Raw genomic sequence first — 57671 nt, forward strand, 5'->3', positions numbered from 1 at the left:
ACGCAACTGGCTGGCCGAGTCTCATCCGATATGAGTGTGGGAGGCGTTATCTTCTACAGCGTTATGCTCGTGATCGGCCTGCTCTTCGCCTGCAATATTTGGGACGTGTCTCGTCGATACTACGAATTCCTCCTTATGGCACTTCCCGGCCCCGTTGATAGGGCAACGCCAGGCCACTTGCGATTCGCCGCCGACATGATGGCGGCTATCTCGTTCATCGGCCTATTGGTGGAAATACGGATGGGCCTTACGTGAACTGTCCGGATGCCTCCCCTCGCGGAACGGGCTGGTAGGGGCTGTGGGCCCACCGATCGGTGGGCCCACAGCCCTCGGCGGGCATCAGGCGTGACGTGTTCCGCTGGCGGTATTCGTTTGGAGCCTGTGACCCGTGACGAGCCGATCGCAGGACTGCGGCGCACGGAAATCTTGACCGTAGGACTCGTTGGGGGCAGTAGGGCTAGCGCCGGCGCACACGTGAACGTAGCCCTGGCGAGATTTTCGTGAAGCGATGCGCTTCCGTGCGCTGGTGACGCTCCGTCACGGGTAGCGGCGTTGGGCAACCATCATCCATGAAAGGCCCATCGGAGCAGTGAATAGCCGTGGCGAGCCCGTGGGGACTACGAGTGCCGGGTTGGCGGGTGAAGTCAGCGCCGAAGTCGGCGTCACCACATCTCATGGGACTCAGGTCCGTCGAATCGGAGACCATTTCAAATGGTGGGCAAAATCTGGGCGAATTGCGGCGAAAGAAGGCCATCGAAAGGGGAGCGAGTAGCGGCGGAGCTGCCGGATATGGTGGTCGCATCACGTAGATCGCCAGAATGAAGGGTACTGGAGTGACTGTGCAGCGACGCAGGAGTGGGCCCATACTCGGCATTCTGGCCATTGTGGCCGTGTCTATTAGCGGCGGGATTGCCGTAGTCCTGGGTTGGGAGGGGAATGACCCTGGTGACATGGTTGCTCTTGCCGCCATGGTCTTGGCATTCGACCAGTTAATCTACCGTGCTCTGGTGCGGCCATGCGTGGCCGTATTCAAAGACGGCCTGCAAGTGGTTGGGTTCTGGGATCGCTGCTGGGTGCCCGGTGCCGCAATCCGCAGAATCGAGCCCGAGGATGGGATGACGATCGAAACAGTGCATGGCGAAGAAATTCCCGTCTTCGCGTTCTCGCGGTCATTGCTTGACCGAGGTCAGGCGGATACAGCTGCCAGAGTGATGCGCAGGGCGAAACCACCACGGCCCGGGCGTCCGACGGAAACCCCCCGTGCGATCCGTACACCTGATTTCATCTGGGCTGACCTTTTGCTTGTCCCTCTTCCCGTTCTGATGGTACTGGCCGCAGCCGGAATCTATGGGACATGGAAATGAATGGGTGGAGCGCGTTGGCACCTCGGCGCCTTGGGTATATGCGGCATGCTGAGCCCTGGGGTGAATTTGTGCAGCTCGCCGGCTCGGACTTGGCTGAGCCGGGTGCTTCATTTATTTTCCATTTCCGCGACGATTCACGAGTAAGACCGGAGTGTAATTTCTGTGAGAGCTATTGACCATCCCATAACACGTCAGGCGTTGGAGCGTTACCGCAGGCGTGCCTGGTGTTGGGCGGGCGGTGGTGTGCTGGTCATGCTGGTGGCCGTCTGGCTTGGCGGGTTGGTGCCGGGGGCGGGAGTGTGGGGTGGAGGACTGGGTTTGGCGGCGTGGGGTGTGGGCTTGTACTCCGTGAACAACCACCGGCGGATGCGGAGCGTTCTGCGCGGTCATCCATGGGTGGACTGCGCGGCAGTGGTATCTCCTTCCGTGTGGTCGGGGCCGAGTGTGGTGCTGCGGATGCCGGACAGCGGGGCGGTGCTGGTGCGTTCGGTGGTCGCTGTGAGGCAGCGATGGCACCTTGCCGAGCCGGACACGCGCGGGCGGTTGTGGTGGTGCGGGGACCCCGCCAGCGGTGGAGTCCTGGTCCAGCCTGAGGGTGATGGCCTGGTGTGGGCGCGCGCCGTGGGGGCGGCACGTTCTCGGCGGGAGGCCCGGGCCGCGGTCGAGGCTGGGCTGTTGAGACAAGCGGGTGTGGTGCAGCCCGCCGGGCGGAACGGCCTGCTGTCTGAAGCGGTGGACACGCAGCAGCGGGAAGCACAAGAAGGCCGTGGGGCGTTGCGGTGGCGACTGCTCGCGGTACTCGCGGCCGCCGGGATGGTCTTGTTCGCTGCCAGTCTCGCTGCCGAGACGTCCACGGAGTCGGATCCGTATGTGCCGCTCCTCTTGGAGTCCGGCCCCACCCGTGACGGTCAGTGCAACATGTCCTGGATGGATCAAGCCAGCGAAGCAGAGACGACGGTGAACCTGCCGTGTACGGAGCGGCTGCTGGATGAGCCGGACGAGTATGGGTTCCGCTTCATGGACGGGTGGATGATCGCCCACGGCCCGTTCACGGGCGACCTGTACAACGCCGACCTGGGTGGCACCCGCGCCTTCACCGTGTACGGCATGGCGATGATCGCTGGCGGAATCCTGTTTCTCGCCTCGGCAGGAACCCTCGCCGTGCGCTGGTCCGGCTCTGTGCGCCACCGCAAGGCCATCGGCGGGCTCGTATCAGGGGCGTCGCAGGAGGCCGCGCCGCGCGTGTCGCTGGCCAAGCCACGCGTCGAAGCGCAGCGGTACTCCTGGGCTGAACTGTCCGCCGCGGCTGCCGAACAGGCCCGTGCCCAGCCGCACACGGCGCGCGACGGTGCTCCCGCTCCGGACGAGCGTGCCGCGCCCTGGTGGCGGATCAGGCCACTCCTGAAGATGGCAGGGGTGCCGCAATTGGGCGTCGCCGCCCTGGTGTTCCTGAGCATCGGCATCGTGTACCTCTTCATAGGCAAGGCCCCGTGGATTGTGGCTGCCATTACCTGCGGTACATTCCTTGCGGCGGGTGCCCGAACGGTGCGCGCCACGCAGATCGTGCGTACGCTCGCGCAGGCCGCCGTCTGTGAGCCGCAGTGGACCGGCCGCTACGTCCTCCTGTACGAAGACGCCACACATGTGCCCTGGGCCATCTACTTCTCTGCAGCAGGCGATGACGCCGCACCGATTGCCGCGCAGCCGCTCCTCGCCGACCAGGCCCTGCCGGGCCCAAGCGGTGAGGCTCGTCTGCACGGCTCCGCCGACCAACCCCACGTCCGAGTGCCCTGGATCGAGGGACGCCCTGTATGGCCCGCCGGCGACTACACAGTCCTGGGCGCTCAGCCCCTAGGGAGTGGCTTTCCGAACATCTGATCGCTGGTCTGGTTGTGAGCGATGGGGAGATGAGCGAAGCCGCATGGTTGGTGATTGAGCCGTCGTTGCCGTCGTTGGCGGGGCGGGCTCGTGGCCGGTGGCGGGATCACCGCCAGGTGCTTGAGGGCATCGTGTTCAAGTTCCGCACCGGTCTGCCCTGGAGGGATCTGCCTGAGAGGTTCGGTCCCAGGCAGATCGTGTATGGACTGTTCGCCCGCTGGGCCGCCGACGGCACCTTTGACCGGCTGCCGGCCGTGGCCCAGGCACGGATCGACGTCGGCTGGCTGGTCGCCATCGACTCCGCAACGGTCCGAGCCCAGCCCACCAGCACACGGCCCCTGACGGGCTGGAAGAACGCAGACTCGGACGCTCCCGCGGCGGGGCAGCACGGTGTCGTCATCGGCATGGAAACTCCTGTCTCGACGCCGACGCCACCCGGGCGGAGGCTGTGCACCTGGCCGTGAGCGTCGGGGATCCGCTGTTTCTGGTCCTTCGGGAGGTGCTGGACGATCACGATGAACCGGCCTACGTGGGGCGGCAGTACATCGCCGGGGGCCGGTACCGGCTCGGCTAAGGCGCGTATTGCACTCGAACCTGCGGCAGCGCGAGCCACGAGGGTGAAGGCCGCGAGGCCGCCTGTCGAGGGGCTCGGCAGGCGGCCTCGCGTCAGGTTCCGGGAGACGGAGCTGGCCGCCTGGGGCCGTCCGGCCGGCGTGTGTCCAGGCAGGGTCCTCGGCGGTCAGCTCGGTCGGGACGGCCGGCCTACAGGCCCAGGTCGCGGCCGACGATCTCCTTCATGATCTCGGTGGTGCCGCCGTAGATCGTGGAGATGCGTGAGTCGAGGTAGTCGTGGGCTATGCGGTAGTCGAGCATGTAGCCGTAGGCGCCGTGGAGTTGGACGCACCGGCCGACGATGGCCACGTAGGTCTCCGTGGCCCAGAACTTGGCCGCTGCCGCGTCCACGGCCGTCAGTTCTCCCCGTGAGTGCCGGGCGAGCATGTCATCGAGGTAGCTGCGCCCCACGCGGGCCGTGGTGACCATCTCGGCCAGTTCGAAGCGGGTGTTCTGGAAGGAGCCGATCGGCTTGCCGAACGCCGTGCGCTCCTTGACGTAGGCCAGGGTGCGGTCGAGGACGCCCTCGATGGAGGCGATGGCGTTCGCGGCGATCGAGATGCGCTCCTGGGGCAGGTTGCGGATCAGGGAGGTGAAGCCCGTGCCTTCCTCACCGAGCAGGTTGGCGGCCGGCACGCGCACGTCCTGGAAGAAGAGTTCGCTGGTGTCCTGCGCGTGCAGGCCGACCTTCTCCAGGTTGCGGCCGCGGGAGAAGCCGGCACGGCCCGCCTCGATGACGAGCAGACTGAGCCCGCCGTGCCGGTCGGGTCCGGTCCGTACGGCGGTGACGACCAGGTCGGCGTTCTGCCCGTTGGAGATGAACACCTTGCTTCCGTTGACCACGTAGTCGTCTCCGTCGCAGACGGCGGTGGTGGCGATGCCCGCGAGGTCGCTGCCCGTGCCGGGCTCGGTCATCGCCACCGCCACGATGAGCTCACCGGCGGCGATCCCGGGCAGCCAGCGCGCCTTCTGCTCCTCGGTGGTGAGGTCGGTGAAGTAGGGCACCACGATGTCGTTGGACAGGCCGACGCACGCCAGCGCGTCCGCCGCGGGATGGCGGGAGAACTCCTCGCCGATCACCGCGTTGAAGCGGAAGTCGCTGCTGCCCGCGCCCCCGTACTCCTGCGGGATGTTGAACCCGAGGACGCCCGCGCGGGCGGCCTCCTCGAACAGCGTCCGGTCGACCCTGCCCGCGGAGCGCCACCGCCCGATGTGCGGGGAGGCGTGCTTGTCGGCGAACGACCGGGCCGTCCCTCTGAGCAGCTCGTGCTCGTCGTCGTAGAGGGAACGCTGAGGGAAGAGGGAACTGGGCACGGCAATCATCACTCCTGTACAAGTCAGAGGCACCGCGTACGGGGGAAGACGAAGAGGGGCAGATCGCGGGCCGGCTGCGGCACCGCCTTCAGGAACAGACCCGCCTGCGGGCCCGCGACCGCCGGTCGAAGTCGCCGAGCGCGTACGTGGTCACGACACCGTCGACGGGCAGCCGGCGGATGCATCCGGTGGTGTCCCGGCGCCCGCCGCCCGGAGAGCGGTGTGGCGCGGCAGGGGCGCAAGCTCGTACCGAGGTCGCGCAGAAGTCTTGCCGACCCAGGTGCGTGTGGTTATGTTAATCGAAAATCACACGCATGGACAACCGTGACGATCACTCAAATCAAGCTCTGTGTACGTAAGTTGAGGGTTCATCCTGACCTGCTTGAAAGTAGGTAAGTGAATGGGAAGTATCAGCAGACGACGAGCGTTGTCGCTCGGTGCCGCACTCGGCATCACGAGCATGGCCGCCGCCCCCAAGGCGTGGGCCTGGTCGTCGGCCGGCTCGCTCGCCGGCACTGACGCGGTGACCGACCCCTTCCAGGTCTGGGACCCCGAACCGGACGCGGTGGCCGCACGGCTCCTCGCGGACGGCGTGATCCCGGCGGTCAACACCGCCTGGCGCTCGTGGACCGACAACGCGGACCCGCTTCCGGCGGGCATGCCCGGCTACCTGACGGCCTATCTGCAAAAGGCCAACCAATTGCCGGACTGGGCCGACGCCACGAAACTCGCCGCCTCCGAGCGCTACTACAAGCGCCTGGCCTCGTACCTCTTCGTCTCACAGAGTCTGGCCAGCGGGATGATGAGCACCGTGATCCCGCGGGAGGCCCGCGCCGTCTACTGGTCCGCGGGCGGTGCCGACATGAAGGAGCGCGCGGCCAAGACCTTCACCTTCGGCTACGACCTCAACTCGCAGACCGCCTGGCATCCCACGGGGCACTTCATCGTCACCGCCAACAAGACCCGCCTGGTGCACTCGGTGGTCCGCAACCTGCTGCCGACCTCCGCCGGGTTCATGAAGACCGCGGACCAGCCGAAGCCGATCAGCAATGGCGACATCCTGCGCACCTTCCACTCGGTGGCCACGTACGCGCACGACAATCTGCTGAAGTGGGGGATCCGTCTGTCCGCGGCAGAGCAGGAGGCGGATCTGCACGCGTGGCAGGTCGCCCTCCATCTGCTCGGCGTACAACGCCAGTTCATCCCTGCCACGTGGGCCGACGCCAAGGCGCAGGCCACGCAGATGCTGTGGCCGAACGTCGGCCCGACGACCGAGGGAAACAGCCTGGCGCAGACGCTGCTCGGCTACGTCACGCAGCCCACGCTGGGTCTGGCTGAGGGGTTCGTCAACGAGTTCGTGCGCTATCTGCTCAACGACGAGATCGGCGACTGGCTCGACCTGCCCCGCGACTGGGTGCAGGCGGCCCTGATCCGCGTCGAATGGCCGCTCTACGTCGCCTTCCGCGAGGGGACGTCGTGGGTGGCGCCCAATAGTGGCTACCTGTTCGACCGGGCCCTGCGCGGCATAGCGATGCTGTACCTCAACAACGGCACCTCGACCACCCAGACCCCGATCACGCTTCCGGCCGCCAACAGGCCGGGTGGCTGAGTCCCGGCGCCACGGAACCCGCCGTCCAGCAGTTCCGGTCTTCCGCGTCTCAGGGGCGTCGAACCCCATGGGCGTTCCGTTACTGTCCGACGCAGCGCGTCGCGTCGCTACAGGCCGAGCGCCCGCAGGACCAGCGTGGTGACCGCGCTTCGGTGCTCGGGCGAGTCCCGCCAGTGCAGACGGCGCCCGGCCTCGACGACCACGCCGAGGCCGGCGTGTACCAGTACCCGTGCCTGACGTGCGTCCAACTCCGGCCGTGCCAGAAGGAATTGCTGCTCCCAGATCGCCATGTGCTCGCGCTGAGCGAGGATCAGGGGGCGGCGCAGGTCGTCCGGCAGTCCAGCCACCTCGGACTCGGCGACACTGGTGAGCTCGGTGTGCTCGAAGCTGTAGCCGACATACGTGGCGGCCAGCGCCACCACCGCTTCGCGCGGCTCGGTCACCTCGCCCAGGCCCTGTTCCACCGCTTGCGCGAGCAGTCCCGCCGCCTGCAGGCAGGCCGCCACCAGGATGTCCACCTTCGTGGCGTAGTGCCGGTAGAGCGCGGACGGGGCGATGCCCACCGCCTCCGCGATCTGCCCGTTGGTGACCTTCGCGAAGCCGTCCTGCGCGAAGAGCGGGATCGCCGCGGCCAGGATCTGCGCCCGTCGGGTGCGCGGCGTGGGCGGGGCGGGCAGCTCGACCGCGCGTGGCGCGCGGGCGCCGGCAGCGGGCGGGGTCGCCGCGACGCGGAGGGCGGCGGACAGGAGTGTCTCCTCCAGGCGGCGCCTGGCCATGGAGTTGTGATGCTGGGTGATCGAACCGATCGCGCCGAGCGCCGACACGGCACGCAACTGCGGCTGAGGGCAAGGATGTTCACTCTGCGCGGCCCCGGACACCCGCCCGACGACCCGGGCGAACTTGCCTTTCAGAAGCCGCCGGTCCGCGGCTTCCAGGTAGCGCGCCTCCCATCGGTACAGGCCCCCGCACGCGCGGTGCTCCACGGCGACCCGCGTGACCGCGCGGAGCACCTCCGTCAGATCCGCCTGCGGCGGCAACTCGTCCAAAGCGGCGACGAGTCGGTCCACGATGACGTTCGCGCACTCGGCGAACAGGGCGTACTTGTTGGGGAAGTGCCGATAGAGGGCCGTGGCGGTGATGCCCACGGCGGCTGCGATCTCCTCCATCGAGGCGGCGTGATAGCCGCGCTCGCTGAACACCCGGCCGGCGGCCTCCACGATCCGTTGTTTGCGGTCGCGCGGCCGTGCGACCGCGACCGGCTCGGCCGTCGCCGGAGGGGGAGGAGGGCGCAGGGGCAGGGCCATGAGGGTCAGTCAACCACATGGCCGACGCGGGGGAGTGTTCGCTTCGCGCCTCCACCCCTCATGTGACGCGCCGTTCACATCCCATGTGATTTCTCATTAACAAAGGGCTTCTTGGGGGAGGCTCCCATGGGCATAATGGCCAACGCTTCGCACACCTTCGACGATTCCACGCTTCGGTACGCGTCCCACCGCCTCGCCCCGCTCGACCCGTCCCGCGCATTCGGCTCCCGAGGAGTGGCATGTCCACCGTTCCGGCTCCCGCTTGGTCCTTTCGGCACCACTGGATGGCGCAAGTGGCCACGCACGCGGCCATGCGGCCCGACAAGCCCGCGCTGCGTCACCTCGGCGAAACCACCACCTGGGCCCAACTGTCCAGACGCTCATTGCAGTTGGCCGCCGCACTGTCCGGCCGCGGCCTCGGTGAGGGTGACCGGCTGGCCCTGTTGACTCTCAATCACCCGTGGTTCGTGGAGAGCGTCCTCGCCGCCAACAGCATCGGCGCGGCGGCCGTCCCGCTCAGCTTCCGGCTCGCGCCCCTCGAACTCGGGGACGTCCTGGCGGACTGCACCCCGTCCGCCGTCGTCGTCGATGCCCAACTCCTCCCGCTGCTGCGCACAGCGACGGCCGGCGCGCCCATCGGCACGGTCATCGTGATCGGTGAGCCCGCTGAGTCTGGTGAGCCCGGCGGGTCCGGTGAGCCCAGCGGGTCCGGCGAGCCCGGTGAGGCGACGGACGGCAACGGCGGCGCGGCCGGAGCCGACAGCGGCCAGGCAGTACCCGAGGGGCAGTTCGCCTACGAGGAGTTCCTCGCCGCACACGAGCCGATGCACCTGCCCGACATCGCGGAAGAGTCCACGGCGTTGATCATGTACACCTCGGGCACCACCGGTCGCCCCAAGGGCGTCATGCTCTCCCACCGCAACATGCAAGTACAGGCGATCACCTGCATCCGAGCGATGGAGATCTTCGACGACTCCGACGTCGCCTTCCTGACCGCGCCTTTCTTCCACATCGCGGGACTGGGCTCCATCGTCGCCAACATCCTCGTCGGCGGCACCATCGTGATCCACCCGCTCGGCGCCTTCGACCCGAAGGGCGTCCTTGACGCGTACGAACGCGAGGGCGCCACCCTCGTCTTCAACGTGCCGCAGCAGTGGGACCTCATCTGCGCCCAACCCGGCATCGGCAAGCGCGACTTGAAGCTGCGCGTCATCAGCTGGGGCGCGGCGCCCGCGAGCGAAGCGACGCTGCGCGCCATGGGGGAGGCATTCCCCGACGCCCTGAACGTCGCCGTGTTCGGCCAGACCGAGACCTCGCCGATCACCTGCGTGCTGCGTGGGCAGGAGTCCCTGCGCAAGCTCGGCTCGGTGGGCCGGCCGATCCCGACGATCCAGTACCGCATCGTCGACGCCGAGATGAACGACGTACCCCTCGGCACCGTGGGCGAGATCGTCTACCGTGGCCCGACTCTGACCCAGGGCTATTGGCGCAGGCCCGAGGAGACGGCGCAGGCCTTCGCGGGCGGCTGGTTCCACTCGGGCGACCTCGTGCGGATGGACGAGGACGGCTTCGTCTGGGTCGTGGACCGCAAGAAAGACATGATCATCAGTGGCGGGGAGAACATCTACTGCGCCGAGGTGGAGAACGCCGTCGCCGGGCATCCGTCGGTGCTGGAGGCCGCGGTGATCGGACGGCCCGACGAGCGCTGGGGCCAGATACCGGTCGTGTACGCGACCCTCGCACCCGGCACGACCCTGTCGCTCCCTGAGCTGACCGCGTTCCTCGACGGCAGGATCGCCTCCTTCAAGATGCCCAAGGACCTCGTCACCGTGGAAGGGCTGCCTCGGAACGCGGGCGGCAAGGTGATCAAGCACGCCCTGCGCGCCCAGGACGAGACCCGGACGCACCCGCTCGCCTGAACGCACACCGCCTGCCTGCACCGGGCCGCCCTGGAGATGATCGCCCCGGAGGTGATCGCCTCGGCCCGCCACGGCTGCCGACCTCTCCCCGACCGCTGCTCCGCCCGGACAGCCCACCCACCCACCTCGCCGACCATGCGAGCCCCGGACAGGGACCTTCCTGCGCCGCCCCTGAACCCTCCCACGTATGAGGACGGACCATGCAGTTCGACTCCCGCCAACGCGCGGCGCTCACCGCGATCTGCGACACCTTCGCCCCGGGGGACGGCGCCGCGATCCCGTCCGCGGGCCGGCTCGGAGCGGTGTCCCTCGCCGAAGACCTCGTCCACGCCCTGCCGTGTACTCGGGACCGCAAACAGATCGGCTCCCTGCTGTCCTTGTGGGACTCACGCCTCGCCGGCCTGCTCCTGGGCACTGCGGGACGCCGGTTCTCCGACCTGACACCGTCCGCCCGGGAGGACGTCATGCTGCGCCTGGGCGACGCGTCATCGGAACGCAGACGCGTCCTGTTCCAGTCGCTGCGCGCGCTTGCGACCTCCGCGTATCTGATGGCCGAGGGACCGGACGGCACCTCGCCGGTCTGGGACGCCATCCGTTACCCCGGCCCCCTGGGCAGGAAGCCCGACGCCCCACGCCCGCGCCTGTCACCCCTGTCTCCCGCCGCGGACACCACGCTCGACTGCGACGTCGTCGTGGTCGGCTCGGGCGCGGGGGGGAGGCACCGCCGCGGCCGTCCTCGCGCGGTCCGGACTCAGCGTGGTCGTGCTTGAGCGTGGCGGCTACTTCGATGACGCCGACTTCGACGGCGGTGAACGGTCGGGCCTGACTCGCCTCTACGCCACCGGCCCCTCGACCACCGCGGAGGGCCAGATCTCCCTCGTCGCAGGCTCCTGCCTCGGCGGCGGCACAGTCGTCAACTGGACCACGTCCCTGCGTACACCCGACGAGATCCGCGAGGAATGGGCCGCGCTGGGCGCCGCGCAATTCGCCCAGAAGGAGTTCACCGCGGCACTCGACGCCGTCACCGACCGGCTCTCCGTCAACAACGACCACAGCACCGCCTCCGCCCGCGACGCCGTGATGGAACGCGGCCTGCGCGCCCTCGGCTGGCACGTCGACGCGATGCCCCGCAACGTGGTGGGCTGCGACACGGGCACGGACTGCGGACGCTGTGGATACGGCTGCCGACTCGGCGCCAAACAGTCCGTCACCAAGACCTGGCTCGCGGATGCCGCGGCCGCCGGGGCCCGACTGGTCATCGACACCAAGGTGCGTTCCATCCAGGTGAAGCAGGGTCGTGCCGTCGGCGTGCGCGGCACGACGGCGGCCGGCCACGTGGTCACCGTTCACGCCCGCGCGGTCGTCGTGGCCGCAGGTGCCGTCCAGACCCCTGCTCTGCTGCGGCGCTCGGGGCTCACCGATCCGGCCATCGGTCGGCACCTGCGCCTGCATCCCGCGACCGCCGTCTGGGGCGTCTTCGACGAAGAGATCCGACCGTGGGAGGGCGGCCTGCAAACCCGTTACTCCCGCCAGCACAGCGACCTCGACGGCCGAGGCCACGGCGTCATCTATGAAACAGGACCCGGCAATCCCGCGGCGCTCCAGGGCTTCACGAACTGGCGCGGCTCCGCCGCCCACCTGGCCGCCCTCAAGGACCTCCGGCACACCGTGGGCATCGGCGTGATCACCCGCGACCGCGACAGCGGCGTGGTCAAGGTGGCCCGCGACGGCGAACCCGTCCCGCACTACCGCCTCTCCGCCTACGACACCGCGCATCTGCACGCCGGAGTCGAGGGCGCGGCGAGGATCCTCGCCGCCGCGGGCGCGCGCCGCATCTCGTCCGCGCACCAGGCAGGCCCCTCGTACGAGCCCGGACGCTCCGGTTCGCACGAGGAGTTCACCGCCGCCTGCCGCAACGCCGGCTACCAGCCGGGCCGCTGCGCGATCGCGGCCTTGCACATCATGGGCACCGCCCGCATGGGCGGCACCCGTCACACCAGCGCCACCGACCCGGACGGAGCGACCTGGGAGGTCCCCAACATCGTGGTGGCCGACGCGTCCTGCTTCCCGACCTCATCGGGCGTCAACCCGATGATCTCCATCGAGGCCATCGCGTACATGAACGCCACGAGACTGGCGGAGCGCCTGGGCCGTACGGGCTGAATGGTGAACGAGGGGCCCAAGGGCCCTCCGCACCCGGCCGCCCGCAACATGCGCCGCCGCACTGATCTTCTGGCTGATGGGGGAAGCTCCGCACCCGCAGGTGCTCTCCTCAGAGGGTGTCGAGGACGGCCGCCGCCACCGCATCGGGGCGGTCCAGCATGATCAGGTGCCCCGCGTCCGGCACCGTGTGCAGGCGGGCGTCGAGGGTCGCGGCCAGCCGGGTCTGGGCGGCGAGCCAGGAACGTGAGCTGCCCGCCGCGAGGACGGTGGACCGCAGCCCGCTCGGGGGCGGGGTGGTGTGTCGGAGTGCGGTCAGTTCGGCGGCCACATCACGGTAGGTGGCGTTCTCCAGCAGGATCGCCCGCATGCAACGGCTCGTCCCGTACACCGCGCGGACCAGCGAGCGCGGTGCCGGGTCCGTGCCGCCGACTCGGTTCACCCGTACCGTCGCGCGGCGCAGCGCCGGCCCGCATGCGGCCGGGACGCCCGTGGCCCGCAACACCGTCGCGGACAGTCGCGCGGCCCGCATCCGCGCCGTGCGCGCGCGTACGAGCCGCGCGTCTTCCTCCACGCTGGCGTCCACCAGGACCAGGCCGGCGAGCCGGGTGGGATGCAGCCGGGCGAACGCCTCGCAGTGGAAGCCGGCGAGCGAGTGGCCGACGAGCGTCACGGGGGACGCCGCTGCCGGGCCCAGGGCGTCGAGCACGGCTGCGATGCGCGCGACCTCGCCGCTGAGAGTGGGGGGTGTGTCGGCGGGGGCGCTGAGGCCGAGTCCGGGCCGGTCGAAGCGTACGACGGTGCGGTGGGGGACGAGGAGGGCGGCGACGGAGTCCCAGTCGAACCAGGACATGCCCAGCCCTCCGGACAGCACGCACACCGGGCCTGAGCCCTCGACCACGACGTGGTGGGGGATGCCCCCGATCTTCACGAAGGTGCCGCGCGGGGCGACCGTGTGTCGCGTCACCGTCGCTCCACGGGCTCGGCTTTGAGCAGGGCCAGCGCGAAGGTTCCCAGCCACAGCGAGATGAGCAGCAACTGGAGCCGCTGTCCCAGGCCGATCAGGCGGGTGCCGTTGCCCGCCTCGAACGAGGCGACACCGACGAGCGTCCAGACGGTGGCGGCCAGTTCGAGTACGGCGATCACCAGCCCGGCCCGCAGCAAGGGGCGCCAGATCCCGTACCGCGCTGCGGCCACGGTCAGTGCGGTCATCCCGATGAAGGCGCCCGTGAGGGCCAGGGAACTGCTCACGGCGTGCGCGGTGTGGGTCGCCGGCACCAGTCCGGCCAGTTCCCGTAGCCGGCACTCCGGGTCACCGGTGGACGGGCAGCTCAGCGGAAGCTGGGAGTCGACGGCGGTAGCGGTCCCGAACAGCGCAAGCCCCGCCCATCCGGCCGTCGTCCAAGGCCGCCGGGGCCGCTGAGTGAGCAGCCCGCACACCGCGCCGGCGCCGGCGAACAGGCCGGCGACGAGGTCCGTGGCGCGGAACAGGCCGCCCAAAGGCTGGGACTGGGCGGCCAGTTCACTCACGTAGGTCCGAAGCGGGTCGAGGCCGGTAGCGAGGACGACCTCGAGTACCCACGCCATGTACGCGGCTGCGCCGATGGCCAGCAGCACCGGAACCAGCCGCCCGCCGAACGGAACCCGTACGTTCCTGCCTTCATCTGAGTTCATCGGTGCAAATGTAGACAGAATACCCTTTTGTTATCAATGTTGGTTGCCGGTGGGGGCGCCCGGCTCACGCGCCGCCTTCCCGAATGCTCAGGTCGCTCGGGCGGGACTTGTCTGACCTGGGATGCGGGGCGAGGTGGGGGTATGCGTGTGCACCAGTTTTTGGAGGAAGGCGCACTTAACTGGCAGATGTCTCAAATGAGAGCGAGGAAGATGCCGTTCCGGACCTAATGTCCATGACATCCACGGCGCTGCCGACCCGGCGGCGCCTCGCACTCAGGGGGCACGATGAACAGGAAACTCCTTGTAGGGCTCACCTCCTCGGCACTGCTCGTCGGGACAGTCGCGTTCACTGTCCCGACCGCCCAGGCGTCGGCGGCCGCCACGTGCTACGGCTCCTCGTGCACGGGCAAGGAGCCCAACGGCACCACGTGCGCCAGCGACGCGATCACCGCCAAGCAGGTCACCTCCGGCGGCCGTACGATCCAGTTGCGCTACAGCCCGTCCTGTCGCGCGGCCTGGGGCAAGATCACCAGCGCCAGTGTCGGCGACTACATCTCTGTGTCGAACTCCAACGGCGACTACCGCGAGCGCCGAGTGGCCAGCGGCAGCGACCAGCACACCGTGATGGTCAACGACGCCGGCATCACCTCGCACGCCTGCGGTTTCCGCAGCGACAGCTCCCTGCTGAACTGCACGGGCTCTTACTGAGCCCACCAGGTCATGCCGCCGGCGGGCGCGATGCCACCGGGCACGCGGGTCGGCAGGCCGCAATCAGCGATTGCGCGGTGCGGGCCGCGGATCTCGTCGACGGTCCGCACCGCGTACCCCGTCAAAACCGGGGAACCGGGAAAGTCGTTTGCGTGTTCGGTTCGCCACCATACGATCAGCTTCGTGAACGTGACTTCTCTGGGCTACAGAACCGATCTGATGCTGCTGACCATGGCAGGCTCCAGCATCACCGATCTCGACTCGCACGTCGTGATCCGTACACCGGCCAACCCGGGTTTCTGGTGGGGCAATTTCCTGCTGCTCAAGGGCGCGCCCCGCAGGGGCGATGCCCGTCGCCTGTCGGAGTGGTTCGCCGGCGCCTTCCCCGGCGCGGCCCACCTCGCGCTCGGGGTGGACGGCACCGACGGAGACTGCGGAGAGGCCAGTGAGCTCGCCGACCTCGGGGTCACCGCCGAGGTGAACACCGTCCTGACCGCTACGAGACTGCTGCCGCCGGGCCCGCCCCGCGTGCAGGCCGACGTCCGGGCGCTGTCCGGCGACGACGACTGGAAGCAGGCGCTCGACCTGCGTATCGCCTGCGCTGACCAACCCGCGCTGACCGGCGAACACCGGGAGTTTTTCGAGCGCAAGGTCCTGGAGCACCGCAGACTCAGCGAGGCCGGCTGCGGAGCTTGGTTCGGGGCCTTCGTGGACGGCCGCATGCGCGCGGGCGCCGGTCTGTTCAGCGACGGCCAGGGACTGGCGCGTTTCCAGGACGTCGAGACGCACCCCGCGTACCGGCGTCTGGGGCTGGCCTCGGCGGTGGTCCATCACACCGGGCAACGGGGGCTGCGCCAGATGGGGGCCGACACGCTGGTCGTCGTCGCGGACCCCGGCTACCACGCGATCGACCTCTACCGCGCCCTCGGGTTCAAGGACGTAGAACAGCAGGTCCAACTCGCTCGGACCGGCCCGCCGCCGGAGCCTGCGCAGGGTGTCGAAGCCTGACGCGCTGTCGACTTCAGGTCGGGCACCCGGCGTCCGCCGCCAGCCTGGCCACATGCAGGGCCAGGTACGTCACCTCGTCCTCCGTGAGGCCACACGCGTCCATCTCCAGGACCTCGCGCAGCCGTTGGGCCGTGCGGAAGGACCGCGGGTGCGACTGCCGTATCGCGTCCAGCAGCAAAGAGGGCGCGTCCTCGATCTGCCGCTCTTGCGCGACGCGTGCGAAGAGGTAGCGCAGATGTGTCACGAAACGCGCCACGGAGAGAGAGTCCGTGCCCAACTGCACGCCCAGCGAGGCCCCGACCACGCCGAGGAGCTGCGTGATGCGTTGCGTCATCGCCACCGTCCGGCCGATGTCTCCGGCGTACTGCGCGGTCACGAAGTGCAGGGCGAAGCCCGTCGCCTCCTCGGGCGGCAGCCGAACGCCGTGCCGTTCCGCGATGATGTCCAAGGCGTCCTGGCCCGCGGCCCAGTTCGTCGGGGAAGAGCTGCGACACCTCCCACGCCAGCGGGTAGGCGGCCGAGCCGTGCTCGCTCCGCCGCACGGCGAGAGCGAGGTGGTCCGCGACGGTGAGCAGCAGAGCCTGCGTCGCGGCCACCTTGGTCCTCGCCCGGCCCGCCCGGATGATCAGGCCGGCGGTCTCGGTGATGTCGATGGGCAGGTCGCCCACCAGATCGGCCAGTTGACCGATGGGGTGTGAGCCGCTCGGCACGAAGGTGTGCCGTACCGCTGCCGGGTCGACCGGGTCGCCCAAGTGCCTTCCGAAGCCGATCCCCTTGCCCATGAGTACGACGTGCCGGCCGTCGGACCGCGAGGCCAGCACGGCGTGGTTGTTCAGCACGCGGACGACGTGCACCTCTGCTCCTCAGCTCTCGATGTCGCGCCCCGGGTGAGACCGGACGGTGTACGGCGAGCCGGAGCCCGCCGTACACCGTCGCGGGATCTCACGTCAGAGCTCGGCGCCGTTGGTGGCGATGACCCGCTGGTACCAGGCGAACGAGTCCTTGCGGCGGCGCCGCATCGTGCCCCTGCCCGCGTTGTCGCGGTCGACGTGGATCATGCCGTAGCGCTTCTTCATCTCGCCTGTCGTGAACGAGACGAGGTCGATGACGCCCCACGGCGTATAGCCGATGAGGTGCACGCCGTCCTCCACGACGGCGAGCCTGGCCTGCTCGATGTGGCGGCGGAGGTAGTCGGTGCGGTCCGGGTCGTGGATCGAGCCGTCCTCCTCGACCTCGTCGATCGCGCCGAAGCCGTTCTCCACGACGAACAGCGGCAGGTCGTACCGCTCGTAGAGGGCGTTGAGGGTCCAGCGCAGTCCGACGGGGTCGATCGGCCAGCCCCACTCCGTCGCGGCGATGTGCGGGTTGGGCACGGCTCCCGGCAGGCCGCCGGAGACGACGTTGGCCTCGTCGACGTCCTTGTCGTCCGTCGCCCGCACGGTCACCGACATGTAGTAGCTCAGACCGATGAAGTCGACCGTGCCCGCGGCCAGGATCTCGTCGTCGCCCTCCCGGATGCCTACGTCCCAGCCCTTGCGGGCGAACTCGGCGAGCGCGTAACCGGGGTAGTGGCCGCGCGCGTGGACGTCGCTGAAGAAGTAGCGCGAGTGGTTGGCGAGTTGGGCCGCCATCATGTCCGCAGGGTCGCAGGAGAAGGGGTAGATCGGTACGGACGCGATCATGCAGCCGATCTGGAGCGCCGGATCGATCTCGTGCCCGATGGCCACCGCCCGCGCACTCGCCAGCAGTTCGTGGTGCCCGGCCCGGTACATGACCTCCTGCGGGTCCTCGCCGGGCTCCACGATGACGCCGGAGTTGGTCCACAGGAAGATCGGGGCGTCGGTGTTCATCTGGTTGTTGATCTCGTTGAAGGTCATCCAGTGGCGGACCTTGGACGAGTACCGCTCGAAGCACACGCGGGCGAAACGCTCGAAGAATCCGACCAGTTCGCGGTTGCGGAATCCGCCGTACTCGCGCGCGAGGTGCATCGGCAGCTCGAAGTGCGAGAGCGTGACGACGGGCTGGATGCCGTGGGAGAGCAGTTCGTCGAACAGATCGTCGTAGAAGCGCAGTCCCTCCTCGTTCGGCTCCTCCTCGTCGCCCTTGGGGAAGATGCGCGACCAGGCGATCGAGGTCCGGAAGCACTTCAGGCCCAGCTCGGAGAAGAGCGCGATGTCCTCACGGAAGCGGTGGTAGAAGTCGATGGCCTCGTGGTTGGGGTAGAACTCACCCGGCTCGACGTCCGGGGTGATGCGGCGCGGTACGCCGTGCGCGCCCGCGGTGAGGACGTCGACCACGCTCGGGCCCTTGCCGCCCTCGTCCCAGCCGCCTTCGAGCTGGTGGGCGGCGACAGCGCCGCCCCAGAGGAAATCGTCGGGGAAGGTGTTCACGGAGTGCTCCTTGGTCATGCGTTCGTGGGGACGGGCTCGGCGCCGGTCGTGGTGGTCGCGGAGGTGGCGGCAACGGCGGGTACGGGGATTGTGGGCAGGAGCGTCAGTACGCGGTCGCCGTGTTCGACGGCTTCGGTCTCCTCCGTGACGACATCGGCGTACGAGCTGCTGTTGGTCACCACGAGCATCGTGGTGAGGGGGAAGCCGGCCTCGGTGATGGCGTCGCGGTCGATCTCCGTCAGCAGCGCGCCCGCCTCGACCCGCGCGCCCTGCTCGACATGTGCGGTGAGGCCCCGGCCGTCGAGCTTGACCGTGTCCAGGCCGATGTGGATCAGGAGTTCGACACCGGTGTCCGCGCGCAGCCCTATGGCGTGCGGCATGAGCGCGACCACGGTGCCGCTGAAGGGCGCGTACACCTTGTCGTCGGTCGGTTCGATGGCCACGCCCCGGCCCATGGCGTGGGTGGAGAACACCGGGTCCGGCACGGCTTCCAGCGGGACGAGCGTGCCGCTGAGGGGAGAGGCCACGGTCAGCGCCGCGTCGTCCGGCGACCCGGTGGAGGCGGTGTCGTCATCGGAGTCCTTGAACCCGACGACGTAGACCAGGGCGGCCGCGATCAGGAAAGCGGCGCCGCAGCCGACGGCCTGCCACAGGAGCGAGTTCGTACCGGGCTTGGAGGCGTTGACGATGGTCAGCGGGCCGGGCAGCCCGGCGTAGGCGTAGTAGCGGGCACCGAAGAGGGAGATGATGACCGCGCCGATCGCACCGCCGACGCAGCCCATCAGGAAGGGCTTCTTCAACCGCAGGGTGACACCGTAGATCGCGGGCTCGGTGATGCCGAAGAAGCCGGTCGCGGTCGCGGAGGCGGCGACGCCGCGCAGCTTCGTGTCGCGGGATTTCAGGAAGACGCCGAAGGCCGCGCCGACCTGGCCGATGACCGCGGCGGTCTGGAACGCCTGGAAGGAGTCCTCGCCGAAGCGGGCGAAGTTCGAGAGGTTCATGGGTGTGACACCCCAGTGCACACCGAAGATCACGGCGAACTGCCAGACACCGCCGATGAGCGCGGCGGCGACCGGGGGAGCGGCTTCGACCAGCCAGTTGTACCCGTTGGCGATGCCGTCGGCGGCGCCGGCACTGAGCGGTCCGATGACCAGAAGCGTCAGCGGGACCATCACCAGCAGGCAGACCAGCGGCGTCAGGAGCTGCTTGGCGGTGCCGCCCAGATGCGTGCTGAGGAAGCGTTCGAGGTACGACAGGGCCCAGACGAGCAGCAGCGGCGGCAGCACCGAGCTGGTGTAGACGGTCTCGCTCAGGTGGATGCCGGCGAAGGTGACCATCTCGCCGTCGGCGATGCGGGCGGCGATCGTCGACCACGTCGGGTTCATGATCGCGGCGCAGCACACCACCGCGATGAAGGTGTTCGTCCTGAAGTGCTTGGACGCGGTGATCGCGATGAAGACGGGCAGGAACGTGAAGGGCGTCCACGACATGAACGACAGCACCTCGTAGGTGCCGGTCTTCTCGAACGAGGGCCATCCCAGGTTGATCAGGATCAGAGCGCCCTGGAGGATGCCGGCGGCGGCGAGGATGTAGATGAACGGCGCGAACACCGCCGACATCGTCGCGATCACACGGTTCATGACCGACTGCTTCTGGCTCTCGCCGCCCGACTCGTCGAGCTGTGCGACGCGTACGAACTCCTCGTGGACCTCGCCCACATGAGGGCCGATCACGACCTGGAACTGGCCCCCGTTCTCGACCACGGTGATCACGCCGGGCAGTGCGGTGATCTTCTCCCGGGCTTCGGCCGGCACCTCTTTGAGCACCAGGCGCAGACGCGTGGCGCACCGGCTCGCCTGCGCGACGTTGTCGGGACCTCCGACGCCTTCCAGGATGTCCCGTGCGAGCTTCGGATAGTTGCGGACTGGCTCAGCCACGGCGCTGGCCTCTCTACGCGGGCCCGGATGCCGACCGGGTCACTCGGATGGGGGCGGGCCGGGCAGATCCCGGCGCTTCTCCCGGTGGCCGGTGCGACAGACCAAAAGAGGCAACACGTCAAAGACGAAGCAGCGCATGCTCCGACCTCGAGTATTGCCTCTCACGAGTAACAAGCCCGATATCCGGATAGATAGTGGCATCATCCTACATAATCGGATGAGTGGGCATGATCGTCCTCGCGTCGTGCGGACCGCGTCGTGCGGACCGCGTCGTGCGGACCACGCAGAGCAGACCGCGCCGAGCGGACGGTGTCGATCGGCTCCGCCACTCGCCCCTGTGCAGGGGCCTTCGTACAGTCAGGGTTTCGTCCATGAGCACCAGCAAGCGGCACGCGTACCGCGCCCGCGCGGCGAACGCGCTGAACGTCGGCGGAGGATGGGCCGCCCTGGTCCTGCGCGGCGCGAGCCAGGTCCTCCTGCAGAACAATCCGCTCTGCGGGGGCATCATCCTGCTGGCACTCACGGTCGTGTCGTGGCAGAGCGCCCTGTTCTTCTGCGTCGGCTGCCTCGGAGCATGCGGCGGCGCTCGCCTGTTCGCGGCTGACCGTGACCTGTTCCGGTCCGGCGTCTTCGGGTTCGTGGGCGGGCTCGCCGGAATCCTGTTCCACGTACTCAAGGCGTCTGCGCCGGACCACTACGGTCCTGCCCTCTGGCTTGCTTTCGCCGGGGGCGTGGTCCTGGCCGTTCCTCTGGTGGCCGGGTGCTCCTGGCTCTTCGCCCGGGCCGGGCTGCTGCCGCTGGCCTTCCCGTTGGTGCTCGTGTTCTGGGCCATGACCGCCGCGGCCTTCCACCGTGATCTGGCCCGCCTGGCCTCCGTGCCTCCCATCGGCCCCGAACCAGGCCACAGCGCCGACGCGTTCACCGTGCTCACGGCACTGCGCGGCTTCGGGAACGCCTTCGCGCAGCTCTTCCTCCAGACCGACCCTGTCTTCGGGTTCCTCGTCCTGCTGGCGCTGCTCGTCAGCTCCCGGCCGGCGGCGGCCCTCGCGGCCTCGGCCGCCACGCTGTCCGTCGTCACCTCGTGGGTACTCGGCCACAACAGCGCGCTCGTCGAGTCCGGAGCACTCGCCTACAACCCGGTCCTCACCGCCGTCGCCCTGGGAAGTCTCCTGCTCGCCCGGTCCACCGCGTCCGTCATCTACGCCCTGGTGGGCTCGCTCCTGTCCGAGTGGGCCCACATCGCGCTCAGCGCGTTGCTCGGCCCGATCGGGCTGTCGGTGGCCACCCTCCCCTTCGTCCTCGTCACGTGGACGATGGTCTTGGGCAGCCACCGCCTGGGAGCACTGCGACCGCTGCCGCTCGACACTTTGAATCGGGTAGAAAGCCCCATTCGGCCGGGCTGAAGGGCTCTTTATCGCGGTCCCTTTTACTGGACTGACTGTCTGCCCGGTGCGGCCGGAATGCGGAACCTTATTCCGGCCGCAATTCGGCCTGGTTCTCTTCGGCTCGAAATGCCCTGAGAGCTGTTCGGCTGTTAGCAGAGATCCAGGTAGAAGTGCAAGGCGCTTCAGGACTCGTCGCTGAGCTGAAAGTCCTTCGGAACCAGCCGCCATACGATCAGCAGTACTACCAGGGCGAGCCCTGCCGTCACCAATGTGGTCGTGTTCAGCCCATGGTCGAACGCGATACGGGCTTGCTCCATCAGACGTCCCGCGGTCGCCGCGTCGAGGCGCCCGGCGATCTCGGCGGCGCCGCCGATCGACTCGGTGGCCGTCCGCAGGTCCGCGCCTGAAAGCGGAACGCCTGTCATGTGGTGCGCGAAGACAGACCCGTGGATGCTGCCCAAGCAGGCCACACCCAGAGCGGCACCGATCTCGTACGAGGTCTCGGAGACGCCCCCGGCCTGGCCCGCACGTTCGGGCCGGACCGCCGAGACCATGACGTTGGCCGCGGTGGTCACCACCACGCCGTCCCCGATGCCGATGGCGACGAGCAGCAGGGCCACGGGGAGGTACGAGACCGGTGGCGTGGCCAGGGCCAGAGGCGTCGCCGCCACGGTCATCACCAGCAGTCCGGTCACCATCGTGGTCCGGATACCCAGCCGGTTCATCAGCCGGGGAGCCATCAGCGCGGCGAAGAACGTGGCGATGGCCGCCGGGATGGTCCGCACGCCCGCTTCGGCCGGGCTGTAGCCGTGCACGAACTGGAGCCACTGCGAGACCAGGAAGAGGGTCGCCCCGATGGCGAGCATGGCCAGCAACGTGGACAGGGACGCGGCGAGGAAGGGGCGGTTGGTGAAGAGTCGGATGTCGAGCAGCGGGTCGGCCTGATGCAGCTGCCGGCGCGCGAACCACGTGAGCAGAGCGAGCGCGAGGAGCAGGCTCAGAACGTCGCCCAGGCTGAGACCTCCCTTGGCCAGATGCTTGATGCTCCAGGCCAGCACGACGACACCGCCGATGGACAGCGCCGCGCTGAAGTAGTCCAGCCGGCCCTTCTGCGCCGCGCGGAACTCCGGAAGCAGCCGCAGGCCCGCGACGACGGTGAGCACGACGACGGGAACGTTGACCCAGAAGGCCGCCGACCAGCCGAAGCTCTGCACCAGAACACCGCCGAGCAGCGGCCCGACGCAGGCGCCGATGCCGGCGACGGCGGCCCAGATGCCGATGGCGCGGGCGCGCTCGGAGGCATCGGTGAAGATGTTGCGGATGAGCGACAGGGTGGAGGGCATCACCATGGCCCCGCCCAGGCCCATGAGCACTCGCGCCGCGATCAACTGCCAGGAAGCGGCGGACAGCGCTGCCGCGACGGAGGCGATCCCGAAGAGGACGAAGCCGGTCAGGAAGAGCCGCTTGCGTCCGTAGCGGTCACCGACCGCGCCGCTGGTGATCAGCAGGCCACCGAGGATCAGACCGTAGATGTCGTTGATCCACAGTTGCTGCATGGCGGTGGGGCGCAGATCGTCGATCAGCGAGGGCAGCGCGACGTTCAGGATGGTGGTGTCCAGCGCGATGACCAGCAGACCCGAGCAGAGAACAGCGAGCATGGCCCACCGCTTCGCCGCGGGTGCCTGAGCCTGTGCGTCCCGCGAAGGCTCCACCGAGGGAGCGGGGATCTTTTTCACCGTGACGGCCTTTCTCCCGAGCAGAGCAGGCATAAACCGCAGAGCCCCCTGCCCGGGGACTCATGATGCGCGGTTTCTCGATACCGAGTGTTCCGGTGCCTGCCCCTTCGAGGTTGTTTTTGACAGTTGGCTGAACTTTGTGCTGCCTTTAAAGGGTGCCGCACTTTGTGCGAGTGTCAAAAATAAGGTTGGACTAAGGGAGCTGAATCATGGCGGTAAAGGCGTCCGCAGCTACGGAAGTTCACACGGAGAGCGAGTTCTCGCCCCTGAGGGCCGTCGTTCTGGCGCAGAGTGAGTTTCGTGCTCCTGACAAATTTCAGGACGCGGATCCGACTCTGGGATTCCTCGGCGGAACTGACCGCGAAAGCGTGATGGACATGCGGGGCAGGACCCTCGCCGAGGCGTTCCCCGCACGGCAGGAAGCGTGGGAAGGAGAGCGGGAAGCACTCAAGAACGTACTGGAGCGGTACGGCGTGGAAGTACTGCGGCCCCGGCTGATGACGGAAGCGGAGAAAGCCGCCGCCGGCGCGGCCGGGTACAGCAACTTCTTCGTGCGCGACCCGTGGTTCACGGTCGGCGGCAACGTCATCGAGGGGTGCCCGCGATTCCGTCACCGCCGCCTCGAAGTCCTCCCCAGCCGTCCGCTGCTCAAGGAGCGGGCGCTGGGCAGCGACGCCGCCTACGTCGCCCTTCCCACGCCCGAACTGCCCGACATGGAGGGCAGCGACGGGCCTGGTCCCTTCCTCGAAGGCGGCGACGTCCTCGTGTGGGGAAAGCACGTGTTCGTCGGCCGGTCCGGCCTGGCCTCCGACGACGCCGGCCACCGCTGGCTGTCCGCGTACCTCGGACCGCAGGGCTACACCGTCGAGCAGGTACCCCTGCACCCCCACGTCCTGCACCTGGACTGCGCCCTGAGCCTGGTCCGTGAAGGACTGCTTCTGGTCTGCGAGGAACGCCTGACCGGGGGAGTCCCGGCCGCCCTCGCCGACTGGGAGCGCGTGGCCGTGACAGAAGAAGAAGCACGCGCCCTCGGTACGAACGGACTGCCCCTCAGCCCCGAGGTCTACGTCACCGACCCCGCGTTCCAGCGGATCGGCGACGAGCTGACCCGACGGGGCGTCACCGTCGAGTACGTCGACTTCGCCGTGTCGCGTTCCCTCGGAGGCTCCTTCCGCTGCTCCACGCAGCCGCTGGCCCGCTTCGAGTGACAACCGGGCGTGGGCGCAAGCTCGGTGCTGCGAAGGACGCGTCCGCTCGCCTCGCCGCCGGACGAAACCGGCGGCGAGGCGAGCCCGGCCCGTAGGCGGTGGGAGTCGGCCCGCAGCTGGGCCCAGCCCCCGGTGGAGCGGCGGTACGCCACCGCCGCGACGGACCGCACGTGTTCGCAGGAACCTGCGGCTTCTCAGGAACCTGCGGCCAGGCACAGCAGACTCCGAGCCCTCACAACTCCGTCGCGTACGGCGGCTCCGCGCCGGGCCGGGAGCAGGTGACGGCCGCCGCACGGGCCGCGAACCCCAGTACCGCGTCCCAGTCGGCGGCGCCGAGCCCGCCGAGCGCTTCGCGGGACAGGGCGCCGCGGGCGGCGAGCGCGTGCAGCAGGGCCGCGTTCACCGTGTCGCCGGCGCCTATCGTGTCGACGACGTCGATGTCCTGGCCCGGCACCGCGTACGTGCCCTCCGCTGTGTAAGCCGTCAGGCCCGCGCCGCCCCGGGTCAGCACGACGGCGGCGGGGCCGGACGCGAGCCAGCCCGCGATGTCGTCGCCGAGCCAGTGCGCGTCCTCCTCGCTGAGCTTGAGCAGGGAGAGGTGAGGCAGCCAGTCCCTGAAGCGGGCCCGGTAGGCGTCGGCGTCCGGGATCAGCCCCGCGCGGATGTTCGGGTCGAGGGTGACGAAGACGCCCTGGGCGGAACAGCGGCGCATCAGGTCCTCGTACGCGCTCGCGCCAGGTTCGAGGACGAGCGAGCAGGTCCCGACGGACAACGCGCTCATGGTGGCGGGGAGTTGGGTGGGGGCGGTGAACAGGCGGTCGGCGCTGCCCTCCGTGTAGAAGGTGTACTCCGCCGACCCGCCCCCGCCGAGGGAGGCGACCGCGAGCGTGGTCGGCTCGGGACCGCGTTGGACGAGACCGCAGTCGACGCCTTCCTTCTCCAGGCGGGACACGAGCGCTGTACCGAAGGCGTCGGTGGAGACACGGGAACAGAACGAGACGTCCGCGCCGAGGCGGCCGAGCGCGACAGCCGTGTTGTAGGGGCCGCCACCGCGAGCGGGCAGCAAGGGGGCGAGCGGGTCGCTGGTGCCGCCCTGCGGCACCAGGTCGATCAGAGCTTCACCGGCGACGACGATCACGCCAGCACTTCCTTTCCGGTCAGGCTCGGCCCCGAGGAGTCGGGACGCAGGGTGAGGGAGGAGACGGCAGTGAACACCGCGACGACCGTGCCCATGATCAGGTACGTGGACGCGTAACCGATGTGGTCGTAACCGATGCCGGCGAGCGGCGAGATGACCGAGGCGCCGAGCTGAGTGGCGAGTTGGAAGCCGACCAGGTAGATCGAGGACGACAGCCGCGCCTCGAAGTGCAGGTTCACGTACTTGAAGATGGCGATCAGCATGATCGGCAGCTCGACGGCGTGCAGCAGCTTGACCGCTGAGATGGCGAGCGGATCGGTGACGAGTCCGGACAGGATGATCCGGGTCGCCATGATGCAGCCGGCGACGAGCAAGGACTTCTTCGGGCCGATGCGGTTGACCAGGAACGGCGCGAGCGCCATGCCGCCCGCCTCCAGAAAGACCTGACAGGAGTTGAGGTCGCTGTACATCCGGTTGCCCTCGGCGCTCGTCGGGAAGAGCGAGGCGAAGTACGAGGGGAACATCTGGTCGTACACGTTGTACGTGGCGGTCACCGCGAACACGAAGAGCAACAGGCCCCAGAACGCCGGGTATCGGAGGAGTGACTTCACGTCCGTGAGAGTGACCGAGGACGCGGCGTGGTCGACGGCGGCGGCGCGCCGGCCGTCGGTCACGCGGATCGCGGCGATCAGCGCGACGAAGACGGCGGCGGCCAGTGAGGCGCACCAGAAGTTGAGCTTCGGGTCGATGTTGAAGAGCCGGCCGGCGACGAACGTCGCGGCTGCCCAGCCGAGCGAGCCGAACATCCGGGCCCGGCCGAACTCGAAGCCGTGGAACCGGCTCAGGCGCTCGGTGTAACTCTCCAGCGTCGCCACCGCGACGGCGAACGCCATGGCCAGGTAGGCGGCGCCGACGATCAGGCCGACCGCGAAGTGGGACTTCAGCAGCGGCCCGTACACGTAGATGTACATCGGGCCGACCAGCAGCATCAGCCCACCGATCCAGTACAGGAGGTTCTTGCGCAGGCCGAGGCGGTCCTGGAGGAAGCCGTAGAACGGCATGGTGAGCAGACAGCCGACGGCGTTGGCGCTGATCACGAGCGAGCTGCGGCCGGGAGTGAGCCCGATGTCCTGGGTCAGCCAGATCGAGAACAGCGACCAGGACAGCGACCAGGTGACGAAGAACATGAAGAGCGCCGCGCTGATCAGCGAGAAGTTGAGGCGCCGTTTGCTCTTCCCGGCTTCTGGTGACGCGGCCACCTGGATCACGCTCGTCGTCATGGGCGCTCCTTCGCGCGGAACGGGCGCCGCGAGCTTCTCGCCGCACCCTTGTCATGAGAGGGGAACGGGGGACCGGGCCGGGTCGGACCGTCCGGACCTAACACGTTCTAGGTGCGCTAACTATCACGTGTTAGGTTCGCATTGGCAAGACAAACACTTACGTAGACGTGATCGAGGACGTGACCTACGCCATGGCCGACCGGAACACCCCCCGCCACCACGTACGGCCTGCCGCGGGGCAGTGGTGCAACGACCCCAACGGGCCGCTCTTCCACAACGGCCGCTACCACCTGTTCTTCCAGCACAACCCCGGGGCGGCCGTGTGGGGCGACATCCACTGGGGCCACGCCTCCAGCCCCGACCTGATCACCTGGACCGACCACGGCATCGCCCTCACGCCCACCCCCGGCGGCCGCGACGAACGGGGCGTCTGGTCCGGCTGCGCGGTCGTCGAGGACGGCGTGCCGACGGCTGTCTACACCGGCATGGACCGACACGACGGCATCGGCTCGGTCATGCTCGCGCGCGCCGTGGACGACGCGATCACCACGTTCAAGGCCGAGCCCGCCCCGGTCGTCCCCGGCCCGCCGGAGGGCCTGGACCTCAACGCCTTCCGTGACCCGTACGTCTTCACCCACGCCGGCAGGCGCTGGGGCGTGATCGGGGCGGGGCACCGCGAGACGGGCACCCCTGACCTGCTCCTGTACCGCATCGAAGGTCTGGAGGAGTGGACCTATGTGGGCTCGCTGCTCGACGCCACGGACCCAGTCGCCGCCCGCGTCGCCGCCCCCGCGACCGCCTGGGAGTGCCCGGCGCTGGTGCCCGTCGGTGGCGACCGCTGGATCCTGATCGTCTCGCTGTGGGCCGACGACATCACCTACTCGACCGCCTACCTGACCGGCGAGATGCGCGGCGACGGCGACAGTCTGGCCTTCGTTCCTGAGGGCGGGGGCATGCTCGACCACGGCCGCGACTTCTACGCCCCCACCACTCTGGTCGAGAGCGACCGAACGCTGCTGTGGGGCTGGAGCTGGGAGTCACGAAGCGAGGAGGAGTCCGTGGCCGCGGGCTGGGCGGGTTGCCTGACGCATCCGCGGGAGGTCGGCGTGCACGCGGACGGGACACTGCGGGTCGTGCCCGCGCGGGAGCTGACCGGGCTGCGCCGCGGTGCGTTCGGGGTCGGGGACGCGCTGCCGGCCTCGTACGAGATCGGACTCGATGTCGTCGTCGGGCATCCCGACTCCGAGGTCGAGGTGCGGCTCGGGGACCGCGTCGCGTTGCGCGTGAATCCGACGCGGGGGCTTGCCACCCTGGACCGGTCGGGGGCGCCCGCCACGTCGCGGCATCCGCTGGCCAGGACGCCGCTTGTCTCGGCGGTCGTGCCGTCGGGCACGCGCATGCGGGCACGGGTGCTGGTCGACGGGCCGCTCGTCGAGGTGTTCGTCGACGACCGGGCCACGCTGACGGAGAAGGTCTACCCGACTCCCGAAGGACCCTTCGGGGTGGAGGTGGTGCGCGGGGTGGCGGAGGTCGCGGTGTCCGGGTGGGAACTCGGCCAGGGGAGCGGGTCCGCTGACACGTAGGCGCGGGTTTCGTCGTGGCGTCGTGGGACCGAGCTGCTTTCGGGCGCGTACCGGGGCGAGAGCGTGAGGAAGGAAACGGGGCCCTGCGCGAGGGGCTGTCCAGCCGCGGCCCGCGACTTCTCACCCGGCGGACGCGATGTGCCGCACCGAACTCCGCCGCACCACCGGGCAGTCGAGCAACAGCGCCGCGCTCCGGTCGACGTCACGCCCCGCGTCCGCCGCGTCGAGCAGTACGCGGACGGCCTCGGCGCCCATTCCGTGGTGCGGCAGCGCCACCGTGGTGAGGGCCGGAACGAGATGGGCCGCCATCTGGTCCTGGTCGTCGTAGCCGACGAGGGACAGCTCGCCCGGTACGTCGATGCCGAGGCGGGCCGCCGCCAGCATGGTGCCCGCCGCGACACGGTCGTTGGCACAGACGACGCCCGTCGGGCGGGGCTCGCCGGGGCGGTCGAGGAGGCGCATCGCGGCGGCGTAGCCCTCGTCGATCTGCCAGCCCGCCCGCACCGTCCACTCCGCACGTGCCGTAAGACCCGCGGAGCGCAGGCCGTCGTTGAAGCCGCGCGCGCGGTCGGACGCCGCGATGCTGCTGCTCTCGCCGGCGAGCAGTGCGATGTCCCGGTGTCCTGCTTCGATCAGTACGTCCACGGCCGCACGGCCGCCGCCCCGCTCGTCCGCGACCACGTACGCGTACGAACCAGGTTGCTGCGGAAGACAGTTGGCGAGCACGGTACGGGTCGGGTCGAGGCCGTCGGGCAGTTCGGTGCGGCGCATCGACATCGCGGCGTAGACGACGCCGTCGACCCGGCGGGCCCGGAGCTCGGCGACGGCCTCCGCCTCGGCGGACGCGTCTCCGCGTGACTCCAGGAGCAGTACTTGGTGGCCGCGTGCGCGGGCCGCCTCCATGGCACCGAGCACCATCCGCCCGGCGAACGGACTCGTCGCGATCTCGTCGCTGAGCAGGCCGATGACCGCGCTGCGCTTGCTCCGGAGCGAGCGCGCGACCTCGTCGGGGCGGTAGCCGAGTTCGTCCGCCGCATTCCTGATCCGCTCCTGCGTCCCGGCGGAGAGGTTGCCCGCGGCGCGGCCGCTGAAGACGAAGGAGACGGCGGCCCGCGAGACCCCGGCGAGTTCGGCGACGTCGCGGGCGGTGGGGCGGCGGTTCACGGTTCGTCCTCGATTCCTGGGGCTGGGGCTGGAGCTGGGGCGCGCCCGCGTCGGGCGTGGATTCAGTATCTCCGACCGGGCCCTTTTCGCAGCACCCGATCGTCCGCGCGAGGGGGGGAGCGGCCCGGCTGTGTCTCGATCGAGGGGTGGCTCCTCGGCCATGGGCTGCGGTGTTCCGCTGGGGGCGAGGCGAGCGCGGCCGTTGCCGCTGCCGTGCCGGCTGCGTCTTCCGGGCTTTCCGGTCGAGCGGTTCTTTGCGCCCGTAGTCCGGAGTTCGGCCACGAGGTGGCGTGGGGGTGAGAAGAAGTTGGCCTCGGTCTTAAGAGTCGCCCGGATACGCATTTGTCCAAGCGCGCGCTTCGCCGGTTCTGGTGTCGTTTCCTCTTGACCGAGCACGACCACGTTCTCACCGTATGGAGTGAGCATGTTAAGACGTTTCGCGGTTGCCGCCGTCGTCGCCGCCGGATTAGGCGTGACCACCCTGACCGGGGCCGCGCAGGGCGCGACCGGACCCCAGGACGCCGCAGTCGTCGTACAGCAGACCGGCGGGGCGCACGTCCTGTCCAACCCGGTTCTGAGCAAGGGCTCTTCAGGGGCCGCGGTGGCCAGGTGGCAGCGCGCCCTCAACGCCTTCATGCATGACGCCCAGACGTGCCGTCCCACCCTGAGCGTCGACAGCCAGTTCGGGCAGGGGACGTACAACGCCACGGTCTGCTTCCAGAAGTACCCGACGGCCATCACGGCGGACGGCATCGTCGGCCCCGCCACCTGGAACAAGATGTGCGACTACCTGCTCTACCAGACCGACTGGGGAACTCAGCCCGAGGCGCAGCGCGCCTATCAGGAGTCTTGCTGACACCCCAGACTCCCCAAGGTGCCAGGCCCACCCGGGTGGGCCTGGCACCTGCCCTGGCCTAGGAAGCCCTCCGGCCATGACCGACCACGGCAAGACTGGGCGGCAGGGCGTCGTCGAGGTGTGCCGCCCCGGCCCGGTGCCCGTGCCGTCCGTGTCATCGCGCCGGGCCGGTAGCGGGCTCGTCAGATGGTGCGTACGGCCTGGAAGTCGTCCACGGCGAGGGTGACGGGGGCGCTGGTGGAGGAACCGGACAGGTACACCAGCAGACCGGTGCTGCCGGCGCCCTGGAGATCGGCTGTGCTGTCGGTCGCCGACACCTGCCAGGCCGACGGTTCGCTCGCCGACGCCGGCCACACCCTGGCCCGCAGGGTGGTGGGGGCAGCCCCGGTGGTCTGGAACCGAACCCTCAGCGGTGTGCCGGGCGTGACGGAGAGGCCCGGAACGCGCAGAGCGGTGCCGATGTCGGTCTCGGCACCTGTGGCGTCGCCGCGCCGCAACTGCAAGGTCACTCCACCGTCTGCGCGCAGGGTGACCACCGCCCGGTAGGTGCCCGAGCCTTCGATCTTGCGTCCGACCGCCGTGACGTAGAGGCCGTTGCCCGTGACGGACTTGTCGGCGGAGAAGGTGAAGGTCAGGTCGGTGTCGGTCGTCAGCACCCGGTGCAGGTAGGCGCTGCGTGAGACGCCGGGAGCCGACAGGACGACCTGTCCGCTGCCACCGGCGACCGAGTAGCTGCCTGACGGCTCGCTCACCCACCAGTCCCCGCCCGAACCGGCCGCGCCCCATCCGTCGCTGACGGAACGGCTGAAGGTGTCGGAGGCGTGTACGCCGGTCGGCGGACCGAGCTGGTTCTGCGTCGCCCAGTCCGCGACACGCTCCCCGGTGACCAGGGAGTATTCGCCGTCGAACCGGTAATGCACGCCCAGCCAGACGCGGCTGAGCGCGTCCTCCTTCGCGGCAGCGCTGAAGGAACTGAACGACCTGGTCACGCCCCGGGCGTACGGGTCGTCCGTGCCGGCCTGGAAGGTGAAGGCGTCCTGGCCCACGTAGTTCCGCAGCACGCGTGACCAGGCGCCGGCAAAGGTGCCGTGTCCGGAAATGAACGCCGGGAACGGCGGGGAGAAGGAGTTGCCGTCGCGGTCGCGGGACTCGGGCCGCCAGCCGGCATCGGGATGGGTGGAATGGTGGTGGATGGCCGACTCCGGACGCCACAGGTCGATGTCGGTGTCGTACTTCGCGTCCCATGCGGCGATGGCGGCGTCGGCGAGCGCCAGCGACATCCAGGCGAACAGCTTGGCGTTCGTCAGCTCGGTCCGTCCGGACATCCGACCGCTCACGTCCTCGGTGATCGCGAGCAGGTGGCCGGGCGGCTTGTACGTGCCGTCCAGATCGTTCGCCCAGAAGTGCGCCGCCTCGGTCTTGTCGGGGGTGCGGCCCGGGGCGCCGATCCCGCCGACGTCACGGAGTTCCTCCACATGCGCGAGATACGTGGCGTTCCCGACAAGCTCGTCGACCGTCTGTGCGCCCATGGGACGGGACGGCCGGAACTGGTTCGAGCTGGCCATCGTGAAAGGACGGACCTTCCCCCAATGCGGGTCCAGGGCGGCATCCGTCCCCGTGGGCCGCCAGTCTCCGGGCCGACCACCTGGTACGTAGACGGCCGTGGCGTCCGCTCCGTCGTTGCGGCGGGTCACCAGCATCACCTGGGCCACGCGGGTGCCGATGGCGGCGGCCTGCTCGCGCTGAGCCTGCGTGACAGAGCTGGGGACGGCGGCCTGCGCGGTGCTGAGCGCCGCCGCGAAGTCGAACTGCGGATAGGCCGCTTTCGGATACAGCGCGTTGAGCACGCCGTACGCGGCATGGTCGATCGCGGTGCTCAGATCGGGGGCCGTGCCCGCGGGGACCGGGACTCGGGTCAGGTACGGCTGGCCGAGGCACCCCGCGGGGGTCGCACAACTCACGGAGTTGGCGCTGTCGTAGACGGCCCCGTTCATCATCGCGGCCGTCCTGGTCAACCTCCCAGGCGAGGCAGCCCCTTTGACGAGCCCGCGGAAGGTGTCGCGTAACACCCTGTTCCAGAACAGCACATGATCCATGGTCGTGCCGGACGCGGCGGCGCGTGCCGGCGCCGCCGTCCATGCGCCGGCTGCCAGCCCCGCGCCTGCCAATATCACGGTGCGGCGTCGCACCGATCTGTCCTCGTCCATGCGTGTCCCCTCTTCATCTCTTCATCGAGGTTCAAGTGGGTGCGGTGCAGGTACGCGGTGGCGCCAGGTGCCGGCCATCCGCGCGCACGCGCACGCGGCCGCGGAGCCCCTGCTGAACGGAGGTTCGGCACGGATTCCGCGGCGGCGCGCCTCACGATCGCACCGGTGCGATCCTCACCACCACAGACGGAGGCGGACTTCGTCGAACGTTGGCGCGAAACCGGTGCGCTTGGCTTTTGCCGCGAGCGGGGCGCCGGCATGGGGTCGCACACGCCTGACGGTTGGCGGATCCGGCAGCGGATCAGCCGGTCAGCGCTTCTGGCCAGAGGGTGTTCACTTGCCCGGCAAGCCGACGAATTCCCACGTGATTCCTTCTACGACGCCGGGTCCCAGCGGGGAGAGGCGCGCGAAGGCGGGCCCGCTGAGGTCGAGATGGGTCGCATTGCAGCCCATGCACTTGTCCTTGACGGGAACGGTGACGCTCTTGCCCTGGTAGGACACCTTCACCTGGACACCCTTGCAGAGCGGATCGGCATTGGGGTTGCCCGCGGTCCACCAGACGGGGGAGATGGCGACCAGCAGTTCGCTCGCCGGGTCGATGTTGGTTCCGCAGGCACCGGAACCGGCGTCGGTGTAGTACGTCATCTTGCCCGACTTGGCCTTGCCCGTGGTGCCCTTCTGCGGCTTGGGGCCGGAGCGGGGAGGACTCGAAGTCTTCTTCCGTTCAGGGGTGTTGCCGACGGGGTTCGGTATGGGGGCCGACTTCTTCGTCGGTTCGGCGGACGGTGATGTGCTCTGCTTCCGGGGCAGCTCTGCAGACGGGGAAGGAGAGGTACTGGCCGAGGGCTTGGGCTTGGACTTGGGCTTGGGGCTCTCGGAAGGGGGTGAGGCCGAGGGGGTGCGTTCGCTCAGGCTCTCCGTCGCGACCACGGCGGGAGGTTCGGCGACCTGAATCCTCTTGGCGCCGTCTCCACTGTTCGAGAAGAGCCCCGCCGCCATGGCGAGTGTGCTCACGGCCGTTGTCGCACCCGCCGCCACCAGCGCCGTGCGCAGACGTGTTCCGCCGCGTTTCCCGCGGTGGCCTGGAGGGCTGACGCTGCGCTTACGCGAGCGGGCGCCATGGTGATTCGACGGTGGAGCGGACATGGTGTCGCCCCGCGTCCCGGACGGTGCCGCGCGGTCGGTACCGGACGGATCGTAAGGAATGCTGGTGGACGTTGCCCGGGCCTTGGTGCCGTCGGCGGCGTGCCGGGCGCCGGTGCGCTGATGCCGTCCCAATTTCTGGCCTTTCACATTCGCATGGTCGAGTACGCGATAGAGCGTTGCGATTGAAGAATTCCCCGTAACGGCAATCGCTGGTTGGTCGTCACTAGCCCCACGGTGCATGCCTCCGGACGTGTCGTTGTCGGAGTCTGGCGACAGGCCCAAAGGGAGTGCGGCAGTACCGTGCCGTTCGTCGTTGCCGCTCTTGTTCCCTCCGCGTGGGCGGGAGCGTCATGGGAGCAGGGCTCGGTGCTTTCCCGATGGCCGTCTGCCGGCCGTTTCCACAGGGCTGTCGACGATTCTGTATGGCTGCGGCGCGTGCTGCGGAAGTGCTGCTCGGAACTCTCCGCCCGCGAACTCTTCGCTTGCGGACACGGCTGTCTGGACGAGGTGGTCGACGCGGACCGCTTCCAGGCTCATCGGTGCGGAATCGTCTGGAGCGGAGTGGGCGTCGGCGACACTCTCGACCAGAGACGTGCTCTTCATGAGTTCGCAGGAAAGGCCGAGAAGTGCCTGTGCCGCTTCTGGCCACAGAAGTCCTGAGTCATCAGTGCCCAGGCGGAAGAGCTCGCCCCGCACCCGGGTGACGGACAGCATGAGATGGTCGACGAGGGCCTGCATTTCCGCGTGCTCTCTCACAGCGCGTGAGTGTTCCCTGTCCATCACCTCCAATTCCGCCTCGTGTCTCCGTGTCATCTTGGTGATCTCCGAAGCGTGGCGCGCGGCGAGTTCTTCGTAGGGGCGGAGGTCTTGCAGTGACACGACTGTTCCCAGGAACTTGGATCCCTGCCTCACCGGCCAGGTGGTAAGGCCGATCTTGATTTTCTTGCCGTCATTCGTGCGGGCCGTGCGCGCTGTCAGCCGGTGGCTCTGTTCGCTCGCGAGCACGTCTGCCAGTGGCTTCTCGTTCTCGGCCAGAATCTCGTCGGGAGGGTCCAGGAGGAGCGAGCGGATCTCTTGTCCGCCAAGGTCCCCAGCTCGGCATCCCAGCAGTTGTGCGGCCGCCGGGTTCGCCAGGGTGACATGCCCTGCGCTGTCGGTCCCGATCAGTGCCACGTGCGCTGCACGCAGTATCGCTTCGGTCTGGCGCAGCAGCCGTGTCAACTCCCTCTCTGCTTCCTCCTCCGCTTTGACTTCGCCGGTCACGTCACGGACGACGAGGAGCCACTCCGCCCCGGAGGGCCTGTAGCGACCCTCCGGGTAGTGGGAAGTCAGGGGGACGCATTGAACATCGGCGACGAACTCGCCCCCGTCCGCTCTGCGAGCGAGCATTCGGCGTTTTTCCGGACCTGCATTGGGTTGGTTCTCCGGCTGTTCGCCACCCGGACTCAGCCCCAACCCCCAGTCGTATGCGGGGAGGAGGTCCAGAATGCCCCGGCCGGCGAGCATGGCGCCTGCCGTTCCGAAGAGTTCACAGGCGGCAGGATTTGTGCGTACGACCGTCCCGTTGTCGTTGACGATCAGGAGTCCGTCAGGGAGGACGTCGAATACGGCTGGGCTCTCATTCTTCGCAAGCTGCCCGATGTGCACGATGACCTGTTCTCTCCGTCTGGCGAACCCGAAGGCGTAGAAGCCGCGCCGAGAGAACAGGCGGTGGTCCTGCCCTCGAACTGATGCTCAGCGCTTTCCTTCACGGACTTGAACGACCGAGTGGGGGATCAGCCTGCCCTGGAATGGAGGAGCTGAGCGGCGCGGCTACGCGTCGTACCGTCCAGACAGTACCCCTCCATTTAGAGCGGATCCGTCCACTCGCCTTGGTGCTCTGCCTTCCTTAGTCCTCGCTTAAGGCGCACATCAGGCTGAGATCATTTTCGCTCTCACGATCACCCAGATCGCTTTTCAGTGGCTTTCTTGAGTCCACGGGTGGTCTTCGAGCCGCTGAGAGGTCCAGGTGTCGCTACGGGCGAGGCACGGCGTGATGTTCCTGCTGCACAGCCAACGGCGCGAGGTTGAGCTGACGCGTAGTCAAGTGCGTGCGTACGTACGCGATGACCGACAGGGACGTGATCTCCCAGCGGCAGCCCCCGGGGCGCTCGTGATGCTCATCGGCGACAGCCCCGCGGCGCACAGCCGCCAGTAGTTCGCCGCAACGGCGCGGGCTCAGCCCGGTGAAGGGGGCTGTTCAGGACGGCTCCGACGCCGTGAGCGCACCGGCCGTCCCAAGGCCATGTCGGTTGCCGACGTCATTTCTTCTTTCGGCGATGGCGCAGGTTGCGCTTCATCCAGGGAGTGAGCAACGGCGGTACGAATTCCTTGTACGTACGGTCGCCGGGCAGAGGTATGACGAGCGTGTAGACAGGGAGGAACGGCAGGACCCCAGTCCGCACGTACGCGAGCCCTTCGAAGCACGAGCGCAGGAACGCCGGCACCTCGTCGCGCGGCACGTCGTCGAAGGCGATGCCCTCGACCGTGATCTGCGCGTCGTCCTCCGGGAACAGCCGCACGTCGATCCGCGGCGACCCGCCCAGCTCGATGTACGCCTCGTGCGGCAGCGAACCGCCCCCGTCGGTCGTCACCCCGACGCCTGCGGCGGAGCGGCGCGAGGTCTGGTCGGCGCCGATGTCGTGGGTCACCTCGACGGCGAGCGAGAACTCCCGGGCGAGGGCGCGGACGGCATCGACGGCGGCTTCCGTGCTGGGCAGATGTGAGTGGTTCATAAAGCTGATCTTTGCAGGTAAGCCCAGAAAGCTACTGAAACGGGCATCTGGTGCAGCGGGGGCAGGGGCTCACACCGCTTCCACGGGCCCCCGGAGATCACATCGCACCGCGAAAACGGGCACTACAAGGGACTTTATGCCCTGGCGAGTGGGGCGGAACGGCCGTGTTCCCGTGGGGCGCGGCCCGGCAGCCTTGGAGTTCTGTCATGGTGTGCGGCCGGACTGTCGGGCTGCCCACCGGTTCATCGTGTTCCGAGGTGAGAGTCGCCGTGCTCGGCATGTTCCTGCAGTTCGCCGTCATGTGCGTGGTGATCGCCATCGGATCGCGCCGGGGCGGGGTGGCGATGGGCCTGTGGGGGGCCGTCGGCGTCTTCGTCCTCGCCACCGTCTTCCGCGTGGCGCCGGCCGACACCTCCGGCATCGTCGACGTGATGCTCATCATCCTCGCCGTCGTCATGGCGGCGGCGGCCATGGAGGCGGCGGGCGGTATCGCCTGTCTGGTGGGCGTCGCCGAACGCGTCATCCGGCGCCGCCCGGCACAGGTGACCTTCATCGCGCCGCTCGTCTCCTGGCTGTTCACCCTCGGCGCGGGCACCGCCCACGTCTTCTACCCCCTGCTGCCGGTCATCCACGACGTCGCGCGCGAGGGCGGGGTGCGCCCCGAGCGGCCGATCGCCGTCTCCTCGATCGCCGCCACCGTCGCCATCACCGCCTCACCCGTGTCGGCGGCGACGGCCGCGATGATCGTGATGTTCGACCACGACGGCTGGGGCCTGCCGAAGATCATGGCGGTCGCCGTCCCCGCGACGCTCGTCGGCGTCCTCGTCGCGGCGGCCGTACAGACCAGGATCGGGCGCCCGCTGGACCAGGACCCGGAGTATCTGCGCAGGCTGGCGGCGGGGGAGATCGAGCCGCCCGGGGCACCGGCGCGGGCCGAGGGCGAGGATGAACCGCTTTCGCGTACCGACCGGGTGCCGCTCCGGGGCCGGGCCGCGGCGCTGCTGTTCCTGGGCGGCATGGTGGCGGTCGTCGTCAGCGGCCTGTTCCCGGCGCTGCGGCCGGAGGCGGGGCCGGGCAAGGGGCCGATCTCCATGCCGGTCACCATCGAGATCCTGATGATGGCGGTGGCCGCGCTGATCCTCGTCATCTGCAAGGTCGACGCGACCCGTATCCCGTCCACGAGCGTGGCCCGCTCCGGGATGGTCGCCGTGATCGGGGTGTTCGGCCTGTCGTGGCTCGGACTCACGTTCATCGGGGCGAACCAGGAGCGGATCACGGACGCGCTCGGCGGGGTCGCGCGCTCGCAGCCGTGGTTCTTCGCCGTGATGCTGCTGGTGCTGTCGGCGCTGCTGTTCAGCCAGGCGACGACGACGAAGGCCCTGATGCCGCTCGGCATCGCCCTGGGCATCCCCGCGCCGCTGCTGATCGCCATGTGGCCCGCCGTGAACGGGTACTTCCTGCTGCCCACGTACGGGACCTTCATCGCCGCCGTGAACTTCGACCGCACCGGCACGACCCGCGTGGGCAGCTCGGTGGTCAACCACTCGTTCATGATCCCGGGGCTGGTCGCCGTGACCACCTCCGTGCTCACCGGGGTCGGCATCGCTGAACTCATCGCCTGACCGCCCCGTCATCTCTGGAACAGCCCGACCGTCTCATCCCGACTGAGATGACCGAACCCCGGGCACAGGCTCCTGCCCAGCGGTTTGACGAAGAACGACGAAGAGCATCAGGGCGCACCCCGACCTGCCTCGCCCCGGCGCCCGCGCCCCTCCCCGCGCGCGTGTCGGCGGGCTCAGAGGTCGCGTATGTGGAGAGAGGCGCGGGCCTTGGCGAGGAGGTCCGTCGCGGTCTCCTTCGCATCCTTGGTGTAGGGGACGTACACCCCGAGGGTGATGAGTTCCTGGTTCGAAGTGGTCACGAGGAGGATCTTGCTGAGGCGGCGGGGCGCGCCCTCGCTGTTCTGGCTGTACGACTCGGTGATCACGGCGGCGTCCCGGCCTTGCTGGTCGGTCGACTCCACCCTCGCGACGCTTTTGGAACCGCCGCTGGGCGGGATCGCCGCCTCGTGTTCGCTCTTCCAGCGTTCGGCGATGGCACGTGGCGTTTCCGTCACCTTCTCCTTGCGGTCGATCAGCAAGGACACGTCCTTCTTGGGGGAGGTGTAGCGGGTGCCCCGGTACGGGCCGCTCTGGTTCGCCAGGTCGTCCTCCGTGGTGATGGTCCAGTCCGAGGGGGCCGCGACACTCAGGTGCATCCGGTACTCGTCGTACGACTTCCATCCGCTGGGAAGGTCGTCCTGCTTCGCCCATACGACCGTCGCCACCACGGCGAGCACGGCCGCCACCCCGAGAGCGACGAACAGGCGCGGACGAGTACGCCATGGCCGCTGCCCATCCGGGTCGCCGGCGGAGGAGCCGGCGGACGCGGCGAGCAGCCGGGTCTGCGGCGGTGGCGGCGGCGCGGGCAGAGTGAGCGTACGCAGCATCGGCTGAGCCGCTGCGGCGGTCAGCCGCCCTTCGGGCTCCTTGCACAGGAGACCGGTCAGCAGCGGAGTGAGCAGTCCGGCGCTCTGCGGTGGGGGCAACTCCGCCAGAAGGATGGCCTGCAAGGTGGAGGGCGTCGTCTGGCGGCGGAACGGCGAGACGCCCTCGACCGCCTGATAGAGCATCACCCCGAGCGACCACAGATCCGACTGGGGGCCGGGCCTGCGGCCCAGGACCCGCTCCGGCGCGATGTACTCCGGGGAGCCGATGAACGCCCCGGTCTCGGTCAGCTTCTGCTCCCCCTCGACCTGCGCGATGCCGAAGTCGGTGAGAACCACCCGCTCGTGCCGGCCGATCATCACGTTCCCCGGTTTCACATCGCGGTGCAGCACGCCGGCCTCGTGCGCGGCGTGCAGCGCGCCGAGGACCGCGAGCCCGATCCGGGCCGCCTCCGCCGGCGGCAGCGTCCCCTCGTCCAGCAGCTCGGCCAGGGACCGCCCGCGCAGCAGTTCCATCACGATCCAAGGGCGGCCGTCCTCGCTGACCACGTCATGGATCGTCACGACGGACGGATGGTCGATCCGGGCCGCCGCTCTCGCCTCACGCTCGATGCGCAGGAACGCCGTGCGCCGCTCCGTCGCACTGAGGTTCTCCGGCACCTGCGGCTCCTTGACCGCCACATCGCGGTCGACGACCTCGTCCCGGGCCCGCCACACCGTGCCCATGCCGCCCGCCCCGAGCCGTTCGAGGAGCCGGTAACGCCCGCCGACGAGCCGCCCCGCGCCCGACTGCGAAGAGGGGGCGGCCTCGGTGGGCGCGTGCCCTTTCGCGGCACGTCCGCCGGTCTTCGGGGCAGGGACGCGCGCTGCGGGGGAGGAGGCGACTCCCGGTGGTCGCAGCCCGTAACTCGTGGGCTCTTCGCTCTTGTCGCGGCTGTCCACTGTGCTCCCGTCGTCGTGCCTGAGTCTCTCCACCGGTCGGGGGCCGGCCCTGGAGTGGTCGGGTCAGAGGGCTGAAGAACCGCCACCGCCCGTGAAACCGCCCCCCGGGCCGTGCCCGCCCCCGCCGCGATGGCCCGACTTCCACAAGAGCACCCCCACCACGACGATCAGCGCGCAGAACGCGAGGCCCGGGAGAACGAACATCAGGACAATGAGGAGTTCCACGGCGGGCCCCTTCCGCACGGCCTGTCCGCCCGGCGGTCGGGCGGCTCTCTCGAGAGTAGAAGCCGGCCCTGCGCCGCGTCGTCCAACCGGGGTTGGGGCCGGAACCTGCAACCGGGACGTCAGGGCCCGGCCGGGCCTCGTACCCACGCTGTACGGGCGTGCCCCTCCCCGCGTTGCAGGCGCGTTGCCGCATCGGCCGACCGCCGGGGTCCCGGGCAGGTCACGCGCGGTCGCGGGCAGGGCCGTAGCCACCGCCGCGGCCGGACCGGGCGCGACTCAACCCGAGGGTTGACGACGCGTGAGGGCAGGCGTCTCTACGCTGCGGGGATGCAGGCAGCGAGATGGCGGGTGCGGGTCAGTCCACTCGTGGTCGACGTCGCCCTGGCGTGTGTCATGACGACCCTGACGATCGTCTACGCCCGACAGGGCTTCGAGGCCCGCTACCACGCCGAGGGCCGGCCCGTGTTCGGTGCCGAGGCCGTCGTCCTCAGCCTGGCGGTCAACGCCCCGCTGGTGGCACGGCACTTGGCGCCGGGCACGGTCTTCACCGTCTCCTGCGGCGCGCTCGTGGCCTACACCGCCGCGGGGTTCCAGCCGTCGACGAACCTGTGGGCACCCCTGTTCGCCTGCCACACCGTCATCGTGCGCCACCCCGCGCCCCGGGCCGCGGCCGCGGCGGTCGCCACCGCCGCGGCTTGGGTGGCCAGCGGACTCGCGGCCCGCCTGTCCGTCGAACTCGCTGTGGCGCAGGCTGTGATCGGTGTCGGCGTGGTGTGGCTGTGGGCCACCGGCAGCCGCCGCCTCGCCCAGCGCAACGCCCAGCTCGCCGACCTCACCGAAAAGCTGCGCCGCGAACAGGAGTTGCGCGCCCTGCACGCCACCATGGAGGAACGGCTGCGCATCGCCCGTGAACTCCACGACGTCGTCGCTCATCACCTCTCGGCTCTCGCCGTGCAGGCCGGACTGGCCGACTTCGTGTTCGCCTCCGATCCGGTGGCCGCCCGGCAAGCGGTCGCTTCCATCGGCACCAGCAGCAGACAGGCGCTGGAGGAGATGCGGGGCCTGCTCGGAGTCCTGCGCACCAGCGCGGACTCCGCCGCCGACCCGGACGCCCTGTACCGCTCCGTGCCCGGACTCGCGGGCCTGGACGAACTGGTGGAACGGACCCGGGGAGCCGGGTTGGCGATCGACTGCCAGGTCTGCGGACTCCAGCGGCCCCTGCAGTCGGGCCTGGAGGCGGGCGTGTACCGCATCGTCCAGGAGGCGTTGACCAATACGGTCAAGCACGCGGGCCGGGGCGCGCGCGTTTCGGTGCGTCTCACGTTCGAGCCCGACCGTCTGACGGGCGAGATACGCGACCAAGGCGGCGATGCCGTGGCGGCCGAACTGCCCTCGACCGGGCTCGGTTTGCTCGGGATGCGCGAACGGGCGAAACTCTACGGCGGGTCGCTGCGGGCCGGCCCTCGGGCCGAAGGAGGCTTCGAGGTCGCCTTCTCCATACCGCTCGCCCCGATCGGCACGGCCGGGGGAGTATGAGATCTCCCCCGCGAACACGGGGGAGACGGCGACGATGACACGGCTGCTGATCGTGGACGACCAGGTCCTGATCCGGGCCGGGCTCGCCGCCCTGGCCGGCGCGGCACCGGGGTTCGACGTCGTAGGGCAGGCGGCGACGGGCGAGGAAGCGGTGGAACTCGCGGCCGCGCTGAACCCGGACGTCATCCTCATGGACATCCGCCTGCCGGGCATCAGCGGCATCACCGCCCTGGAGACCATTCTGCGCGAAGCTCCTGAGCCGAAGCCGAAGATCATCATGCTGACGGTCTTCGACCTCGACGAGTACGTGTACGCGGCTCTGCGCGCCGGAGCCAGCGGCTTCCTGCTCAAGGACACCCCGCCCGAGCGACTGCTCGCGGCGGTCCGCCTGATCACCGAGGGCGAGATGCTGTTCGCGCCCACGGTCACCCGCAGGCTCGTGGAGGCGTTCGCCCACCGAGCCGGGGCGGCGGACGAACAGCCCGTCTCCCTGGCGGACATCACGGAGCGCGAGACCGACGTCCTGCGCCTGGTCGGGCGCGGCCTGACCAACGAACAGATCGCGCAGCGGCTGGTGGTGAGCATCGCCACCGTCAAGACCCACCTCAACCGCGTCATGTCCAAACTCCGCCTGACCAGCCGCGCGCAGGCCGTCGTCGTCGCCTACGAGAGCGGCCTCATCGCCCCCGGCCAGGCCGGCCAGGGCAGCGCGGAAGGCACCGCTTTCGGGGCCCCGTAGGCAAACCGGCCGCCGCACGAGCCGACGGTCGCCGATAAGGGATTTGTGCGTACACCCGGGGGCAGCCTTAACTCCATGACCCGTACCGGGAAGGCGTACTACGACGCTCAGGCGCACTCGTACGCCTACGCCCCCGGCGGCGGCACCCGCAGCACTGCCGGCGAGCAGGGCAGCCAGCCGACATCCTGCGGTTGCACGTCATGCCGCAAGGCACAGCCAGGTGCCGGAGGGCAAGTTCGACCGCCATGATCGCAGTTCTCGCCGAAGACGCCGACTTCACGGTCACCTCTGGTGTCGCCCGTCTGCTGCCATCCTGGGGGAAGAACAATGCACGACGACGGCCTCGCCTGGATCGCCCGCGCCGAGTTGTCCTGGCTCGGTTACTGCGTATCGTTCGCCCGCTACCTGACTCCAGAACAACTTGTCACCCGCCTCGCGCGCGGCCGCGACCCCGAATATCTGGGCGACCTCACCGCCGCCGAGGCGGAGAGCTACCTGGCACGACTGGATCGTGAATCGGGCGTCGGCGACCACATCGCCGTGCGCTATGGACAGCATGGCGATACGGCGTTCGCGGTGGCGTACGGGGACAACTGGCCCGGGCGCATGGGGCCCGGATACACGGACGGGCTTTCCGAAGGCGGAGCAGACATCTACCAGTTGTACTGGGAGCGGGAGAACCCCAAATTGCCACCTGCTTCCTTCGCCTACTTCCAGGACGGGCAGTACCTGTGCGGCTTCCACATGTACATGAAGGCATGGTCGCAGGAAGTCACCGGCCTCCGCCCCGAATTGGTCCGTTCCGCCATCGAGGCTACGGGCATTCCCGGTGAAGCGGATCGAGATGCCGCACACCGGGCGTCCCTCGCTCTCATCGCTGAGCGCTTCGGCCTTGCCCTGCCCCAAGACTTGCTGCTCCACCAGCAGTTGCCCACGGTTTTGACCGCCGGGCAGTCATAGAGGCGGCGTGCGCGCTGATCAGTACCGGGTGTAAGGCCGGCTACGCGTCCAAGGCCCCCGGCCGCCGCGGCGGCCACGCCGAACGGCGCCGCCACGCCAACACCACAGGTCACCGCCAGCTCCCGCACGTCCCGCACCGCCCCCGAACCAGCACAGCCCGCGTGTCCCGTGGGAACAGGATTGATCAAACCTTTGCCGTTGGCCGGATCGTACTGGTCGCCTGAGGCAACCGATCTTCGGATCCGCGCGCGCACAAGGGATTTGCGAAGGGGATCATTCCGCTCGGTCGCCTGGCGTGCGGCTGAAACTGCCCGGGTCGACCGGTTCCCCGCGTTACGGCCTCGTTGACCGGGCCCGCCGCCATGACACACGCTCGACACATAGATGCCGTGTACAACGACCCGGCTCCGGGCTCCACCGCGCCTGCCTGATCGCAGGTCGGCGGGGTCGTCCCGGGCCGTCCACGGCGGTTAAGGGAAGCAGGAGGAAGCGTATGTGTGGCATCACCGGCTGGATCTCCTTCGACCGTGACCTGCGGGCCTCGGCGGACGCGTTGCATGCGATGACGCAGACGATGGAGTGCCGGGGCCCCGATGACCGCGGCACCTGGATCGAGGGGCCCGCGGCACTCGGCCACCGCAGGCTCGCCATCATCGACCTGCCGGGCGGCCGGCAGCCCATGACCGCGACGACGCCGGACGGCACGGTCGCTCTCGTCTACTCAGGTGAAACGTACAACTACACCGAACTGCGCACCGAACTCGTCGCCCGCGGGCATGAGTTCCGTACCGACTCGGACACCGAGGTCGTGCTGCGCGGCTACCTCGAATGGGGCGAGCGACTGCCGGAGCGGCTCAACGGCATGTACGCCTTCGCCGTGTGGGACGGCCGGGTGGACAAGCTGCTGATGATCCGCGACAGGATGGGCATCAAGCCGTTCTACTTCTACCGGACGGCCGACGGCGTGCTGTTCGGCTCCGAGCCCAAGGCGATCCTCGCCAACCCGCTCGCCAAGCCCCGCGTCACGCTGGACGGATTCCGCGAGTTGTTCACGCTCGTGAAGACTCCCGGCCATGCCGTGTGGGACGGGATGAACGAGGTCGAGCCGGGCACGGTCGTCACCGTCGACCGCTCGGGGCTGCGCAGCCGCCCGTACTGGACGCTGGAGACGCGGGCACACACCGACGACCGGGACACGACCATCGCCACGGTCCGCGGCCTGCTCGACGACATCGTCCGGCGCCAGCTCGTCTCGGACGTGCCGCGCTGCACGCTCCTGTCGGGCGGTCTCGACTCCTCGGCGATGACGGCGATAGCGGCGCGGCAACTGGCGGAGCACGGCGAGACGGTGCGCAGCTTCGCCGTCGACTTCGTCGGCCAGGCCGAGAACTTCGTCGCGGACGAGCTGCGCGGCACCCCCGACACCCCGTTCGTGCACGACGTGGCGCGGCTGGCCGGCACCGCCCACCGCGACATCGTGCTCGACGCGCACGCCCTGGCCGACCCCGAGGTGCGGGCCAAGGTGATCCGGGCCCGCGACATCCCGGCCGGCTTCGGGGACATGGACGCTTCGCTGTACCTGCTCTTCCGCGCCATCCGTGAGCACTCCACGGTCGCGCTCTCCGGCGAGTCGGCGGACGAGGTCTTCGGCGGCTACCTGCAGTTCTTCGACGAAGAGGCCCGTAATGCCGACACGTTCCCGTGGCTGGTGCGGATGGGCCGGCACTTCGGTGACGACGCGGACGTGCTGCGACCCGACCTCAGCAAGCGCCTCGACCTGTCGGGTTACGTCGCGGACAGCTACGCGAACGCGGTGCGCGGCATCCAGCGCCTGGACGGCGAGAGCGACTTCGAGTACCGGATGCGCCGGATCTGCCACCTGCACCTGACCCGGTTCGTGCGGGTGCTGCTCGACCGCAAGGACCGGGCGAGCATGGCGGTCGGCCTGGAGGTGCGGGTGCCGTTCTGCGACCACCGGCTGGTCGAGTACGTGTACAACACACCGTGGGCGCTGAAGTCGTTCGACGGCCGGGAGAAGAGCCTGCTGCGCGAGGCGACCGCGGACGTCCTGCCGCAGTCGGTCTACGACCGGGTCAAGAGCCCCTACCCCTCGACGCAGGACCCGAAGTACGCGGTCGCGCTCCAGGACCACGCGAAGGACCTGCTCACCCGTCCCTCGCACCGGGTCTTCGACCTGCTCGACCGCGACCGCGTGGCCCGCGCGGCCCACCACGACGCGCCGCGGATCTCGCAGGCATCCCGGCGCGGCCTGGAACGCACGCTGGACCTCGCCCTGTGGCTGGACATGTACAACCCGGAGCTCGTCCTGGACTGACCCGGCCGGCGGCGCCCTGACGGTCCGGCAGGGGACCGGCACGCGATGCGGCTGCGATCCGCGGCGGCATCGCGTGCCGGGGGTTCGGGCGTGGCGGTCTCAGTCTTGGCAGTGGTCGCGGCCTTCGTGGAGGTGCGGCCCGCCGCGAGCATCGTCGCGCGTTGGCGCTCTCGACGAGACCGGCGGACACGGGGGATGCTCGTAGCGATCTGCCACGGACCGGATGCCGCCGCCCCGAGGGAGCCTCGTCATGACAGCTTCGCAGCACGACCTCACGCCGTGGCCCCAGATGATGTCCGAAGGCCTGGACACGGTGCAGAACAGCTACTTGGAGCGCTGCCGCGCCTCCCGCAACGGTGAGCACTACTGCGCCGACGTCATCTGGGGAAACCTCCAGACCGAGGACTACGCCCGCGCCATGCTCACGCTGGTGGCCGACAACCACGGCCGTCACGACACCATCGAGGCCGCAGTGGCCGCGCGTAGCGCCCGTACCGCGCTCATCGGCCAGGACGGGCGCGCCAGCCACCTCATCCTCGGGGAACAGGCCCTGCGGACGAACATCGGCGGCGCCGCCGTGATGCGCGGTCAGCTGGACTTCCTCGCCACCATGCTCGACCGCCAGGGCCTGACGATCGGCATCATTCCCGCACGGGCACCCATGGTCTGCGTACCGTCCACCTCGTTCACCATCCTCGACGGCGCGAGCGTCAACGTGGAAACGGTCTCCGCCTCCCTGTTGATCACGGCTCCCGACGAGGTCTCCGCCTACCAAGAACGCTTCCGGCTGCTGCGCTCCATCGCCGTCTACGGGCAGCAGGCCCGCGATCTCATCGCAGCCGAACAAGCCGCCCTCGGCTGACCCGCCTGCGGCTTTGCCGGTGATACGCCGAGAGAGCCGTCGGGGGCGCTGCTGCTCGGGCGGCGGCGGTGTCGTGGAAAACGGGCCGAACCATGAAGCTGCCGCCGCGTTCCTCCAGGAACTGCGGGAGACGAGCGCGCCGACGGCAGTCACGCCCGGTGGCGCCGACGGTGTTGCTGACTGCGGTCGGGGGTCGTGGGCGCGGCGATGGGAGTGATGTGGCGTTGGTTGCAGCCGTCGCGCTCGCTGAGGATCAGGCCTTTGCGTTCGTAGAAGTGCAGGGCGGAGGCGGATACGCCGGTCCGGCGGGACACCTCGCCGATCGTGAGAGGGTCTTGGGGGTCGGTACGCAATGACGTCACCGCACCCGCCCTGAGCCCGGCGCCGGGGTGCGGCGGGAGACGGGCCTACAGCCGTGGGTCAGGACCAGGACGGCCGCTGACAGGGCGAGGCAGAGCAGGCCCACGCCGAGCTGGGTCAGCCGCCAGGGCCAGGTGAACGCGTCGAGCTCGGCGGCGTACGCCCTCTCACTGAGGCGTCCGGTCCCGACCTCGGCGGCGCGGCCCGCGTCGTCGAGCCTGGCGGACAGCAGACCGGTGAGCGAGGCGCTGTAGGCGGCGATGACCAGGGCCTCGGCCGCTCCCCTGAGGGTGTTGAGGAAACCCGCCGACGTCGTCCGCGTCGACCAGTGCCATGGCCTGACCGTCGGTCAGACACGACGGGAAGCGTCCACCGGATGGCTGAAGCGACCGCCCCGGCCCCGCCCCCGGTCACGCTCGCGGTCGGGCTTGCCTGGCCGCTCGCTCGGTGCCGTTCGCCATGGCTGTTCGCCTTCCGTGAGCACGACGGGGACGGCGAACGGACCACCGCATCGACCAAGGTTGACGTCAAACCGGCAGGTCAGAGGTATGGAGATGAGCACGGCCGGTCGACCGACTCTGACGGCCCCCGCAGAACCGCCCCCCTCACCGGCGGCGGGCGGCCCCTCCCGTCACAGCGCCGTCACCGCGTCCTTGAGCAGCAAGCCCGCCAGCGCCGCGAACGTCAGCCCCGCGGCGATGTTCACCGCAGTCGCCGTGCGGGGGCCGCTCATCAGGCCCTGGCCCAGGCGGCCCGCGCACAGGCCGATCGTGCTGTCCCACACCAGGCCCATCGCCAGGAAGATCAGGCCGAGCAGCAGGAGCTGGGACCACAGCGGACCGCGGTCAGGATTCGTGAAGCGGGGGAGGAACGCGGCGAAGAACAGGACCGTCTTGGGGTTGAGCAGATTGGTGATCATGGCCCGGCGGAGGATGTCCCGGCCGGGCGGGGGAGCGGCCACGTGGGCCGGAGCCTTGCGCGCCGCGCGTAGCGTCGACACCGCGAGATGGGCGAGGTAGAGGCCGCCCGCCGCCTCCACGACGATCAGCGCGGCGGGCGTCGACCGCAGCAACACCGCGAGGCCGAGGGCCGCTGCCGTCACGTGCACCACCATCCCGAGCGCCATTCCCGTCGCGGAGAGCAGCCCGGCGCGCGGTCCCCTCTCGACGGCGACGGCCACGATGAAGGCGGCGTCCGGCCCCGGAGCGACGGTGACCAGCGTGACGGCCACCATGAAGGCGGGCAGCAGAGTCGGGTCCAGCATGGCTACCTCCCGGTATACGGCGGTACGGCGGACTGACCACCGGCGGGTATGTAACGGGTAGCGTCCATCTATTACGTTACGCAGAAGTCTTGCGGTCCGCAACGCGCAGAGCCGTGTCAATGCGTTACGGTTGAAGTATGGCCGTCACCTTTTCCGGACTGTCGCCCGAGGCCGTCGTCGACCTCGTCAACGGGTGGGGCACCCTGCCGCGCCGCGAGGACGAGCGCGCCGACGCGCCTCTGCCACCCGTGGACGCGCTGTCCGGCCTGTGTCTGCCCGACGCCGCACGCGCCGTGCTGACGGAGGAAGCGCTGGCCGAGGCGGCCGACGCCCTGCACCCCGTCTTCGCGGCCTCCGGCGCCGCCGACCGCGCACGCCGCACGACCCGGCTGCTCGCCTCGTGCGGCGTGCGTCCCGCACTGGAGGCGGACGGGGGCGAGGGCGGGGACGATGGCGCCGTGCGCGCCGTCTGGAGCATCGGCAAGGCCGAGCACGCCCTGCTCGCCGCCGCCTCCGTGACCCTGCGGGAGTACATCGCCGACCACGGCTGGGCCAGGATCGGCGTGTGCACCGGTGGGCGCTGCGCGGACGTGTACGTGGATCAGTCACCCGGCGGACGGCGCCGGTTCTGCTCGGTCACCTGTCAGAACCGGACGCGGGTCGCCGCCTTCCGCAGCAACAGAGCGGCGAAGGCCGCCGGTTGAGAGCATCAGCCGGCGGCCGGGCGGTTGCACGGGGATTCAGCGTGTGGAGGACAGAGCAAGCTCCTCCAGGCGGGAGAGCGGGTCGGCGCCCAAGAGCTGGCCCGCCGTCACCTGGAGGCCGTGGTCCCGGGCGAGTTCGAGCCGGATCCGGCTGGCCATCAGCGAGTCAAGACCGTAGTCGGTGAGCGGGCGGCGGCCGTCCAGGTCGGAGGCGTCCATCCCGAGCGCCGCGCCCGCTATCTGCCGCAACGCGCCGGTGGCGTGGGTCCGTTCGGCCGGGGGCGGTTCCACCGGCGCGGGCGCGGACACAGGCGTAGGCGCCGCGGCGACCGGACGGCTCGGAGTGTGCGCCGTGCGCCGGGGGCGCGCCGGGAACAGGGAGCGACGGCCCGCCCGCGGCGTCGCGGTCGGCAGCCTGCGCAACCGGATGCCACGGAACGCGGCCACCACCCTGCCGTCCGGAGCGAGCACGGTCACTTCACCCTCGGACAGGGACGAACCCCGCGCCCGCCGCAGACGGCACACGCTCCAGAACTCGTCGGGCAGGTCCTCCAGCAGCCGCACCGAGCCGAAGGCGTGCGGGACGAACGACAGCGCCTCGGCGGCCGGAACCGTGGCGAGCAGCGGCTGGAGAGCCGCCTCCCAGGCCGCAGGGGACGCCGCTTTGGGGTGCCGCATCCGCGCCACCGCCTCCCCGGGCCCGCGCCACAACTGCTGGATGGACCGCAAGGGCTCTCCGATGCACAGTCCATGACGCTCCGTCACCTGATGGAAGGCGTCCGGGGACACATAGTTCCGGCAGCGGGCGAGCGCGCGGTCCAGGGATGCCGACGCGTCGGCGGACGCGCCGACTTCGTCCTCACGGACGAGCGCGGTGGCGCAGCGCACCGGGCGGCAGCCGTCGGCCACCGCCTCGACGACGGCGTGCCGGGTGCCCTCCGGGGTCGGTGCGCTCACCGTGGTGCGCAGGGTGACACGGCTGCCGGTGGTGATGTCGACCGGTTCGCCGCCCAGTTCCACATGCTCCAGGGAGTACATGCCGGCGGCTCCCGTGTCCCGTACCGCCGCCAGGATCGTCGCGGGGAACACCGCGGGCGGCACGGGCGCCAGACCGTGCAGCGTCACGGCGGGCGCCTCCGTCGGCAGACCCAGATCCTCCAGCGTGTCGCGGCGGACGTACGCGGATGCCTGCTCGGGGGAGTGGCAGGGCGGACGGCGGTAGGGCGCGGTGTCCCAGGCGTACCGGGGAAGCCGGACGGACGGCACCGGGCCGTCGTGCGGCCGCCGCCAGTCGATGCGGCCGCCCGCGGCGAACAACCTGCCCTGCGCGCACAGCAGATGGGTCGGCTCGTGCTCGCCGCGCCGCAGTGAGGCGATCGCCTCGCCGCCGGTCTCCGCGAGCGTCTCGTCCAGCGCGCCCTTGAGGACGGGGTGCGGGCCGATCTCGACGAAGACGCTGTCCTGCGCGCGGGCCATCGTGGACACGGTGTCGGCGAACCGCACCGGGCTGCGCAGGTTCTCCGCCCAGTACGCGGCGTCGAGCGCGGGCCCGCGCACCGCCTCACCGGTCACCGTGGAGAACAGCGGGACACCCGGCTCGGCCGGTGTGACATCGGCCAGTTCGGCCAGGATGTCGTCGTGCAGGGCGTCCATCAGCGGCGAGTGCGACGCGACGTCCACCTTGACCGGCCGGCACAGGACCCCGCGCTCCGTCAGCGTGCGGGACAGCTCCGCGAGGGCGGCGGGATCCCCGGAGAGGACCGTGTTGCTCGGCGCGTTGCGCGCCGCGACGCAGACAGCACCGGCGTACTCGGCGGCGGCCTCGGACGCGGTGGCGGCGTCGAGTTCGACGACGAGCATCGCCCCGCGACCCGCCGTGCGTTGCATCAGCGCGCTGCGGCGGCAGATGACGGCGGCGGCGTCCGCCAGGCTCAGGGCGCCCGACACGCACGCGGCGGCGACCTCGCCCATGCTGTGCCCCACGCAGGCGTCGGGGCTGACTCCCCGTGCGGCCCACGCGGCGGCGAGGGCGACCTGCACCGCCCACAGCACGGGCTGCACCCGTTCCACCCGCTCGGGCAGGGCGGCGGCGTGCAACTCCGCCACCACCGACCAGCCCGTCTCGCGCTCGACAGCGGCGTCGCACTCGCGCAGGCGCGCCGCGAACTCCGGGCAGGCATCGAGCAGTTCGCGTGCCATGCCCAGCCATTGCGACCCCTGGCCCGGAAAGACGAACACGGTACGAGGCGGTGCTCCGTACCGGGCGGCGGCGGTGCCGCCGTGTGCGATCCGCTCGCCCGCCGCCAGCGCGCGCAGGTGCCGCGTCATCTCGGCGGGGGAGTCCGCGACCGCCCACATCCGGTGCGGGAGGTGGTCGCGGCGGACCGCGGCCGCCGCGCAGACCGCTGCCAGGGACGGGGCGTCGGCGCCACCGGACTCCAGCAGCTCGGCGTGGGCCAGCGCCGAACGGAGCAGTGCGGGACGGGACTTCGCGGTCAGTACCAGCAACTGCGGTACGCGGTCCTGCGCTTCGCGGGCCTCGATGCCGACGCCGGTGTCGCCGGGGCCCGGCGCGGTGTGTGTCGCGTAGGAGCCGATGACCGCGTGCGCGTTGGTGCCCGAGAGGCCGAAGGAGCTGACTCCGACGAGCGCCGTCTCGGCGGCCGGCCGCAGTTCGGCCGTCTCGCGGGCGAGCCGCACCGGCAGCTCGCCGTCCGCGAGCAGCGGATGCAACTCGGCGCTGTGCAGGGACGCGGGAACCCGGCGGTGCCGGGCGACGAGGACGGCCTTGATGAAACCGGCGATACCCGCCGCTGCCTCGGCGTGCCCGATGTTCGTCTTGACCGAACCGGTCAGCAGCGTCCGCGTCGCGCCCGCCGGGCGCGCCTCGCTCCCGGGGTTCCCGCTGCCGTCGAACGCGGCGGCCAGCGCGCGGAGTTCGACGGAGTCGCCGACCGAGGTGCCGGTCCCGTGGGCCTCCACGTAGTCGAGCTGGCCCGGGGTGATGCCCGCGCTCCGGCACGCCGTCTCGATCATGTCGATCTGACCGTCGACGGACGGCTGGAGCAGCAGGCCGCTGGCCCGGCCGTCGTTGGTGACGGCGGAGCCGCGCAGCACGGCCAGGACCGGGTCGCCGTCGCGCTCCGCGTCGGCCAGCCGCTTCAGGATGACGACGCCGACGCCGTCACTGCGTACGAACCCGTCGCCGTCCGCCGCCCCGAACCGGCAGCGCCCGCCGGGCGACAGCATGCCGCCCTGCGAGTAGGCGATCGCGTCGTCGGGGCTGAGGACGAGATTCACTCCGCCCGCGACGGCGAGATCGCACTCCCCGGTCAGCAGGCTCTGGCGTGCGCTGTGCACCGCGACCAGCGACGACGAGCAGGCGGTGTCCAGGACGACGCTCGGTCCCCGCACGTCGAGCAGGTAGGACAGGCGCCCTGAGGTGATCGCGCGCAGCCGGCTCCCCACGACGTCGTGCACGTCGCGCTGTTGGGGGGAGGCGCCTCCTTCGGCGTACTCGGTCGTCGCCTGGCCGATGAAGACACCGGCGTGGGTTCCCGCGAGGGTGGACGGCGGAATGCCGGCCGCTTCGAGCGCCTCCCAGGTGACGTGCAGGAGGAGTCGCTGCTGAGGATCCATGGTCAGGGCCTCGGCGGGGGAGATCCCGAAGAACGGGGCGTCGAAGCCGAAGGCGTCGTTGAGGAAACCGCCGTGGGTGGAGACCGTCCGGCCCGGGGTGGCGGTCCCCGCGCTGGCGAAGCGGTCGATGTCGAACCGTTCGGGAGGAACGGTGGTCACGGCGTCCAGGCCGTCCAGCAGGTTGCTCCAGAAGGCGTCCACGTCGTCGGCGCCGGGAAAGCGACAGGCCATCCCCACGACGGCTACGGGCTGGTGGCCTTGTTCTTCTTCGGCGTGCTTCATCTCCAGGTCCGCCTTCGGGTGAGAGGCAGTGCCCCCGCGGGAACGCGGGGCACGAGGTCTGGTTCAGATGTGCGCGGTGCAAAATTATACTAAGAGTCAAGTTTGGTCTGGAGTCAATAGTTTGACGATGCGGGGGCCGCTCGGCGGGGTGTTCACGCCTTGCGCCCGCTCCGGGACCAGACTGCGGGCACGGCTGTCCGGAGTCGCTTCGCGCTCCGGGAGCGTGGCCGCGGGGGTGGAGGCGTCCCGCGGTCGCTCACGGGTTTCCGGGATCGCCGGACCGAAACGGCCGGTGCGCAAAAGAAACGCCGCGTGCGGCGCGCGCCGACAGGCGCACCGCACGCGACGTGGGACGTCGGCTCAGGAGGCGTCGGAACGGGGTGCGACCCAGCCGCGGTGGGCGTAGGACAGGCAGCCCGAGAGGATGATGCGGACGATCTCCCGCAGCTCGATGCGCAGGGGTGCGTGTGCCTGCGGCGCCTGGGACCAGCGGTAGAGATGCCCCAGGTAGGCATCGCGCAGCATGTTGCCGACGCGGGCGGGGTCGACGTCCGGGGCGATGTCGCCGCGGGTGCGGCCGGCCTCGATGATCTCCGCGAAGATCTCCGCGGTGTACGGCTCCTCGAAGAGGGGGCGGCCCGACTTGACCCAGGCGGCGAGCATGGCGGGCACGACGTCCCGCTCCTTCTCGTTGAACTCCGCGAGGATCGCCATGCAGCGTTCCAGGTACACCGCGACGTCGTCGTGCGGGCCGCGCGGCGACTGCTCCAGCATCTCGACGAGGTGCTGCCTGCGCTTGTCCGCCCAGGCGAGGACGATGTCCTCCTTGCGCTGGAAGTAGTTGAAGAAGGTGCCCCGGGCGACGTCCGCGCGCTCCGCGATCTGATCGATCGTCGTCCGCTCGTACCCCTGCTCGGCGAAGAGGGTCAGCGCGGACGCGTAGAGCCCTTCGCGGACCCGCTGTTTGCTGCGCTCCCGTCGCCCCATCGGGAGCGAGCTTGCGGCTGTCATAGGGGTTACGCCTCCCTGGCCGTCACGTTAATTGAACCATAGTACAACCTTTTGGCTCGCTTCCTAGGGGCGGGGGAGGCGGGTTCGGGACAAGTTCCCAGCAAGGAGTGTGGTGGTGGACGGATTCCCGCTCTCCTGGGGCGTGAGGTCTGCCGCCATATATGTACTTCAGTACAAACTTGACTCCAGTGCAACTCGCTGACCAGGAACAAGAGTTGACGGTGCGTGGGCGGGCGAGCGCTATGTACGGAATGTGTGTTCTGTCCTTGCGCGTGACGGTTGAGTGATCATGAAGTGCGGTCTATAAATGGACTCCGGTTCATTTACTGGACTCCTCAAGGAGCGTCCGCTGATGCACGTGACTCTTCGTACCGAACGCTCGGCCATCGGCCAGGACGACGCGTGGCGCTGTACGGTCTCCGCCGTGCAACTGGCCCAGGCGGGCGTGAGTGTCGTCCTGCTGGTCGAAGGGGGCACGGGCAGCGGCAAGACGCTCCTCCTGGACGACGCGGTCAACTGGGCGCGGACGCGCGGGCTGACTGTCGGCGGCCTGGCCGATGTCACCTCCGGTGACGCCGACGGCGCGCCGACACCCGCGGGGGAGCCGCGCCTGCTGGCCGTCGACGACGTGGAGGCGCTGTCCGCGCCCGCGGAGCGGAACTTACGCGCGGCCATCGGCCATCCCGGCAACGGCCCGACGGTGTGGCTTCTCGCCGTGCGGCCCGGAGGCAGCGCGGAACGGTTGTTCCGCGACTGCCCGACCGTCGTCACCCGCACCCTGCTCCACCCCCTCGCGCCGGACCGGGCGCGCGCGCTCGCCGCCCGGCTGCTGCGGTTCCATGAACTGCCGCCGCACGTGGCGAGGCTGGTCTCGAGCGCCCACGGCGACCCGCAGCTCATCACGGCCCTCGCGCACGGTCTGGAGGAGGAGGCCGCGACATCGACCGTGCGGCCCGGCGACCCGGCGGCCCCGGAGCGCCTCGCGCCCGTCCGCCGGGCCGTCGAACGCCGACTGGCGGACCTCACCCCCGCCGCGCGCGACGCGCTGTGCCGTGCCGCCGCCGAGACGGAGCCCGCAGCGGACGAGCCCCCGCGCGTGGCGCGGCCCGACGCGCTCGCGCCGTTCCTGCGGGACGCCGTCACCGCCGCTGTCCTGCTGCGCGTCCCTGACGGGTCGCTCGCCTTCACCAGCGAACTGCTGCGCGGCGTGCTGGCCGCCCGCCAGGCGTCATGCGTCCCGCAACCGCCCCTTCCCTCGGCGCCCGGAGAGGAGCAGAACCCCGAAGTCGTGGCCCAGGTCGAGGAGTTGTGGCAGACCGGCCACGCCGTCGAGGCGCTGCGGATCGGGCGCGAGGGCCTGGCCGGTGACGCGGGAGCGGTCCCCGGGGCACCCGATGCCGCGGCCCTCGCCGTGTCCGTGGCCGACAAGCTGGTCGCCACCGGACAGCTCGACGCCGCTTGGCGGGTGCTCGGACATGCCCCCGTACGACAGGGGCAGGGCGCGGCGAGCGCCGCCGGGCTCGGCACCCGTACCGGCACCGGCACCGATGACGGGTGGCGCGCGTTCGTCCGGGCTCGCCTCCAACTCCGGTGCGGGCGGCTCGGAGCCGCGCTCCGGACGGCCCGAGCACTCGGCGGGGAGGAGGAAGGACCGGACGCCGCCGTGCTGCGGTCCTCAGGGCAGGCACTGTCGGCGCTGATCGCGCTCCGCCGAGGGGATCTCCTGGCGGCGGAGGCGTACATGGACGGCTGCCTCGCGGAACCCGAAAGCCGCGAACTGCCGTACGGGCCACCGCTGAGCGGCTGGGTCCGGGCCCAGTTGACCGAGGCGCGGCACGGCGCCCGCTCCGCCGTCGCCCTCGTCAACGGCCCCGAAGGCGCGCGGCGCCCCTGGGACAGGCCCGCCCTGTATCTGGAGGAGCCCGGCGCCGCCGCCTGGATCGTGCGGCAGGCCGGGGCGGCCGGTGACCCGGCGCTCGTCACGCACGTCCTGGAGGTCACCGCGCGGCTCGCCGAGGAGAACGCGGCGCTGCCGCAGGCCGTGGCCGTGCACGAGCACGCGCGTGGTCTCGCGCAAGAAGATCCCCGCGCGCTGCGCGCGGCAGCCACCGGGCACGCCTGCTCCTGGGCGCGGGGCTCGGCATGGGAGGACCTCGCCGTCGTCTCGCTGCGGGCCGCGTCCCCGCGGCGCTCCGCCTGGATCGACGAACTGGAGCAGGCACGCAAGGCGTTCCGCGCGTGCGGCGCCGACCGGGACGCGGCCCGCGTGGAGCAGCGGTTGCGCACCGCCGGGCACCACACCGCGCCCCGGCGGTCCGGCCGCGGCGGCGGTACGGGCTGGGAGAACCTGAGCGAGGTCGAGCGGACCATAGCCCACCTGGCCGGAGCGGGATTGACGAACCGGCAGATCGCGCCGCGGGTCTACCTCTCTCCGCACACCGTCAACTACCACCTCCGCCGGATCTATCCCGTCCTGGGCGTGGGCTCGCGCGTCGAACTCGGCAGCGCCCTGCGGAAGGTACGCGTCTCGTGAACCCCACTACCCGTCCCGCCCGCACCGTCGCGGTCGTCGGAGCGGGGGCCGCCGGCGCCCTGACCGCCGTCCACCTCCTGTCCCGGGCCGCCGCGTCAGGCACCCGCCTCGACATCGCCCTGATCGACCCCGCGCCGGGCACCGGGGCAGGGCCCGCCTACCGCACACGCGACGACCGGCACCTCCTGAACGTCCCGGCGGCCCGCATGAGTGCCTTCGCCGACGACCCGGGCCACTTCCAGCGCTGGCTCGTCGCCCGCGACCCGGCCGCGTCACCTGGCGCCTACCTGCCGCGCGCGGTCTACGGGCGGTACATCGACGACGTCCTTCGCGGCGCGGCCCGTACGAGCGCCCCGGCCCGGCTGCTCCGCGTATGTGACGAGGCCACCGCCCTCCGGCACACCGGCGCGGAACTGACGCTCGCGCTCGCCTCGGGCGACGAAATGCGGGCCCATGCCGTCGTTCTGGCCCTGGGCGGCGGCCCGCCGGCCACCGACTGGGCCGGCCCGGCCCTGCGCACGAGCCCCCGGTTCATCGCCGACCCGTGGGCCCCCGGAGCGCTCGACGGCCTCGCCACCCGCACCGACGTACGCGACGTACTGCTCGTCGGCACCGGACTGACCATGGCCGACGCCGCCGTCACCCTCGCCGCGCCGCACCGGACGCTGTACGCCGTCTCCCGGCACGGGCTCGTGCCCCACGCGCACCGTGACCCGGCGGCCGAGCCCTTCGCGCCGTGCCCGCTCGACGGCGCCGCCGGCCTGGACGCGCTGCGGCGCGCGATCCGGCGCCACCTGGCGGCGTGCCGCCGCGAACGCGGCGACTGGCGGCCCGGCCTGGACGGGCTGCGCCCGCTGACCGCCGCACTGTGGCAGCAACTGCCCGTCGCGGACCGGGCCCGCTTCCTCCGCGAGGATCTGCGCAGCTGGGAGGTCCATCGCCACCGGCTCGCGCCCGGCACGGCCCGCCGCGTCGACGCGCTCCGCGGCGACGGCCGGCTGCGCGTGGCCGCCGCCGAGATCATCGGCAGCACACCGCGCCGGGACGAGGTCGACGTACGTCTCAGTGACGGCCGACGCCTCACCGTGTCGGCCGTCGTCAACTGCACCGGCCCGCAGGGCGACTGGCGGCGTACGTCCAACCCGCTCGTCGCCGATCTGCTCCGGCACGGGCGGGCCCGGCCAGGTCCCGCGGGGCTCGGCCTCGACACCCGCGACGACGGCCTCCTCGTACCGGCCTACGGGCCCGCCGCCCCCGTCCGGGCCCTCGGTGCCGCCCGCCGTGGCACCCTGTGGGAGACGACGGCCATGCCGGAGATCCGCGCGCAGGCCCAGGAGATCGCGGCCCATGTCCTGGCCGAACTCGCCCCGGACGACGCCCTCGACGGGGTCCCGTCCGGCTCCGCGACCGTCTCCGCCCGCCCGCCGCTCGCCACCGTGG

General features: G+C 70.1%; 42 protein-coding genes and 1 pseudogene (1 of these 43 cut by a window edge). 22 read left to right on the forward strand and 21 right to left on the reverse strand.

Translation table 11 applies throughout. The annotated features are described in order from the left end of the window. The first annotated feature begins 950 nt into the window (after window positions 1-950). From ACZ7LY_RS16640 to ACZ7LY_RS16650, 3 genes are all read left to right on the forward strand, one after another. On the forward strand, window positions 951-1364 hold the full coding sequence (locus tag ACZ7LY_RS16640) for a hypothetical protein (RefSeq protein WP_471625306.1): 414 nt from the start codon (window positions 951-953) through the stop codon (window positions 1362-1364). A gap of 690 nt (window positions 1365-2054) precedes the next feature. Further along, a complete protein-coding gene (locus tag ACZ7LY_RS16645) occupies window positions 2055-3242 on the forward strand; it encodes a hypothetical protein (RefSeq protein ID WP_471625307.1) in 1188 nt (395 codons plus the stop codon). A gap of 29 nt (window positions 3243-3271) precedes the next feature. Beyond that, a complete protein-coding gene (locus ACZ7LY_RS16650) occupies window positions 3272-3706 on the forward strand; it encodes a transposase (protein WP_471625308.1) in 435 nt (144 codons plus the stop codon). 298 nt (window positions 3707-4004) lie between these two features. Here the strand turns inward: ACZ7LY_RS16650 and ACZ7LY_RS16655 are convergent, their stop codons facing one another. Continuing rightward, window positions 4005-5168: an acyl-CoA dehydrogenase family protein gene (locus ACZ7LY_RS16655; RefSeq protein ID WP_471625309.1), complete on the reverse strand. Its 1164-nt coding sequence runs from the start codon at window positions 5166-5168 to the stop codon at window positions 4005-4007. A 400-nt stretch (window positions 5169-5568) separates the two neighbouring features. On the opposite strand from ACZ7LY_RS16655, the gene ACZ7LY_RS16660 reads away from it, so the two are divergent. Next, the gene (locus tag ACZ7LY_RS16660; protein ID WP_471625310.1) at window positions 5569-6777 is read left to right on the forward strand and encodes an oxygenase MpaB family protein; all 1209 of its coding nucleotides are present in this window, start codon (window positions 5569-5571) and stop codon (window positions 6775-6777) included. Window positions 6778-6884: 107 nt separating this feature from the next. Here the strand turns inward: ACZ7LY_RS16660 and ACZ7LY_RS16665 are convergent, their stop codons facing one another. After that, window positions 6885-8081, reverse strand: coding sequence for a TetR/AcrR family transcriptional regulator (locus tag ACZ7LY_RS16665; RefSeq protein ID WP_471625311.1), 1197 nt, complete (start codon window positions 8079-8081; stop codon window positions 6885-6887). Between the two features lie 284 nt (window positions 8082-8365). On the opposite strand from ACZ7LY_RS16665, the gene ACZ7LY_RS16670 reads away from it, so the two are divergent. The 3 genes from ACZ7LY_RS16670 to ACZ7LY_RS16680 all read left to right on the forward strand — a co-directional run bounded on the left by ACZ7LY_RS16670 (window position 8366) and on the right by ACZ7LY_RS16680 (window position 12163). Continuing rightward, window positions 8366-10000: an AMP-binding protein gene (locus ACZ7LY_RS16670; protein WP_471625367.1), complete on the forward strand. Its 1635-nt coding sequence runs from the start codon at window positions 8366-8368 to the stop codon at window positions 9998-10000. A gap of 200 nt (window positions 10001-10200) precedes the next feature. Next, a complete protein-coding gene (locus ACZ7LY_RS16675) occupies window positions 10201-10770 on the forward strand; it encodes a gluconate 2-dehydrogenase subunit 3 family protein (protein ID WP_471625312.1) in 570 nt (189 codons plus the stop codon). Continuing rightward, window positions 10757-12163 (forward strand): GMC family oxidoreductase, encoded by a 1407-nt coding sequence (locus ACZ7LY_RS16680; RefSeq protein WP_471625313.1) that lies wholly within the window; start codon window positions 10757-10759, stop codon window positions 12161-12163. Before ACZ7LY_RS16675 ends, ACZ7LY_RS16680 begins: the two co-directional genes overlap by 14 nt. 109 nt (window positions 12164-12272) lie before the next feature. Here the strand turns inward: ACZ7LY_RS16680 and ACZ7LY_RS16685 are convergent, their stop codons facing one another. Both ACZ7LY_RS16685 and ACZ7LY_RS16690 read right to left on the reverse strand, forming a co-directional pair. Further along, window positions 12273-13127 carry an alpha/beta fold hydrolase gene (locus tag ACZ7LY_RS16685; protein WP_471625314.1) on the reverse strand — a complete coding sequence of 285 codons (855 nt, stop codon included), beginning with the start codon at window positions 13125-13127 and terminating at the stop codon, window positions 12273-12275. Continuing rightward, entirely contained in the window at window positions 13124-13834 is a 711-nt protein-coding gene (locus ACZ7LY_RS16690; RefSeq protein WP_471625315.1) for a DUF998 domain-containing protein, read from the reverse strand. Before ACZ7LY_RS16690 ends, ACZ7LY_RS16685 begins: the two co-directional genes overlap by 4 nt. 285 nt (window positions 13835-14119) lie before the next feature. Between ACZ7LY_RS16690 and ACZ7LY_RS16695 the strand changes: the two genes are divergently transcribed. Both ACZ7LY_RS16695 and ACZ7LY_RS16700 read left to right on the forward strand, forming a co-directional pair. Next, window positions 14120-14542 carry a DUF2690 domain-containing protein gene (locus ACZ7LY_RS16695; protein ID WP_471625316.1) on the forward strand — a complete coding sequence of 141 codons (423 nt, stop codon included), beginning with the start codon at window positions 14120-14122 and terminating at the stop codon, window positions 14540-14542. 183 nt (window positions 14543-14725) lie between these two features. Then, on the forward strand, window positions 14726-15550 hold the full coding sequence (locus ACZ7LY_RS16700; protein WP_471625317.1) for a GNAT family N-acetyltransferase: 825 nt from the start codon (window positions 14726-14728) through the stop codon (window positions 15548-15550). 13 nt (window positions 15551-15563) lie between these two features. Here ACZ7LY_RS16700 and ACZ7LY_RS16705 read toward each other — a convergent pair whose 3' ends face one another. The 4 genes and pseudogenes from ACZ7LY_RS16705 to ACZ7LY_RS16720 form a co-directional block, all read right to left on the reverse strand. Continuing rightward, on the reverse strand, window positions 15564-15998 hold the full coding sequence (locus tag ACZ7LY_RS16705) for a PRD domain-containing protein (protein ID WP_471625318.1): 435 nt from the start codon (window positions 15996-15998) through the stop codon (window positions 15564-15566). A gap of 268 nt (window positions 15999-16266) precedes the next feature. Then, window positions 16267-16404 (reverse strand): annotated as a pseudogene (locus tag ACZ7LY_RS16710) (CAT RNA binding domain-containing protein); the annotation flags it as partial. Window positions 16405-16497: 93 nt separating this feature from the next. Continuing rightward, a complete protein-coding gene (locus ACZ7LY_RS16715; protein WP_471625319.1) occupies window positions 16498-17940 on the reverse strand; it encodes a 6-phospho-beta-glucosidase in 1443 nt (480 codons plus the stop codon). Window positions 17941-17954: 14 nt separating this feature from the next. After that, window positions 17955-19877 (reverse strand): glucose PTS transporter subunit IIA, encoded by a 1923-nt coding sequence (locus ACZ7LY_RS16720; RefSeq protein WP_471625320.1) that lies wholly within the window; start codon window positions 19875-19877, stop codon window positions 17955-17957. Between the two features lie 371 nt (window positions 19878-20248). Here ACZ7LY_RS16720 and ACZ7LY_RS16725 point away from each other — a divergent pair, with 371 nt between their 5' ends. Then, window positions 20249-21280, forward strand: a complete 1032-nt coding sequence (locus tag ACZ7LY_RS16725) for an urea transporter (protein ID WP_471625321.1) — start codon at window positions 20249-20251, stop codon at window positions 21278-21280. A 164-nt stretch (window positions 21281-21444) separates the two neighbouring features. Here the strand turns inward: ACZ7LY_RS16725 and ACZ7LY_RS16730 are convergent, their stop codons facing one another. After that, window positions 21445-22920 (reverse strand): MFS transporter, encoded by a 1476-nt coding sequence (locus ACZ7LY_RS16730; RefSeq protein WP_471625322.1) that lies wholly within the window; start codon window positions 22918-22920, stop codon window positions 21445-21447. A 455-nt stretch (window positions 22921-23375) separates the two neighbouring features. On the opposite strand from ACZ7LY_RS16730, the gene ACZ7LY_RS16735 reads away from it, so the two are divergent. Further along, entirely contained in the window at window positions 23376-24206 is an 831-nt protein-coding gene (locus ACZ7LY_RS16735; protein WP_471625323.1) for a dimethylarginine dimethylaminohydrolase family protein, read from the forward strand. Window positions 24207-24438: 232 nt separating this feature from the next. On the opposite strand, the gene ACZ7LY_RS16740 is transcribed toward ACZ7LY_RS16735, so the two are convergent. Continuing rightward, entirely contained in the window at window positions 24439-25344 is a 906-nt protein-coding gene (locus tag ACZ7LY_RS16740) for a carbohydrate kinase family protein (RefSeq protein WP_471625324.1), read from the reverse strand. After that, the gene (locus ACZ7LY_RS16745; RefSeq protein ID WP_471625325.1) at window positions 25341-26624 is read right to left on the reverse strand and encodes an oligosaccharide MFS transporter; all 1284 of its coding nucleotides are present in this window, start codon (window positions 26622-26624) and stop codon (window positions 25341-25343) included. Before ACZ7LY_RS16745 ends, ACZ7LY_RS16740 begins: the two co-directional genes overlap by 4 nt. A gap of 191 nt (window positions 26625-26815) precedes the next feature. Between ACZ7LY_RS16745 and ACZ7LY_RS16750 the strand changes: the two genes are divergently transcribed. After that, window positions 26816-28207 carry a glycoside hydrolase family 32 protein gene (locus ACZ7LY_RS16750; RefSeq protein ID WP_471625368.1) on the forward strand — a complete coding sequence of 464 codons (1392 nt, stop codon included), beginning with the start codon at window positions 26816-26818 and terminating at the stop codon, window positions 28205-28207. Window positions 28208-28327: 120 nt separating this feature from the next. Here ACZ7LY_RS16750 and ACZ7LY_RS16755 read toward each other — a convergent pair whose 3' ends face one another. Further along, complete coding sequence (locus tag ACZ7LY_RS16755; RefSeq protein ID WP_471625326.1) at window positions 28328-29371, reverse strand: LacI family DNA-binding transcriptional regulator; 1044 nt, start codon at window positions 29369-29371, stop codon at window positions 28328-28330. A gap of 424 nt (window positions 29372-29795) precedes the next feature. Here ACZ7LY_RS16755 and ACZ7LY_RS16760 point away from each other — a divergent pair, with 424 nt between their 5' ends. Beyond that, entirely contained in the window at window positions 29796-30227 is a 432-nt protein-coding gene (locus tag ACZ7LY_RS16760) for a peptidoglycan-binding domain-containing protein (RefSeq protein ID WP_471625327.1), read from the forward strand. A 182-nt stretch (window positions 30228-30409) separates the two neighbouring features. Here the strand turns inward: ACZ7LY_RS16760 and ACZ7LY_RS16765 are convergent, their stop codons facing one another. The 4 genes from ACZ7LY_RS16765 to ACZ7LY_RS16780 form a co-directional block, all read right to left on the reverse strand. Further along, on the reverse strand, window positions 30410-32242 hold the full coding sequence (locus ACZ7LY_RS16765; RefSeq protein WP_471625328.1) for a vanadium-dependent haloperoxidase: 1833 nt from the start codon (window positions 32240-32242) through the stop codon (window positions 30410-30412). A 525-nt stretch (window positions 32243-32767) separates the two neighbouring features. Continuing rightward, a complete protein-coding gene (locus ACZ7LY_RS16770) occupies window positions 32768-33727 on the reverse strand; it encodes a cysteine/serine endopeptidase inhibitor (protein WP_471625329.1) in 960 nt (319 codons plus the stop codon). A gap of 201 nt (window positions 33728-33928) precedes the next feature. After that, complete coding sequence (locus ACZ7LY_RS16775; protein WP_471625330.1) at window positions 33929-35227, reverse strand: PAS domain-containing protein; 1299 nt, start codon at window positions 35225-35227, stop codon at window positions 33929-33931. Window positions 35228-35880: 653 nt separating this feature from the next. Beyond that, window positions 35881-36354: a hypothetical protein gene (locus ACZ7LY_RS16780; RefSeq protein ID WP_471625331.1), complete on the reverse strand. Its 474-nt coding sequence runs from the start codon at window positions 36352-36354 to the stop codon at window positions 35881-35883. A gap of 257 nt (window positions 36355-36611) precedes the next feature. Between ACZ7LY_RS16780 and ACZ7LY_RS16785 the strand changes: the two genes are divergently transcribed. Further along, a complete protein-coding gene (locus ACZ7LY_RS16785) occupies window positions 36612-37976 on the forward strand; it encodes an anaerobic C4-dicarboxylate transporter family protein (protein ID WP_471625332.1) in 1365 nt (454 codons plus the stop codon). 173 nt (window positions 37977-38149) lie between these two features. Here the strand turns inward: ACZ7LY_RS16785 and ACZ7LY_RS16790 are convergent, their stop codons facing one another. Then, a complete protein-coding gene (locus tag ACZ7LY_RS16790) occupies window positions 38150-39781 on the reverse strand; it encodes a serine/threonine-protein kinase (RefSeq protein ID WP_471625333.1) in 1632 nt (543 codons plus the stop codon). A 552-nt stretch (window positions 39782-40333) separates the two neighbouring features. Here ACZ7LY_RS16790 and ACZ7LY_RS16795 point away from each other — a divergent pair. The 5 genes from ACZ7LY_RS16795 (at window position 40334) to ACZ7LY_RS16815 (ending at window position 46438) form a co-directional block, all read left to right on the forward strand. Next, complete coding sequence (locus ACZ7LY_RS16795; protein ID WP_471625334.1) at window positions 40334-41542, forward strand: sensor histidine kinase; 1209 nt, start codon at window positions 40334-40336, stop codon at window positions 41540-41542. Between the two features lie 34 nt (window positions 41543-41576). Then, a complete protein-coding gene (locus ACZ7LY_RS16800; protein ID WP_471625335.1) occupies window positions 41577-42281 on the forward strand; it encodes a response regulator in 705 nt (234 codons plus the stop codon). A gap of 327 nt (window positions 42282-42608) precedes the next feature. Further along, window positions 42609-43241, forward strand: coding sequence for a hypothetical protein (locus tag ACZ7LY_RS16805; RefSeq protein WP_471625336.1), 633 nt, complete (start codon window positions 42609-42611; stop codon window positions 43239-43241). Window positions 43242-43734: 493 nt separating this feature from the next. Beyond that, window positions 43735-45576 carry an asparagine synthase (glutamine-hydrolyzing) gene (asnB, locus tag ACZ7LY_RS16810; protein WP_471625337.1) on the forward strand — a complete coding sequence of 614 codons (1842 nt, stop codon included), beginning with the start codon at window positions 43735-43737 and terminating at the stop codon, window positions 45574-45576. A 250-nt stretch (window positions 45577-45826) separates the two neighbouring features. Continuing rightward, window positions 45827-46438 (forward strand): DUF5753 domain-containing protein, encoded by a 612-nt coding sequence (locus ACZ7LY_RS16815; protein WP_471625338.1) that lies wholly within the window; start codon window positions 45827-45829, stop codon window positions 46436-46438. Between the two features lie 149 nt (window positions 46439-46587). On the opposite strand, the gene ACZ7LY_RS16820 is transcribed toward ACZ7LY_RS16815, so the two are convergent. Both ACZ7LY_RS16820 and ACZ7LY_RS16825 read right to left on the reverse strand, forming a co-directional pair. Then, entirely contained in the window at window positions 46588-46800 is a 213-nt protein-coding gene (locus tag ACZ7LY_RS16820) for a MerR family DNA-binding transcriptional regulator (protein ID WP_471625339.1), read from the reverse strand. 629 nt (window positions 46801-47429) lie between these two features. Further along, entirely contained in the window at window positions 47430-48062 is a 633-nt protein-coding gene (locus tag ACZ7LY_RS16825) for a LysE family translocator (RefSeq protein ID WP_471625340.1), read from the reverse strand. 137 nt (window positions 48063-48199) lie between these two features. On the opposite strand from ACZ7LY_RS16825, the gene ACZ7LY_RS16830 reads away from it, so the two are divergent. Then, complete coding sequence (locus tag ACZ7LY_RS16830; protein WP_471625341.1) at window positions 48200-48766, forward strand: CGNR zinc finger domain-containing protein; 567 nt, start codon at window positions 48200-48202, stop codon at window positions 48764-48766. A 36-nt stretch (window positions 48767-48802) separates the two neighbouring features. Here ACZ7LY_RS16830 and ACZ7LY_RS16835 read toward each other — a convergent pair whose 3' ends face one another. After that, window positions 48803-52687, reverse strand: coding sequence for a type I polyketide synthase (locus ACZ7LY_RS16835; RefSeq protein WP_471625342.1), 3885 nt, complete (start codon window positions 52685-52687; stop codon window positions 48803-48805). Window positions 52688-53047: 360 nt separating this feature from the next. Then, complete coding sequence (locus tag ACZ7LY_RS16840) at window positions 53048-53698, reverse strand: TetR/AcrR family transcriptional regulator (protein WP_471625343.1); 651 nt, start codon at window positions 53696-53698, stop codon at window positions 53048-53050. Between the two features lie 352 nt (window positions 53699-54050). Between ACZ7LY_RS16840 and ACZ7LY_RS16845 the strand changes: the two genes are divergently transcribed. Next, a complete protein-coding gene (locus ACZ7LY_RS16845) occupies window positions 54051-56231 on the forward strand; it encodes a LuxR C-terminal-related transcriptional regulator (protein WP_471625344.1) in 2181 nt (726 codons plus the stop codon). After that, window positions 56228-57671, forward strand: partial view of an FAD/NAD(P)-binding protein gene (locus ACZ7LY_RS16850; protein ID WP_471625345.1) — the 5' portion only. 17 nt of this gene lie beyond the right edge of the window; only the first 1444 of its 1461 coding nucleotides appear in the window; the start codon lies at window positions 56228-56230; its stop codon lies beyond the right edge, outside the window. Before ACZ7LY_RS16845 ends, ACZ7LY_RS16850 begins: the two co-directional genes overlap by 4 nt.

This window comes from Streptomyces sp. NPDC107550, from assembly GCF_055639095.1.

Excerpts from the sequence above, each read along its gene's own strand:
- ACZ7LY_RS16800 (WP_471625335.1), top strand. The coding sequence starts at position 41,577 with ATGACACGGCTGCTGATCGTGGACGACCAGGTCCTGATCCGGGCCGGG.
- ACZ7LY_RS16665 (WP_471625311.1), bottom strand. The coding sequence starts at position 8,081 with ATGGCCCTGCCCCTGCGCCCTCCTCCCCCTCCGGCGACGGCCGAGCCG.
- ACZ7LY_RS16760 (WP_471625327.1), top strand. The coding sequence starts at position 29,796 with ATGTTAAGACGTTTCGCGGTTGCCGCCGTCGTCGCCGCCGGATTAGGC.
- ACZ7LY_RS16735 (WP_471625323.1), top strand. The coding sequence starts at position 23,376 with ATGCGGGGCAGGACCCTCGCCGAGGCGTTCCCCGCACGGCAGGAAGCG.
- ACZ7LY_RS16840 (WP_471625343.1), bottom strand. The coding sequence starts at position 53,698 with ATGACAGCCGCAAGCTCGCTCCCGATGGGGCGACGGGAGCGCAGCAAA.
- ACZ7LY_RS16695 (WP_471625316.1), top strand. The coding sequence starts at position 14,120 with ATGAACAGGAAACTCCTTGTAGGGCTCACCTCCTCGGCACTGCTCGTC.
- ACZ7LY_RS16640 (WP_471625306.1), top strand. The coding sequence starts at position 951 with ATGGTTGCTCTTGCCGCCATGGTCTTGGCATTCGACCAGTTAATCTAC.
- ACZ7LY_RS16675 (WP_471625312.1), top strand. The coding sequence starts at position 10,201 with ATGCAGTTCGACTCCCGCCAACGCGCGGCGCTCACCGCGATCTGCGAC.
- ACZ7LY_RS16660 (WP_471625310.1), top strand. The coding sequence starts at position 5,569 with ATGGGAAGTATCAGCAGACGACGAGCGTTGTCGCTCGGTGCCGCACTC.
- ACZ7LY_RS16650 (WP_471625308.1), top strand. The coding sequence starts at position 3,272 with ATGAGCGAAGCCGCATGGTTGGTGATTGAGCCGTCGTTGCCGTCGTTG.
- ACZ7LY_RS16805 (WP_471625336.1), top strand. The coding sequence starts at position 42,609 with ATGCACGACGACGGCCTCGCCTGGATCGCCCGCGCCGAGTTGTCCTGG.
- ACZ7LY_RS16745 (WP_471625325.1), bottom strand. The coding sequence starts at position 26,624 with ATGACGACGAGCGTGATCCAGGTGGCCGCGTCACCAGAAGCCGGGAAG.
- ACZ7LY_RS16830 (WP_471625341.1), top strand. The coding sequence starts at position 48,200 with ATGGCCGTCACCTTTTCCGGACTGTCGCCCGAGGCCGTCGTCGACCTC.
- ACZ7LY_RS16750 (WP_471625368.1), top strand. The coding sequence starts at position 26,816 with ATGGCCGACCGGAACACCCCCCGCCACCACGTACGGCCTGCCGCGGGG.
- ACZ7LY_RS16815 (WP_471625338.1), top strand. The coding sequence starts at position 45,827 with ATGACAGCTTCGCAGCACGACCTCACGCCGTGGCCCCAGATGATGTCC.
- ACZ7LY_RS16780 (WP_471625331.1), bottom strand. The coding sequence starts at position 36,354 with ATGAACCACTCACATCTGCCCAGCACGGAAGCCGCCGTCGATGCCGTC.
- ACZ7LY_RS16670 (WP_471625367.1), top strand. The coding sequence starts at position 8,366 with ATGGCGCAAGTGGCCACGCACGCGGCCATGCGGCCCGACAAGCCCGCG.
- ACZ7LY_RS16730 (WP_471625322.1), bottom strand. The coding sequence starts at position 22,920 with ATGCTCGCTGTTCTCTGCTCGGGTCTGCTGGTCATCGCGCTGGACACC.
- ACZ7LY_RS16835 (WP_471625342.1), bottom strand. The coding sequence starts at position 52,687 with ATGAAGCACGCCGAAGAAGAACAAGGCCACCAGCCCGTAGCCGTCGTG.
- ACZ7LY_RS16795 (WP_471625334.1), top strand. The coding sequence starts at position 40,334 with ATGCAGGCAGCGAGATGGCGGGTGCGGGTCAGTCCACTCGTGGTCGAC.
- ACZ7LY_RS16845 (WP_471625344.1), top strand. The coding sequence starts at position 54,051 with ATGCACGTGACTCTTCGTACCGAACGCTCGGCCATCGGCCAGGACGAC.
- asnB (WP_471625337.1), top strand. The coding sequence starts at position 43,735 with ATGTGTGGCATCACCGGCTGGATCTCCTTCGACCGTGACCTGCGGGCC.
- ACZ7LY_RS16825 (WP_471625340.1), bottom strand. The coding sequence starts at position 48,062 with ATGCTGGACCCGACTCTGCTGCCCGCCTTCATGGTGGCCGTCACGCTG.
- ACZ7LY_RS16725 (WP_471625321.1), top strand. The coding sequence starts at position 20,249 with ATGAGCACCAGCAAGCGGCACGCGTACCGCGCCCGCGCGGCGAACGCG.
- ACZ7LY_RS16690 (WP_471625315.1), bottom strand. The coding sequence starts at position 13,834 with ATGAACTCAGATGAAGGCAGGAACGTACGGGTTCCGTTCGGCGGGCGG.